The 55,998-nt window shown below is 71.2% G+C and carries 52 protein-coding genes and 1 other RNA gene (2 of these 53 cut by a window edge); 31 read left to right on the forward strand and 22 right to left on the reverse strand.

Annotated features, from left to right (window positions below; all coding sequences use genetic code 11):
- The 5 genes in view from pstA to phoR are tightly spaced (at most 27 nt apart) and all read left to right on the forward strand, a layout consistent with a single transcriptional unit that may run on beyond the window.
- Positions 1-745: the 3' portion of a phosphate ABC transporter permease PstA gene (gene pstA, locus FFT10_RS12275; protein WP_137733109.1), read on the forward strand. Its footprint begins 140 nt before the window's first position; the window shows 745 of its 885 coding nt (coding positions 141-885); the start codon falls outside the window, past its left edge; the stop codon is at positions 743-745.
- Between the two features lie 27 nt (positions 746-772).
- Positions 773-1,558 carry a phosphate ABC transporter ATP-binding protein PstB gene (gene pstB, locus FFT10_RS12280; protein ID WP_137733110.1) on the forward strand — a complete coding sequence of 262 codons (786 nt, stop codon included), beginning with the start codon at positions 773-775 and terminating at the stop codon, positions 1,556-1,558.
- A gap of 17 nt (positions 1,559-1,575) precedes the next feature.
- Positions 1,576-2,283, forward strand: a complete 708-nt coding sequence (gene phoU, locus FFT10_RS12285) for a phosphate signaling complex protein PhoU (protein ID WP_137733111.1) — start codon at positions 1,576-1,578, stop codon at positions 2,281-2,283.
- 15 nt (positions 2,284-2,298) lie between these two features.
- On the forward strand, positions 2,299-3,012 hold the full coding sequence (gene phoB / locus FFT10_RS12290; RefSeq protein WP_137733112.1) for a phosphate regulon transcriptional regulator PhoB: 714 nt from the start codon (positions 2,299-2,301) through the stop codon (positions 3,010-3,012).
- Positions 3,013-3,036: 24 nt separating this feature from the next.
- Complete coding sequence (gene phoR / locus FFT10_RS12295; protein ID WP_137733113.1) at positions 3,037-4,386, forward strand: phosphate regulon sensor histidine kinase PhoR; 1,350 nt, start codon at positions 3,037-3,039, stop codon at positions 4,384-4,386.
- A gap of 10 nt (positions 4,387-4,396) precedes the next feature.
- Here the strand turns inward: phoR and FFT10_RS12300 are convergent, their stop codons facing one another.
- The 4 genes from FFT10_RS12300 to trxA all read right to left on the reverse strand — a co-directional run bounded on the left by FFT10_RS12300 (position 4,397) and on the right by trxA (position 8,519).
- Positions 4,397-6,082, reverse strand: coding sequence for a glycosyltransferase family protein (locus tag FFT10_RS12300; RefSeq protein ID WP_137733114.1), 1,686 nt, complete (start codon positions 6,080-6,082; stop codon positions 4,397-4,399).
- Positions 6,083-6,188: 106 nt separating this feature from the next.
- On the reverse strand, positions 6,189-6,461 hold the full coding sequence (locus tag FFT10_RS12305) for a type B 50S ribosomal protein L31 (RefSeq protein WP_137733115.1): 273 nt from the start codon (positions 6,459-6,461) through the stop codon (positions 6,189-6,191).
- A 173-nt stretch (positions 6,462-6,634) separates the two neighbouring features.
- Positions 6,635-7,900: a transcription termination factor Rho gene (rho, locus tag FFT10_RS12310; protein WP_137733116.1), complete on the reverse strand. Its 1,266-nt coding sequence runs from the start codon at positions 7,898-7,900 to the stop codon at positions 6,635-6,637.
- A 289-nt stretch (positions 7,901-8,189) separates the two neighbouring features.
- Positions 8,190-8,519, reverse strand: a complete 330-nt coding sequence (gene trxA / locus FFT10_RS12315; protein WP_137733117.1) for a thioredoxin TrxA — start codon at positions 8,517-8,519, stop codon at positions 8,190-8,192.
- A gap of 219 nt (positions 8,520-8,738) precedes the next feature.
- Between trxA and FFT10_RS12320 the strand changes: the two genes are divergently transcribed.
- Both FFT10_RS12320 and FFT10_RS12325 read left to right on the forward strand, forming a co-directional pair.
- On the forward strand, positions 8,739-10,526 hold the full coding sequence (locus FFT10_RS12320) for a serine/threonine protein kinase (RefSeq protein ID WP_228027084.1): 1,788 nt from the start codon (positions 8,739-8,741) through the stop codon (positions 10,524-10,526).
- Positions 10,523-13,006 (forward strand): serine/threonine protein kinase, encoded by a 2,484-nt coding sequence (locus tag FFT10_RS12325; RefSeq protein WP_137733118.1) that lies wholly within the window; start codon positions 10,523-10,525, stop codon positions 13,004-13,006. The genes FFT10_RS12320 and FFT10_RS12325 overlap by 4 nt, the downstream gene beginning before the upstream one ends.
- A gap of 21 nt (positions 13,007-13,027) precedes the next feature.
- Here the strand turns inward: FFT10_RS12325 and ffs are convergent.
- An RNA gene (gene ffs / locus FFT10_RS12330) (signal recognition particle sRNA small type) lies at positions 13,028-13,124 on the reverse strand.
- 89 nt (positions 13,125-13,213) lie between these two features.
- Here ffs and FFT10_RS12335 point away from each other — a divergent pair.
- A complete protein-coding gene (locus FFT10_RS12335; RefSeq protein ID WP_137733119.1) occupies positions 13,214-13,897 on the forward strand; it encodes a response regulator transcription factor in 684 nt (227 codons plus the stop codon).
- Here the strand turns inward: FFT10_RS12335 and FFT10_RS12340 are convergent.
- The 4 genes from FFT10_RS12340 to FFT10_RS12355 form a co-directional block, all read right to left on the reverse strand.
- A complete protein-coding gene (locus FFT10_RS12340) occupies positions 13,864-15,387 on the reverse strand; it encodes a sensor histidine kinase (protein WP_137733120.1) in 1,524 nt (507 codons plus the stop codon). The genes FFT10_RS12335 and FFT10_RS12340 overlap by 34 nt on opposite strands.
- 10 nt (positions 15,388-15,397) lie before the next feature.
- Complete coding sequence (locus FFT10_RS12345) at positions 15,398-16,858, reverse strand: sensor histidine kinase (protein ID WP_137733121.1); 1,461 nt, start codon at positions 16,856-16,858, stop codon at positions 15,398-15,400.
- Between the two features lie 123 nt (positions 16,859-16,981).
- Entirely contained in the window at positions 16,982-17,794 is an 813-nt protein-coding gene (locus FFT10_RS12350; protein WP_137733122.1) for a Crp/Fnr family transcriptional regulator, read from the reverse strand.
- A gap of 127 nt (positions 17,795-17,921) precedes the next feature.
- Positions 17,922-19,049, reverse strand: coding sequence for an AIR synthase related protein (locus tag FFT10_RS12355; protein WP_137733123.1), 1,128 nt, complete (start codon positions 19,047-19,049; stop codon positions 17,922-17,924).
- Between the two features lie 82 nt (positions 19,050-19,131).
- On the opposite strand from FFT10_RS12355, the gene dnaX reads away from it, so the two are divergent.
- Genes dnaX through recR form a run of 3 tightly spaced genes read left to right on the forward strand, consistent with a single transcriptional unit; the run spans position 19,132 to position 22,050 of the window.
- Positions 19,132-21,114 (forward strand): DNA polymerase III subunit gamma/tau, encoded by a 1,983-nt coding sequence (gene dnaX / locus FFT10_RS12360; protein ID WP_137733124.1) that lies wholly within the window; start codon positions 19,132-19,134, stop codon positions 21,112-21,114.
- Complete coding sequence (locus FFT10_RS12365) at positions 21,111-21,437, forward strand: YbaB/EbfC family nucleoid-associated protein (protein WP_137733125.1); 327 nt, start codon at positions 21,111-21,113, stop codon at positions 21,435-21,437. The genes dnaX and FFT10_RS12365 overlap by 4 nt, the downstream gene beginning before the upstream one ends.
- A 7-nt stretch (positions 21,438-21,444) precedes the next feature.
- Positions 21,445-22,050, forward strand: coding sequence for a recombination mediator RecR (gene recR / locus FFT10_RS12370; protein WP_137733126.1), 606 nt, complete (start codon positions 21,445-21,447; stop codon positions 22,048-22,050).
- A 21-nt stretch (positions 22,051-22,071) separates the two neighbouring features.
- On the opposite strand, the gene FFT10_RS12375 is transcribed toward recR, so the two are convergent.
- On the reverse strand, positions 22,072-23,667 hold the full coding sequence (locus FFT10_RS12375) for a transglycosylase SLT domain-containing protein (protein WP_137733127.1): 1,596 nt from the start codon (positions 23,665-23,667) through the stop codon (positions 22,072-22,074).
- Positions 23,664-24,437 carry a hydroxyacylglutathione hydrolase gene (gene gloB / locus FFT10_RS12380; protein WP_137733128.1) on the reverse strand — a complete coding sequence of 258 codons (774 nt, stop codon included), beginning with the start codon at positions 24,435-24,437 and terminating at the stop codon, positions 23,664-23,666. Before gloB ends, FFT10_RS12375 begins: the two co-directional genes overlap by 4 nt.
- On the opposite strand from gloB, the gene FFT10_RS12385 reads away from it, so the two are divergent.
- The 4 genes from FFT10_RS12385 to FFT10_RS12400 all read left to right on the forward strand — a co-directional run bounded on the left by FFT10_RS12385 (position 24,436) and on the right by FFT10_RS12400 (position 30,289).
- Positions 24,436-25,314 carry a class I SAM-dependent methyltransferase gene (locus FFT10_RS12385; RefSeq protein WP_137733129.1) on the forward strand — a complete coding sequence of 293 codons (879 nt, stop codon included), beginning with the start codon at positions 24,436-24,438 and terminating at the stop codon, positions 25,312-25,314. The two genes, gloB and FFT10_RS12385, sit on opposite strands and share 2 nt — an antisense overlap.
- On the forward strand, positions 25,315-25,779 hold the full coding sequence (gene rnhA, locus FFT10_RS12390; protein WP_137733130.1) for a ribonuclease HI: 465 nt from the start codon (positions 25,315-25,317) through the stop codon (positions 25,777-25,779).
- Between the two features lie 111 nt (positions 25,780-25,890).
- Positions 25,891-27,150 (forward strand): efflux RND transporter periplasmic adaptor subunit, encoded by a 1,260-nt coding sequence (locus tag FFT10_RS12395; protein ID WP_137733131.1) that lies wholly within the window; start codon positions 25,891-25,893, stop codon positions 27,148-27,150.
- A 34-nt stretch (positions 27,151-27,184) separates the two neighbouring features.
- A complete protein-coding gene (locus FFT10_RS12400) occupies positions 27,185-30,289 on the forward strand; it encodes an efflux RND transporter permease subunit (RefSeq protein WP_137733132.1) in 3,105 nt (1,034 codons plus the stop codon).
- Positions 30,290-30,298: 9 nt separating this feature from the next.
- Here FFT10_RS12400 and moeA read toward each other — a convergent pair whose 3' ends face one another.
- Genes moeA through FFT10_RS12415 form a run of 3 tightly spaced genes read right to left on the reverse strand, consistent with a single transcriptional unit; the run spans position 30,299 to position 33,418 of the window.
- Positions 30,299-31,585 (reverse strand): molybdopterin molybdotransferase MoeA, encoded by a 1,287-nt coding sequence (moeA, locus tag FFT10_RS12405; protein ID WP_137733133.1) that lies wholly within the window; start codon positions 31,583-31,585, stop codon positions 30,299-30,301.
- Positions 31,586-31,590: 5 nt separating this feature from the next.
- Positions 31,591-32,715, reverse strand: a complete 1,125-nt coding sequence (gene moaA / locus FFT10_RS12410) for a GTP 3',8-cyclase MoaA (protein WP_137733134.1) — start codon at positions 32,713-32,715, stop codon at positions 31,591-31,593.
- A 55-nt stretch (positions 32,716-32,770) separates the two neighbouring features.
- Positions 32,771-33,418: a C40 family peptidase gene (locus FFT10_RS12415; protein WP_137733135.1), complete on the reverse strand. Its 648-nt coding sequence runs from the start codon at positions 33,416-33,418 to the stop codon at positions 32,771-32,773.
- On the opposite strand from FFT10_RS12415, the gene FFT10_RS12420 reads away from it, so the two are divergent.
- The 3 genes from FFT10_RS12420 (at position 33,412) to FFT10_RS12430 (ending at position 38,567) form a co-directional block, all read left to right on the forward strand.
- Positions 33,412-35,451 carry a propionate--CoA ligase gene (locus FFT10_RS12420; RefSeq protein ID WP_265575338.1) on the forward strand — a complete coding sequence of 680 codons (2,040 nt, stop codon included), beginning with the start codon at positions 33,412-33,414 and terminating at the stop codon, positions 35,449-35,451. The genes FFT10_RS12415 and FFT10_RS12420 overlap by 7 nt on opposite strands.
- Before the next feature lie 122 nt (positions 35,452-35,573).
- A complete protein-coding gene (locus FFT10_RS12425) occupies positions 35,574-37,568 on the forward strand; it encodes a M3 family metallopeptidase (protein WP_137733137.1) in 1,995 nt (664 codons plus the stop codon).
- Positions 37,569-37,685: 117 nt separating this feature from the next.
- Complete coding sequence (locus tag FFT10_RS12430; RefSeq protein ID WP_137733138.1) at positions 37,686-38,567, forward strand: DNA ligase; 882 nt, start codon at positions 37,686-37,688, stop codon at positions 38,565-38,567.
- On the opposite strand, the gene FFT10_RS12435 is transcribed toward FFT10_RS12430, so the two are convergent.
- The 6 genes from FFT10_RS12435 to FFT10_RS12460 form a co-directional block, all read right to left on the reverse strand.
- A complete protein-coding gene (locus FFT10_RS12435; protein WP_137733139.1) occupies positions 38,506-38,892 on the reverse strand; it encodes a YqjK-like family protein in 387 nt (128 codons plus the stop codon). The genes FFT10_RS12430 and FFT10_RS12435 overlap by 62 nt on opposite strands.
- Positions 38,892-39,302, reverse strand: coding sequence for a phage holin family protein (locus FFT10_RS12440; RefSeq protein WP_228027091.1), 411 nt, complete (start codon positions 39,300-39,302; stop codon positions 38,892-38,894). Before FFT10_RS12440 ends, FFT10_RS12435 begins: the two co-directional genes overlap by 1 nt.
- Positions 39,303-39,307: 5 nt before the next feature.
- Positions 39,308-39,619 carry an ElaB/YgaM/YqjD family protein gene (locus FFT10_RS12445; RefSeq protein ID WP_137733141.1) on the reverse strand — a complete coding sequence of 104 codons (312 nt, stop codon included), beginning with the start codon at positions 39,617-39,619 and terminating at the stop codon, positions 39,308-39,310.
- Between the two features lie 68 nt (positions 39,620-39,687).
- A complete protein-coding gene (locus tag FFT10_RS12450) occupies positions 39,688-41,415 on the reverse strand; it encodes a PhoH family protein (RefSeq protein WP_137733142.1) in 1,728 nt (575 codons plus the stop codon).
- A 204-nt stretch (positions 41,416-41,619) separates the two neighbouring features.
- Positions 41,620-42,096 (reverse strand): peroxiredoxin, encoded by a 477-nt coding sequence (locus tag FFT10_RS12455; RefSeq protein WP_137733143.1) that lies wholly within the window; start codon positions 42,094-42,096, stop codon positions 41,620-41,622.
- Between the two features lie 175 nt (positions 42,097-42,271).
- Positions 42,272-42,652 (reverse strand): Mth938-like domain-containing protein, encoded by a 381-nt coding sequence (locus tag FFT10_RS12460; protein WP_137733144.1) that lies wholly within the window; start codon positions 42,650-42,652, stop codon positions 42,272-42,274.
- Between the two features lie 201 nt (positions 42,653-42,853).
- On the opposite strand from FFT10_RS12460, the gene FFT10_RS12465 reads away from it, so the two are divergent.
- From FFT10_RS12465 to FFT10_RS12490, 6 genes are read left to right on the forward strand one after another with little or no spacing between them, the layout of a single operon-like run.
- The gene (locus FFT10_RS12465) at positions 42,854-44,080 is read left to right on the forward strand and encodes a pyridoxal phosphate-dependent aminotransferase (RefSeq protein ID WP_137733210.1); all 1,227 of its coding nucleotides are present in this window, start codon (positions 42,854-42,856) and stop codon (positions 44,078-44,080) included.
- Between the two features lie 20 nt (positions 44,081-44,100).
- Positions 44,101-45,417: a homoserine dehydrogenase gene (locus FFT10_RS12470; RefSeq protein WP_137733211.1), complete on the forward strand. Its 1,317-nt coding sequence runs from the start codon at positions 44,101-44,103 to the stop codon at positions 45,415-45,417.
- A complete protein-coding gene (gene thrC, locus FFT10_RS12475; protein WP_137733145.1) occupies positions 45,414-46,847 on the forward strand; it encodes a threonine synthase in 1,434 nt (477 codons plus the stop codon). The genes FFT10_RS12470 and thrC overlap by 4 nt, the downstream gene beginning before the upstream one ends.
- Before the next feature lie 5 nt (positions 46,848-46,852).
- The gene (mobB, locus tag FFT10_RS12480; RefSeq protein ID WP_137733146.1) at positions 46,853-47,380 is read left to right on the forward strand and encodes a molybdopterin-guanine dinucleotide biosynthesis protein B; all 528 of its coding nucleotides are present in this window, start codon (positions 46,853-46,855) and stop codon (positions 47,378-47,380) included.
- 9 nt (positions 47,381-47,389) lie between these two features.
- Positions 47,390-48,646, forward strand: a complete 1,257-nt coding sequence (locus FFT10_RS12485) for a molybdopterin molybdotransferase MoeA (protein WP_137733147.1) — start codon at positions 47,390-47,392, stop codon at positions 48,644-48,646.
- A gap of 5 nt (positions 48,647-48,651) precedes the next feature.
- Positions 48,652-48,912 carry a MoaD/ThiS family protein gene (locus FFT10_RS12490; RefSeq protein ID WP_137733148.1) on the forward strand — a complete coding sequence of 87 codons (261 nt, stop codon included), beginning with the start codon at positions 48,652-48,654 and terminating at the stop codon, positions 48,910-48,912.
- A gap of 144 nt (positions 48,913-49,056) precedes the next feature.
- Here the strand turns inward: FFT10_RS12490 and FFT10_RS12495 are convergent, their stop codons facing one another.
- Complete coding sequence (locus FFT10_RS12495) at positions 49,057-49,920, reverse strand: 4-hydroxy-tetrahydrodipicolinate synthase family protein (protein ID WP_137733149.1); 864 nt, start codon at positions 49,918-49,920, stop codon at positions 49,057-49,059.
- Between the two features lie 279 nt (positions 49,921-50,199).
- On the opposite strand from FFT10_RS12495, the gene FFT10_RS12500 reads away from it, so the two are divergent.
- Together FFT10_RS12500 and crcB are read left to right on the forward strand one after the other, a co-directional pair.
- Positions 50,200-50,688: a molybdenum cofactor biosynthesis protein MoaE gene (locus FFT10_RS12500; protein ID WP_137733150.1), complete on the forward strand. Its 489-nt coding sequence runs from the start codon at positions 50,200-50,202 to the stop codon at positions 50,686-50,688.
- An 8-nt stretch (positions 50,689-50,696) separates the two neighbouring features.
- Positions 50,697-51,095: a fluoride efflux transporter CrcB gene (crcB, locus tag FFT10_RS12505; protein WP_137733151.1), complete on the forward strand. Its 399-nt coding sequence runs from the start codon at positions 50,697-50,699 to the stop codon at positions 51,093-51,095.
- A gap of 258 nt (positions 51,096-51,353) precedes the next feature.
- Here crcB and FFT10_RS12510 read toward each other — a convergent pair whose 3' ends face one another.
- Entirely contained in the window at positions 51,354-51,821 is a 468-nt protein-coding gene (locus FFT10_RS12510) for a MarR family winged helix-turn-helix transcriptional regulator (protein ID WP_137733152.1), read from the reverse strand.
- Positions 51,822-51,895: 74 nt separating this feature from the next.
- On the opposite strand from FFT10_RS12510, the gene FFT10_RS12515 reads away from it, so the two are divergent.
- The 5 genes in view from FFT10_RS12515 to FFT10_RS12535 are tightly spaced (at most 19 nt apart) and all read left to right on the forward strand, a layout consistent with a single transcriptional unit that may run on beyond the window.
- Complete coding sequence (locus FFT10_RS12515; protein WP_137733153.1) at positions 51,896-52,435, forward strand: flavin reductase family protein; 540 nt, start codon at positions 51,896-51,898, stop codon at positions 52,433-52,435.
- Positions 52,432-53,469: a 2,5-dihydroxypyridine 5,6-dioxygenase NicX family protein gene (locus tag FFT10_RS12520; protein ID WP_228027085.1), complete on the forward strand. Its 1,038-nt coding sequence runs from the start codon at positions 52,432-52,434 to the stop codon at positions 53,467-53,469. Before FFT10_RS12515 ends, FFT10_RS12520 begins: the two co-directional genes overlap by 4 nt.
- Positions 53,466-54,287, forward strand: coding sequence for an alpha/beta fold hydrolase (locus tag FFT10_RS12525; protein WP_228027086.1), 822 nt, complete (start codon positions 53,466-53,468; stop codon positions 54,285-54,287). The genes FFT10_RS12520 and FFT10_RS12525 overlap by 4 nt, the downstream gene beginning before the upstream one ends.
- 18 nt (positions 54,288-54,305) lie before the next feature.
- Positions 54,306-55,619: an acyl-CoA dehydrogenase family protein gene (locus tag FFT10_RS12530; protein WP_137733154.1), complete on the forward strand. Its 1,314-nt coding sequence runs from the start codon at positions 54,306-54,308 to the stop codon at positions 55,617-55,619.
- Positions 55,620-55,638: 19 nt separating this feature from the next.
- Positions 55,639-55,998 carry the start of a class I adenylate-forming enzyme family protein gene (locus tag FFT10_RS12535; protein ID WP_228027087.1) on the forward strand. The gene runs 1,104 nt beyond the window's last position, so the window shows 360 of its 1,464 coding nt (coding positions 1-360); the start codon lies at positions 55,639-55,641; its stop codon lies off the right edge, out of view.

The following is a 55,998-nucleotide window of genomic DNA, read 5'->3' on the forward strand; positions in this document are numbered from 1 at the left end:
CTGGATCCTGATCGAGACCTTCCGTCTCGGTGTGGGCGGCCTGAACCTGGCGGTGTTCACCGAGATGACGCCGCCGCCGCAGGCCGAGGGCGGCCTGGCCAATGCGATCTTCGGCTCCATCACCATGGCCGGCCTGGCCACGCTGCTGGGCACGCCCATCGGCGTGATGGCCGGCATCTACCTGGCCGAATACGGCCAGAAGACCTGGCTGGGCGCCATCACCCGCTTCATCAACGACATCCTGTTGTCGGCGCCGTCGATCGTGATCGGCCTGTTCATCTATGCCGCGGTGGTGGCGCAGGTCAAGAGCTTCTCCGGCTTTGCCGGCGTGCTGGCCCTGGCGCTGATCGTGATCCCGGTGGTCATCCGCCAGACCGAGAACATGCTCAGCCTGATCCCCAACGCCCTGCGCGAGGCCGCCTATGCGCTGGGCACGCCGAAGTGGAAGGTGATCTCGGCGGTGACGCTGAAGGCATCGCGGGCCGGCATCATCACCGGCATCATGCTGGCGGTGGCCCGCATCGCGGGCGAGACGGCACCGCTGCTGTTCACCGCGCTGTCCAACCAGTTCTGGACCAGCGACCTGCGCGAGCCCATGGCCAGCCTGCCGGTGACGATCTTCAAGTTCGCGATGAGCCCGTATGAGAACTGGCAGAAGCTGGCCTGGGCCGGCGTCTTCCTGATCACGCTGGGCGTGCTGGCACTGAACATCCTGGCCCGCGTGCTGTTCCGCAACAAGCACTGACCGGCTCCCGCACAAGGTTCGAAGACCATGGATTCCTCCGTCTCCACCCCGATCACCGAGCGCGCCAAGATCTCGGTGCGCGATCTCAACTTCTACTACGGCGGCTTCCAGGCGCTGAAGAAGATCAACCTCGACCTGCCCGAGAAGAAGGTCACCGCCTTCATCGGCCCGTCGGGTTGCGGCAAGAGCACGCTGCTGCGCATCTTCAACCGCATGTTCGAGCTCTACCCCGAGCAGCGCGCCGAAGGCCAGATCCTGCTCGACGGCACCGACCTGCTGGACAAGAAGGTGGACGTGAGCCTGATCGGCGCCAAGGTGGGCATGGTGTTCCAGAAGCCGACGCCGTTCCCGATGTCGATCTACGACAACATCGCCTTCGGCGTGAAGCTGTTCGAGACCCTGCCGCGCATCGAGATGGACGAGCGGGTGGAATGGGCGCTGCGCAAGGCCGCGCTGTGGAACGAGGTCAAGGACAAGCTCGACCAGAGCGGCTCCGGCCTGTCCGGCGGCCAGCAGCAACGGCTGTGCATCGCCCGCGGCATCGCCATCAAGCCCGAGGTGCTGCTGCTCGATGAACCCTGCTCGGCACTCGACCCGATCTCCACCGGCAAGATCGAGGAATTGATCCACGAGCTGAAGAACGACTACACCGTGCTCATCGTCACCCACAACATGCAGCAGGCGGCGCGGTGCAGCGACTACACCGCCTACATGTACCTGGGCGACCTGATCGAGTTCGGCCCCACCAACGACGTGTTCACCAAGCCCAAGCGCAAGGACACCGAGGACTACATCACCGGCCGGTTCGGTTGATTCGAGAGGCATCCAGCATGACCGACAAGCATCTGTCCACCCAGTTCGACAACGAGTTGTCCGGCATCTCCACGCGGGTGCTGGAGATGGGCGGCCTGGTGGAAAGCCAGGTGGCGCAGGCGGTCTACGCGCTGTCCACCTTCAGCGGCGACGTCGCCACCCAGGTGCTCAAGGCCGAGGAGCGCGTCAACCAGATGGAGATGGAGATCGACCGCGATCTGTCGACCATCATCGCCCGGCGCCAGCCCACGGCGCGTGACCTGCGCCTGCTGATCGCCGTCTCCAAGACCATCGCCAACCTCGAGCGCATCGGCGACGAGGCGGCGCGCATCGCCCGCACGGTGCAGCGGCTGCTGAACTCGGGCGTGTCCAGCCGCATGCGCCTGCCGGTGGGCGACCTGACCTTCGAGTGCGAGCTGGCCACCAAGCAGCTGCGCAAGGTGCTGGATGCCTTCGCCCGCCTGGACACCGATGCCGCGGTGGAAGTGCTGCGCCACGATGACCAGATCGACCAGGAGTTCGACGGCCTGATGCGCAAGCTGATCACCTACATGATGGAAGACCCGCGCACCATCTCGTCGTCCATCGACCTGGTGTTCGTGGCCAAGGCCATCGAGCGGGTGGGCGACCATGCCAAGAACCTGGCCGAGCAGATCATCTACATCGTCAAGGGGACCGACGTGCGCCACAACCCGGTGGACACCGTCGAGAACCTGGTGCGCTGAGCGCAGGAGCGATCCATGAGTCGAATCGTGGTGGTCGAGGATGAATCGGCGATTGCCGAGCTGATCGCGATCAACTTGCGCCATGCCGGGCATGAGGTGACGCTGGCCGCCAGCGCCGAGCAGGCGCAGCGCGCCATCGATGCCGTGCTGCCGGACCTGGTGGTGCTGGACTGGATGCTGCCCGGCCAGAGCGGCCTGGCCCTGGCCCGGCAATGGCGGGCCAGCGAGCGCACCCGCGAGCTGCCCATCATCATGCTGACCGCCCGCAGCGAAGAGGCCGACAAGGTGGCCGGGCTGGATGCCGGCGCCGATGACTACCTGAGCAAGCCGTTCTCGACCAACGAGCTGATGGCCCGCATCCGCGCGGTGCTGCGCCGCAAGGCGCCCGAGGCACTGGAGGACATGGTCGAGGTTGCCGGCCTGCGGCTCGACCCGGCCACCCGCCGCATCAGCCGCCGCACCGGCGCCGGCGAGGTCGACCTGAAGATGGGGCCGACCGAGTTCCGTCTGCTGCATTTCCTGATGACCCACCCCGAGCGGGTGCACAGCCGGGCCCAGCTGCTCGACCGCGTCTGGGGCGACCATGTGTTCATCGAAGAGCGCACGGAGGATGTGCATGTCAAGCGCCTGCGCGAGGCGCTGGCCCCGGCCCAGGCTGCGGGCATGATCGAGACGGTGCGCGGGGCCGGGTACCGCCTCACCCAGCACGTCCCTGCGCTGCAGGCCTGAGGCCCGGCGCCTGCAGACCGCTTGATGGCCTGGTTCCTGCCGCGCCTGCTGGCGTCGTTCCTGGCGCTCACCCTGGGCGGCGCGCTGGGCGTGCTGGCCGGGGCGCTGCTGCGCTCGCCGGCCATCGGCGCCGTGGTGGGTGCCGGCTCGGCCGTGGGCATGGTGGTGCTGCGCGATGCACTGCATGCCGGCCGGCTGATGCGCTGGCTGCGCGACGGCCAGAACGGCGATGCGCCGCGCGATGCCGGCCTGTGGGGCGAGCTGGGTTACCGCATCGAACGCGCGCTGCGCCAGCGCGAGCAGGCGCTGGCAGTCGAGCACCAGCGGCTGGCCGAGTTCCTGTCGGCCATCGAGGCCTCACCCAACGGCGTGCTGCTGCTGGATGCCGACGATCACATCGCCTGGTGCAGCGCCGTGGCGGCCGACCACCTGGACCTGGACGCCCAGCGCGACCTGCGCCAGCCGGTGACCAACCTGGTGCGCATGCCGGCCTTCGTCGCCTACCTGCAGGACGGCGCCTGGCGCGAGCCCATCACCCTGGCCGCACCCGGCGGCCGCGGTACGCTGCAGGTGGTGGTGCGCGGCTACGGCGACCGACAGAAGCTGGTGATCACCCAGGACGTCACCGAACGCCTGCGCGCCGAGTCGATGCGGCGTGATTTCGTCGCCAACGTCTCGCACGAGATCCGCACGCCACTGACCGTGCTGGCCGGTTTCGTCGAGACCATGGCCAGCCTGCCGCTGAGCGGTGCCGAGCGCGGCCGCGTCATCACCCTGATGCAGCAGCAGACCGACCGCATGCAGGTGCTGGTGGCCGACCTGCTGCAGCTGGCCCAGCTGGAAGGCAGCCCGCGGCCGCCGGCCGACCGCTGGACGCCGCTGGGCCCGCTGCTGCAGCGCGCCGCCGACGACGCCCGTCGCCTGTCGGCCGGCCGGCACCTGGTGGCGGTGGACGCGCCCGAGGGCATCGATCTGGCCGGTCTGGACACCGAGCTGCTCAGCGCGGTGGCCAACCTGGCCACCAATGCCGTGCGCTACACGCCAGCCGAGGGCCAGATCCACATCGGCTGGCGCCAGCGCCCCGACGGCCAGGGCGAGATCGAGGTGCGCGACACCGGCATCGGCATCGCCCGCGAGCACCTGCCGCGGCTGACCGAGCGCTTCTACCGCGTCGACGGCAGCCGCTCGCGCGACACTGGTGGCACCGGGCTCGGCCTGTCGATCGTCAAGCATGTGGTGCAGCGCCATGGCGGCTCGCTGGAGATCGACAGCGAGCCCGGCAAGGGCTCGCGCTTCCGGCTGCTGCTGCCCGCCGGCCGGGTGCGCCAGGCGGCTGCCGTGCCGCAGACCGGCGAGACGGCCGGCACGGCGTGAGCCGGGCGCCTCAGCCCGGGCTGCGGCGGAAGACCACCACCGCCTCGCTGCGGTCAGTCGGCCGACGCTCGCGGGCCACTTCCTGCCAGCCCAGGGCGCGCTGCGTGGCCGCCAGTGCGTTGCCGCGCGCCAGGTCGGGCCCGCGCAATGGCAGCACCAGCATCAGCACCGGGCAGCGCCCGCGGGCGGCACGCGGCGTGGCATCCACCCGGCGCTGGCCGTGGAACTCCAGCGCCGCCACCAGCGATGGCGGCCCCTGCGGCACGGCGATGCACTGTCCGTCAGGCACATGGCGCACCAGCCGTTCGGCCAGCGGGCGGTTGCTGCGGCCGTAGTCCAGCAGCGGCAGCCACAGCGTCATCAGCAGCAGCCAGACCAGGGCCACACCACCGGCCGGCAGCACCACGCTCTTCCAGATCACCGCGCGGTGGCGGCCGGTGCGCCAGCGCACCAGGCCCAGCCAGGCCAGTGTGGCGGCGGCGGCCAGCACCAGGCCGGGCCACGACATCTGCGGCGCAAAGCCCGGCGCCAGGCGCAGCACCGTGCCCAGCGCCTTGGCCGGCGTGCCGGTCTGCATCGCGGCATAGAACACCCAGACGATGGCGGCGCAGACACTGAAGAAGAACACCGACAGCCAGTCGATCGCCGCCGCACCGCTGCGCTGCAGCGTGGGCAGGGCGAAGGCGGCCAGCACCGCAATGCCGGGCAGGCCCAGCATCAGCGCGCGGTCGGACCCGTCCATCGCCACGCTGGTGACGCCCGCCACCAGCAGCACCAGCAGCGGAATCGCCAGGTGGCGCTGCGCCAGGTGGCGGCGCCATTGCCACACCGTCCACAGCGCCAGCGGCCAGGCCGGCCACAGGAACCACAGCAGCAGCCGCGCCAGCGAGCCGACGTCCAGCGCTGGTGCCACCCGCCAGGCCCAGGCGCCGGACGGCCAGGCCAGCAGCGCGGCCAGCACGGTGGCGGCAGCCAGCCAGGGCCGCAGTGCCCGCAGCCCGGCGTCGGCGCTGCGCCAGAACAGCAGCAAGGCGCCGACTCCCAAGGCCACGGCCATGGCGGGCGCGCCGCAGGCGGCCAGCAGTGGCAGCGCAGCCAGCACGCCCAGGCGGGCCGGCCACACCCGGTGTGGCGCCGCTGCCCAGGCCCACTGCAGGCCGGCCACCGCCGCCAGCTGGGCCAGCTCGGGCGTGGTCTGGTGGCCCAGCTGCAGCAGGCCCAGGGTGGCGATCAGCACCAGCAGGGCGCCGTCGGCCATCGCGCGGGCGTAGTCGACCGGCGAGGCCTCGCCGCCGAAGGCGAAGGGCAACGGCTGCGCCGCGTCGCTGCGCGCCAGGTGGAAGGTCGCGTACCACACCGCCACCAGCGTCAGTACCAGCAGGGCGGCGAAGGGCAGGCGGGCCGCCAGCGCCGGGTCCAGCCAGCCGCTGCCGGCGCGGATGGCCAGCGCGCCGATCCAGTGCGGCAGCAGCGCGGCATCGGTGGGCACGCCGCCCAGCGCGGGCGCCAGCCAGGGTGCGCGGCCTTCGGCGATCGACAGCATCTGGCCGAAGGCCACCAGTTCGGCGCCGCGCCAGGGATCGCGCCCGAACAGCCCCGGCAGCACATAGGCGGCGCAGAACAGCAGCAGCGCCAGCCGCGGCAGGCGGCGCACGGCGTCCTGCGTCACCAGGGCGGGGTTGGGCTTGGGCGTCACCGGGGCGATGATAGGAGACGGGCGGGCATGAAAAAGGGCAGCCTGGGCTGCCCTGATCTGGGGCGCCGGCGCCTGATGGCCAGGCTGCCGGTGCCGCGGTGGCCGTTCAGGCCGCCGACTTCTTGTTGATGCCGAGGCTGGCGAACTTGTTGCGGAACTTCTCGACGCGGCCGCCCAGGCTGTCCACGCTCTTCTGCGTGCCGGTGTAGAACGGGTGGGTTTCGCTGGTGGTTTCCAGCTTGACCAGCGGCAGCTCACGGCCGTCGTCCATCTTCACGGTTTCCTTGGTGGCCACCGTCGAGCGGGTGACGAACTTGAAGCCGTTGGACAGGTCCACGAAGCACACTTCGCGGTAGTTGGGGTGGATGCCGTCTTTCATGGGAAACCTTTGAGCGCTGATTGCCGGAAGCCACGCTGCACCATGCAGCGCACTTTCCCGAAGCGGAAAACCGCGGATTATATGCTGACTTGGGGAGGGCTCTCACGGCCTCGCAGAGCTCGGCCCGTCCGGCAGGCGAGAAACAGTCCGCAGGGACTGTTTCCCGTCCGGCCTCACCCACCGCGCCGCATCATGTCGAAGAAGTCCAGGTTGTTCTTGGTCTGCTTCATCTTGTCGAGCACGAACTCCATCGCCTCGATTTCGTCCATGTTGTAGAGCAGCTTGCGCAGGATCCAGGTCTTCTGCAGGATTTCCGGCTTCAGCAGCAGCTCTTCGCGGCGGGTGCCGGTCTTGTTGATCAGGATCGACGGGTACACCCGCTTCTCGGCCATGCGGCGGTCGAGGTGGATCTCGCAGTTGCCGGTGCCCTTGAACTCTTCGTAGATCACCTCGTCCATGCGGCTGCCGGTGTCGATCAGCGCGGTGCCGATGATGGTCAGCGAACCGCCTTCCTCCACGTTGCGCGCGGCGCCGAAGAACCGCTTGGGCCGCTGCAGCGCGTTGGCGTCCACGCCGCCGGTCAGCACCTTGCCGCTGCTGGGCAGCACGTTGTTGTAGGCGCGTGCCAGGCGGGTGATCGAGTCGAGCAGGATCACCACGTCCTTGCGCATCTCGACCAGGCGCTTGGCCCGCTCGATCACCATCTCGGCCACCTGCACGTGGCGGGCGGCGGGCTCGTCGAAGGTGGAGGAGATGACCTCGCCGCGCACGGTGCGGATCATCTCGGTCACTTCTTCCGGCCGCTCGTCGACCAGCAGCACGATCAGGTGGATCTCGGGATGGTTGGCCACCAGGGCATGCGCCATGTGCTGCATCATCACCGTCTTGCCGGTCTTGGGCTGGGCCACCAGCAGCGCGCGCTGGCCTTTGCCGATCGGCGCGATCAGGTCGATGATGCGGCTGGTGACGTTGTCTTCGCCCTTGTAGTTGTCACGTTCCAGCTTGAACGGCTCTTTCGGGAAGAGCGGCGTCAAGTTCTCGAACATGATCTTGTGCTTGCTCTCCTCCGGCGTGACGCCGTTCACCCGGTCGACCTTGACCAGGGCGAAGTAGCGCTCGCCGTCCTTGGGCACCCGCACCTCGCCCTCGATCAGGTCGCCGGTGTGCAGGTTGAAGCGGCGGATTTGGCTGGGCGACAGGTAGATGTCGTCGGTGCTGGCCATGTAGCTGGCCTCGATCGAGCGCAGGAAGCCGAAGCCGTCGGGCAGCACTTCCAGCACGCCATCGCCGAACACCTGCTCGCCAGCCTTGGCGCGCTTCTTCATGATGGCGAACATCAGCTCCTGCTTGCGCAGGCGGGCGACGTTGTCGATCTCCAGCGCCTCGCCCATCGTGATGAGTGCGGAGACGTGGAGCGCCTTCAGTTCGGAAAGATGCATGGGTGGATCACCGGGAGGTGGTGGCAGCGCGCCGGGCCAGGGCTGTTTTGCCGGGTGATGCCAGGCCGCCACAGTGGCGACGCCGGCATCCGGGGGCCAACGGCCGGGCACGGCTGGCGCATGAACTGCCGCCATCGACCGGCCCTTGCGGAGCCGGCGGGGTTGTGTGCACGGGGGAGTGGCCGGACCCTCGCGCCGGGACCGGGTCAGGGACCCGCAGGCGAGGTGGCTTCAATCGTCCTGCCGCCGGCGCCTTGGAAGGCACGACGACCAACGACTCAACGACAGATTATAGATGCGGCTCGATGAAAGCCGTCAGTTGGGCCTTGGACAGGGCGCCGACCTTGGTGGCGGCGAGCTGGCCGTCCTTGAACAGCATCAGGGTCGGGATGCCGCGGATGCCGAACTTGGCCGGCACTTCGCGGTTCTCGTCGACGTTCATCTTGGCGATCTGCAGACGGCTGCCAAATTCCTTGGCCGTCTCGTCGAGGATGGGCGCGATCATCTTGCAGGGGCCGCACCACTCGGCCCAGTAGTCCACCAGCACCGGGGTGCCCGACTTCAGCACATCGGCTTCGAAGGTGGCATCGGTGGTGTGCTTGATCAGGTCGCTGCTCATTGTTGTTCCTAGGGGAGGCCGGGTCGAATGCCGGGGGGCGCCTGGCCCGCCCGCGCGCCGCTGCAGAAGCAGGGGCAGATTTTGGCACAAAGGGGTCTGGCGCGCGTTGCGCCGCCCCAGTGGCAGCCAGGGGGGAACTGTGCGGTCAAGGCCTGGCTGTTCCGGCCTTCCTGTCTGGCCGGTTTCGATCCAATCCAGCGAAACAACACGAGCAGTCGCATGGCCGCACCACCGCCGCCCCGTTCCGCCGCCCAAGCCGTGCGCCACCTCGGCCGCTTTCAGCTGCTGCGGCTTCTGGGCAAGAGCGCCCGCAGCATGCTCTGGCTGGTGTCCGACCCGCGGGTTGGTCAGGAGATGGTGCTGATGCTGCCCCGCACCCAGCCGGCCGATGCCGATGCGCTGCAACGCTGGCTGGAGGCCGCCCGCCGCGCTGCCCGCGTCGATCACCCTGGCCTGCAACCGGCCGTGGAGGTGGGCGAGCACGAGCGCTGGCCCTACATCGCCTACGACCGCGGCAACACGGTGACGCTGGCTGAGCGCCTGAGCAGCAAGGGCCTGCCCGGTGCCGAGCTGGTGCCCTGGATGCTGCAGGTGCTGCAAGGCCTGGCCTTCGCCCATGAGGCCGGCCTGGCCCACCATGATGTGCAGGCGGGCATGCTGGCCCTGTCGGAGAACGGCACCTGCACGCTGATGGGCCTGGGCGTGGTGTCGCCGGCCGACGCCGATGCCGCCAGCCTGCAGGCGCAGCGCCGCGCCGCCGAGCGTGATGTGTTGGGCCTGGGCCTGGTGCTGCACCATGCGCTGGCCGGCACCGCGCCGCTGGAGCAGGCCGACACCGGCGTGGTGATCGACCGCATGCCGCCGCTGGGCCGCGAGATCGTGCGCCTGCCCTGGACCGGCGCGCACCCGATCCCCGAACCGCTGCGCGCCATTGTCAACCGCGCCACCGACCGCCAGGAGCGCCAGCGCTACCGCAATGCCCGCACGCTGGAGCGTGCGCTCAGCGGCTGGCTGCGCACCGATGGCGAATCCAGCGGCGGCCCGATCATGCTGCTGCTCGACCGCATGCGCGCTGCCGGCCTGTTGCCGGCGATGCCCGGCGGCGCCAGCCGCGCGGCGCGCCTGGCCTCGCTGGAGCGCCAGCGCAGCACCGACCTGGCCGAGATCGTGATCCAGGATGTCGGCCTGACCTTCGAACTGCTGCGCAGCGTCAACGGCGGCAGCATGCGCACCACCATGGGCGGCGGCAACGGGCCGATCCTGACGGCGCGCCGGGCCATCGAGATGATCGGCATCGACGGCGTGCGCCGCGTCGCCACCGCGATGCGGCCCTGGCCCGGGCCGCTGAACGAGGCCCATGCCACCGAGCTGTCGGCCCTGCTGGACCGGGTGCGCCTGGCTGGCCGGGTGGCGCAGTGGCTGCGGCCGGCCGGCTACGACGCCGAGGTGGTCTTCCTGCTGGCCATGCTGCAGAGCCTGGGCCGGCTGGTGGTGCAGTACCACTTTCCGGAAGAGGCGGTGCAGATCCGCCGGCTGATGCAGCCGGCGCCGCCGGCCAAGGCCGGCGAGCCCGAGGACCCGGGCATGGGCGAGGAGGGCGCGTCCTTCGCGGTGCTGGGCGTGGACATCGACGCGCTGGGCGTGGCCGTGGCCCGCCACTGGGGCATGGACGACAGCGTGGTGCACATGGTCCGCCGCGTGCCGTGGACGGCACCGGTGCACAGCCCCGACGGCGACGACGACCTGCTGCGCCTGACCGCCAGCTGCGCCAACGAGGTGGTCGATGCGCGCAGCGTGCCGGCCCACCACCGCCTGGCCTGGCTGCAGCGGGTGGTGCAGCGCTACGGCCGCATCCTGGGCGTGACGCTGCGCGACGTGCAGATGGCCGCCCAGGGCGTCTCGCCCTACGACGAACCTGCCGACCATGCCGCCGGCAGCGCGCCGCAGCCCGGCGCCGGCGCCGGAACGGCGTCTGCCGCCGGTCTGGCCACCGGGGCAGCGCCTTGACCCCGGCGGCCGGGGCGCAGTTCGGGCGCTACCGGCTGCTGTCGCCGCTGGGGCGTGGCGCCCAGGCCACGGTGTGGCGGGCGCATGACGAGCGCCTGGACCGCGCGGTCGCGCTGAAGCTGCTCAACCCCGAGGCCAGCCGGCCGCTGCCCGGCCAGCCGGCGCAGCACTGGCTGCAGGAGGCGCGGGCGGTCGGCCGCCTGGCACATCCGCACATCGTGCCGGTGTTCGATGCCGAGCAGATCGACGGCCAGGCCTGCCTGGTGTTCGAGCTGGTGACCGGCAGCACCCTGGCCGAACTGCTGCGCCAGCGCGGCCGGCTGCCCGCCCGCGACGCGGTGGAGCTGATGCTGGGCGTGGTGGACGCGCTGCGCGCGGCCCATGCGCAGAACATCGTGCACCGCGACCTGAAGCCGTCGAACATCCTGGTCGACGCCGACGGCCGGGCGCGTGTGATGGACTTCGGCATCGCCGCGCGGCTGGATGCCGGCCCCGGCGACGCGGCCGATGCGCTGGCCGGCTGCATCGTCGGCACGCCGGGCTACCTGTCGCCCGAGGCCGCGGCCGCGGCGGCGCCATCGGGCCAGATGGATGTGTTCGCCGCCGGCCTGGTGCTGGCCGAGCTGCTGACCGGCGAACGGCTGCTGCCCGAGCGCGAGCCACGCGCCGCCCTGCGCCGCGTGCTGAGCGAGGACCTGCTGCTGCCCGAGGGCGCCGATGCCGACGACCGGCTGCGCGCCATCGTGCAGCGGGCCATCGCCCGCGATCCGGCCGACCGCTACGACAGCGCCGCCAGCCTGCGCGATGCGCTGATGCAGTGGCTGGCGCCACCCGACGAGCCGCAGGCGGGCAGCGGCCACGGCACGCTGGACTTCCTGCTGCGGCGCATGCGCCACAAGAGCGACTTTCCGGCGCTGACCGGCCATGTGCTGCGCATCCAGCGCATGGCCAATTCCGACAGCGACTCGCTCAGCTCGCTCGCCGACGAGATCCTGAAGGACGTGGCGCTGACGCAGAAGCTGCTGCGCCTGGTCAACACCGCGCAGTACCGGCGCAACGGCCACGGCGTGTCCACGGTGTCGCGGGCGGTGGCGCTGGTGGGCCTGGCGGGCATCCGCAACCTGGCGCTGTCGCTGGTGCTGGTCGAGCACATGAAGGACAAGGCCCATGCCCAGCGGCTGAAGGAGGAGTTCCTGCGCTCGATGCTGGCCGCGCAGCTGGCGCATGCCCTGTCGGCCGGCGCGCGCGATGCCGAGGAGGCCTTCCTCGGCGGCATGTTCTACAACCTCGGCAAGCTGCTGACCGAGTACTACTTTCCCGACGAGGCCGAGGCCATCCGCGCGCAGCTGCGGCTGACGCCGGCACCGGCCGACAGCCGCAGCCACCCCGACCAGCTGGCCGACCGCGCTGCCCACATGGTGCTGGGCCTGGGCTTCGAGGCGCTGGGCATGGGCGTGGCCCGCCACTGGAGCCTGCCCGACAGCCTGCAGCGCTGCATGCGCCGTCCCGACGGCGTGCTGCCCGCGCAGTCGCTGGCCAGCGGTCCGGAGCGCCTGCGCTGGCTGGCCGTGGCCGCCAACGAGGTCTCCGATGCGCTCTGGTCGGCCGACGACGACAGCCTGCCACTGCGGCTGGAGGCGGTGGTGCAGCGCCATGGCCGCGTGCTGGGCCTGGCCTTGCCCGAGCTGCGCCGGGCCGTGGATGCCGCCCGCACGGTGATGGCCGAGATGGCGCCGGCCATGGGCCTGGTGCTGCCGCGCGGCAGCCGCGGGCAGCAGGTGCTGGACCAGGCGGCGCCGGCCGACCCGCCCGACACGCTGACGCCGCACCGGCTGGTGGCCACGCTGGGCGCGGCGGCAGCGGTGTCGCCGGCCGCGGCCGACCAGCCGACGGTGCGCCTGGTCGACACTCCCCCGCCCGGCCGGACGGCGGGCCCGACGGTGGTCGTCAGCGAGGTGCTGGCCGCCGGCATCCAGGACATCACCGACACCCTGGCCGGTGACAGCTTCCGCCTGAACGAGGTGCTGCGCATGGTGCTGGAGACCATGTACCGGGCACTGGGCTTCCAGCGCATGGTGTTCTGCCTGCGTGATCCGGCCAGCGGCCGGCTGCATGGCCGCTTCGGCCTGGGCGACCGGGCCGCTGCGCTGAGCCCGCTGTTCCAGGTGCCGCTGCGCTGGCCGGCCAACCAGCCGCCTGACCTGTTCGGCGCGGTGTGCCTCAAGGGCAGCGACACGCTGATCGCCGACGCCCGCGCGCCGGCCATCGCGCAGCGGCTGCCGGCCTGGTACCGCCAGCAGGTGGATGCGCCGTCGTTCCTGCTGCTGCCGATGCAGATGAAGCAGGCGCCATTCGCGCTGATCTATGCCGACCAGGCGCAGGCCGGGGCCTTGCAGGTGGGGGACCGGGAACTGGCGCTGCTGCGCACGCTGCGCAACCAGGCGGTGATGGCGTTCCGGCAGGCCGCGCCGCAATCCTGAGCGGCGGGTGAAGATGAGGGGGGTGACGAGCCTGACCCCGGCACTGGTCACAACGGTTGGGGCTGCTTCGTTCCCGACCTGACCCGGTTGGCCGCGCTTCCATGCGGGGAGGCCCGTCACCGCGGATTGTAGGTGAAGGCCTCCAGCGGCCCCGGTGGACGGGCGTGCACAATCCCGATTCACGTCAGTGCAGTCCCCGCAGCACGCATGCTTCCCGCCACCTTGGCCCTCGTCGACGACGACGCCACCTTCAGCGAATACCTCGCGTCCTACCTCGCTGGCCGGGGCGTGGCGGTGCAGTGGTTCGCCGACAGCGACGACCTGCTGTGCAGCGCGCAGCCCTTCGGCTTCGACTTCTACGTGGTCGACCTGATGCTGCCCGGCATCGACGGCCTGAGCCTGATCCGCCTGCTGCGCCGGCGCTCGGACGCCGGCATGCTGGTGGTCTCGGGCAAGCTCGCCGACGATGTCTTCGACCAGGTGATGCTGGCCGGTGCCGACATGCACCTGGCCAAGCCGGTCACCTTCGAGCAGGTGGCGCTGGCGGTGGCGGCGGTGTTCCGCCGCTCCGGCGGCAAGCGGGTGACGCAGGCCGCCTGGCGCCTGGATGAGGCCGCCCGCCGCCTGCTGGCGCCCGATGGCGCGGTGATCGAGCTGAGCCCCACCGATGCCAGCGTGCTGGCCTGCCTGCTGGAGGCCGATGGCGCCACCGTGGCCCGCGACACCCTGGCCCAGCGCCTGGGCCTGTCGCTCAACGAGGACCCGAACCTGCTGCACGCCACCATCTACCGCCTGCGCCGCCGCATCGAGCGGGCCACGCCCGGGCTGGTGCCGCTGCAGTCGAAGTCCCGCGTGGGCTACGTGTTCCGCGCGCCGCTCGAGCCGGCCTGAGCCAGTTCGGGCTCGCCGCCGTCGCCCACCAGGGCGTCGGCCAGCGCGTCGTCCATGCCCCAGTCGTCGGCCGGCAGCGGAAACACCAGCTGCGCGACGAAGCCGCGCGGCAACTCGTTGCCCAGCACCAGCTGGCCGCCGTGCAGATCCATCACCTGGCGCACCACGCTCAGCCCCAGGCGCCGGCGCGCCGGCTGACCGGGCGGCGGCGTCAGCAACTGGTCCGGCGCGATGCCGGGGCCGTCGTCGGCCACCAGCAGCCGCAGGCCGCCGCCGGCGGGCAACTCGTCGATGCACAGCTGCACCTGCACGGCCGGCCCGCCATGGGCGAAGGCGTTGTTCAGCAGGTTGCGCAGCGCCAGCCGCACCAGGCCGGGTTCCACCTCCAGGCTGTCGACATCGGTGCGCCAGTCCACCGTCAGCCGGTCGAGCTGGCGTGCGCCCAGGTCGCCCAGCGTCAGCTCGACCAGGAAGTCCAGCGCCACCTCCTGCCGCACCAGCGGCGTGCCGCGCGACAGCAGCGTGGCCGCGGCCAGGGTGTTGTCCAGCACCGAGCGCACATCGCCCAGCACCGTCTGCGCCTGCAGCAGCTGGGCGCGCACCTGGCCGGCGCTGGCGCCGCGCGGCTGGCGCAGCACCTGCACCGCATCCTGCATGGCCTGGCCGGCGCTCTGCAGCGGCTGGCGGATCTCGTGCGCCAGCATCTGCAGCAGGCTTTCGCGCTCCTCGGCCAGTTCGTCGCGCTGGGACAGCAGGGCCTGCAGCTCCTGCGCGGTCTGCTCGGCGGCCTCGCGGCTGGCGGTCTCGTCCATCTGCGCCTGGCGGGCCTGGAGCTCGGCACGGTGCAGGTCGTCCAGCACCATGCCCAGGCAGCCCAGGTTGCCGAACAGCGCGGCCAGCGCCGCGGCGCCGACCACCAGCCACCAGTCCCAGCGGCCGGCTGACGGCGGCGCGGCGGCGATGGCGAAGGCACGCAGCACCAGGGCGGCGGTCAGCAGCCACTCCGTCCAGGCCAGCCAGCGCCCGGTGCGGGCGCCGCTGCGGGTGCTGGCTTCCCAGGCATGTTGCCCGGTGATGGCGGTGCCCAGGATCAGCACCGCATTGGCATAGCTGGCGGCCACGCGCGGGTCGTCCGACTGCAGGCAGGCGGCCCAGCCCAGGCCCAGCGCCGCGGCCGCCACCGACCAGCTGCCCAGGTGCAGCGGCCGGCCCATGTGGCGGCGCAGTGCCAGCAGCCGCAGCACCAGCCCGGCCAGCAGCAGCGCTGGCAGCCCGGCCTGCTGCAGCACCGCCGGCAGGTGCGGCGGCAGCGGATCGGCCAGGCCACCCAGGGCCAGGCAGGCGCCCAGCAGCAGCGTGCCTGCAGCCCACAGCTGCACCGCCTGCGCATGGCGCGGGCCGCGCAGCATCAGCCAGGCGGCGCAGGCCATCAGCAGGTGCAGCAGGCCCACGGTGGCGGTGGCCAGCTGCAGCACGAAATGCGCGGGCATCGGTGCTGCCTCAGGCGGCGCGGGCCTGCGCCTGCTGCGGGAACACCAGCCGCGCCACCAGGCCGTGCGGCTGGCGCGGCTGCAGTTGCAGCGCGCCGCCGTGGCGGGCCATCACCTCGCGCACGATGTACAGGCCCAGGCCACGCGGCGCCGGTCGCTGGGCGCCGGGGCGCAGCGGCGTGCGTGCCGGCGCCGGCTGCCAGCCGGGCGGCGGGCCGACGCCGTCGTCGACGACGCTGAGCACCAGCGCCGGCGGCATGGCCTGGCGCTCGGCCTGGATCAGCACCGACACCGCCGGCCCGCCATGGCTGAAGGCATTGCGCAGCAGGTTGCGCAGCGCCAGCCGCACCAGGCCGGCTTCCAGCTCGGCGGTGTCGGGCAGGTCCTGCCAGTGCACCCGCACCAGGCGGCGCTGGGCGTCGGGCAGATCGGCCAGGGCCTGCTGGATCAGCGGCATCAGCGGCGTGTCCGGCATGTACAGCGCATCGCCACCGCCCAGCAGGTTGGCGGCGGCCAGGGTGTTGTCCAGCACCGAGCGCACGTCGGTCAGCACGCCCTGGGCGCGCTGCAGGCGCTCGGCAGCCAGCGGCAGCACGTCGCGGCGCGGCTCGTCGAGCACGGCGCGTGCGGCCTGCAACGCGCCGCTGGCGTTGTGCAGCGGCTGGCGGATCTCGTGGGCCAGCAGCTTCAGCAGGTGGTCGCGCTCGGCGGCCAGCTCGTCGCGCTGGTGCAGCAGGTCACGCAGGCTGGCGGCGCGGTCCTCGGCGGCGTCGCGGCGCAGCCGCTCGGCCCACTGCACCTCGATGGCGGCGCGCTCGGCGGCGCGGCTGCGGCCCAGCACCAGGCCCAGGTAGCCCAGGTTGCCGAACAGGGCCGTCACCACCGCCAGCGAGGCGGCCAGCGCCAGGTCCCAGCCGCTGCCGTTGCCGCCGGGCGGCACCCAGCCGGCCAGGCTGGCGGCGGTGCGTGCCACCACGGCCAGCGCCAGCAGGCATTCGGCGGCCGCCAGGCCGTGGCCGAAGCGCGACCCCAGCACCTGGCCCACCGCCACCGCATGGCGGGCCAGCACCAGGGCGGCGCCGGCCAGCAGCAGTGCACTGACCGCCAGCACCACGGCCGGCGTCGCCACCAGCCCGGCCAGCTGGTGCACCGCACCGGCCCCCAGCCAGGCTGCCAGCGCCCGGCCCACCCGCAGCGGCCGGCCCAGCTCCCGCCGCAGCGCCAGGATGCGCAGCGCGAAGGCGCCCAGCAGGCTGTGGAAGGCCAGGTGGGCGCCCAGCCAGGGCGGCATCAGCGCGGCCAGGCCCAGCAGCACCATCGCCAGGCCGGCCAGCAGCGCGCCGCCCACCCACAGCGCCAGCGGCTGCGCCGGGTGGCGGCGCCGCAGCAGGGTCCACAGGGTCAGCGCGAGCAGGCCGTACAGCACCCCCGCCACCAGGGCGATCAGCGGAAGCGGCGACAGCGGCGGCATGGTGGCATCGAGTCCCGGAACCGGCCGCTGGCAGCGTGGAGACAGCGGGCGCCGGCGCTGCGATTGTGATGGCTGCTGGCAGCTGGCCGGCAGGACCGCGCAGTGCCTGGCCGATGCAGCGGCTCAGCCGGCGGCGCGGCGGCGCGCCGCCGTGCCGCGCGGCGGCCGGGCGGCCGGGTTGGGCGCCTGGCAGTGCACCACCGTCGAACCGTCGTCCAGCACCTGCAGTTCGCCGGCACGGGTCAGCGCCATCATCACCCGGCTGACCATGGCCCGCGAGGCGCCGATCATGTCGGCGATGGCCTGGCGGCAGACGCGGCCGCGCACCACCGGCCGGCCGTCCCGCAGCTCGGCCAGATCCAGCAGCTGCTGCACCACGCAGCCGCGCACGTCGTGCAGCGCCAGCAGGGCGATGCGGCGGTTCTTGCGCCGCAGGCGCTGCACCGTCAGGCGCAGCAGTGCCTGCATCAGGGCCTGGGACTCCTGCAGGCAGTCGAGGAAGTCGTCCCGGCCGATCACCAGCACCTCGCTGGGCAGGGTGCAGCGCACGGCGGCGTACTGCGGCTGGGCGTCGATGGCGCTCAGCTCGCCGAAGTGGTCGCCCGAGCGCAGCTGGTCCACCAGCAGCGAGCGGCCGCGCAGGTTGTGCCGCAGCACCTGGGCCTGGCCCTGCAAGAGCACGAACAGCCCCGCCTCTTGGCTTGCCTGGTCCACCACCATGGCATGGCGGCCCAGACGGCGCAGCACCGCGCGCCGCGCCAGCAGGGCAAGCAGCTCGGGCTCCAGGTCATGGAACAGCGGCACGCCGCGCAGCATCTCCACGGTCACCGACGGCCGCGTGGTCGCCGGCGCTGCCGGCCTGGGCGCGGCCACCTGCACCGGCAGCACAGGGAGGAGGACGTCGCTGCGGTGGTCAGGAGCGCTGAGAAGGGTCATGGCGTGGGCGGGCTGATCTCAGCAAGATCATATCTGATCATGCTGATCAGCGCGACGCGCAGGCAACCGTCCGGCGGGGCAGCCGAGGCTCAAAACGACCGGTGGAGCGCGCCTGCCGGCGCGCGGATCAGCGCAGCTGCAGCGCGTCGTCGCCGAAGCGCAGGCCCAGCGGCTCGATCAGCAGTTGCTTGGGGCCGGCCTCGACCGTGCCGGCCACGCGGGCGCCAATGCCCAGGCCCTGGGCGATGGCCACGGTGCGCTCGGCATCGCCGGGGGCGACGAACAGGGCAAAGCCGGCGCCCATGTTCAGCGTGCTGTAGGCCTCCTGGTCGTCCTGCTGGGCCTGCTGCTGGATGAAGCGCAGCACCGGCGGCACCGGCGGCACGGTGTGGATGCGGTAGGTGAAGGTTCCCGGGTGGCGCAGCAGCTTGCGCCAGCCATGGCCGGTGATGTTGGCGTTGTAGTGCGGCACGATGCCGGCCGCCCACAGGGCCTCGGTCACCGGCGAGTACAGCACGGTGGGCGCCAGCAGGGCCTCGCCGTAGCTGAGGCCGGGCGCGATCTCGGTCAGGTAGCCCTGCGGCAGCCGCTCCACCAGCTTGCGGGCCAGGCTCAGGCCGTTGGCATGGATGCCGCTGGAATCGAGCAGCACGATGGCATCGCCGGCGGCCAGCCTGTCGCCCACGCTCAGCCGCTGCTTGGGGTTGACCAGGCCGGTGCAGCTGGCCGCCAGGTCGATGCGGCCGCCCTCGACGATGCCGGCCAGGGCCGGCGTCTCGCCGCCGCCCCAGGCCACGCCGCAGGTGTCGCAGGCGGCCTTCCAGCCGGCCACCAGCGCCTGCGCGCGGGTGGCGTCGCCAAACCAGTCCGATCCCCCGGCGGCCCAGTAGGCCTGCACCACCAGCGGTGTGGCGCCGACGGTGATCAGGTCGTTGACCGCCATCGCGATGGTGTCCTGGGCGATGCCGGCATACCAGCTGCGGCCGGTCAGCGCCGCCATCTCGTCGGCCACCAGGGCCTTGGAGCCCAGGCATTCGACGATGCTGGCGATGTAGAACGGCCCGACATCGACCACATAGGCCGATTCACCGCGCGAGGCCGCCACTTCGGTGAAGCCATGCCCTGCCAGATGCCCGGCCGTGGCCGCGGCGGCGCGCTGGGCGCTGACCTTCAGCGGGTCGATCAGGTCGTAGTTGACGCCCGCTTGTTCGTAACTGAGGGTGCCGGGGCTGGAGGGGGCATGGTGGGAACTCATGCCCGGGATTATCGGCGAGGCCCCGCGCCCGCCCGCCCCGCCGGCCCCCGGCCGGCCGGGGGGCGCCGCCTAGAATGCCGTGATGTCTCATGTCGTCCTGGCCCGCAAGTACCGGCCCCGCAGCTTTGCGCAGATGGTGGGCCAGGCGCATGTGGTGCAGGCGCTCGGCAATGCGCTGAGCAGCGGGCGGCTGCACCATGCCTATCTGTTCACCGGCACGCGGGGCATCGGCAAGACCACGGTCAGCCGCATCCTGGCCAAGAGCCTGAACTGCACCGGCCCCGACGGCACCGGCGGTGTCACTGCCGCGCCCTGCGGCGTCTGCCAGGCCTGCACCGAGATCGATGCCGACCGCTACATCGACTACATCGAGCTCGACGCCGCCAGCAACCGCAGCATCGACGAGATCCGCGAGCTGATCGAGCGCGCCGCCTACAAGCCCAGCGTCGGCCGCTACAAGGTCTTCATGATCGACGAGGCGCACCAGCTCACCAAGGACGCCTTCAACGCCTTGCTGAAGACGCTGGAGGAGCCGCCCGAGTACCTGAAGTTCGTGCTGGCCACCACCGACCCCGAGAAGATGCTGCCCACGGTGCTCAGCCGCTGCCTGCAGTTCAACCTGCGGCCGATGGCACCCGAGACCGTGGCCGCCCACCTGCAGCAGGTGCTGGCCGCCGAGGGCGTGGCCGCCGATGCCGGCGCCATCCGCCTGTTGTCGCGGGCGGCGCGCGGCTCGATGCGTGATGCGCTGTCGCTCACCGACCAGGCCATCGCCTTCGGCGCCGGCAGCCTGGCCGAGGACGGCGTGCGGGCGATGCTGGGCACGGTCGACCGCTCGCATGCCGCGGCGCTGGTGCAGGCCCTGGCCGGCCGCGACGGCCCCGCCGTGCTGGCGACGGTGGATGCCCTGCGCGGCATGGGCCTGTCGGCCGCCGGCACGCTGGAGGAGATGGCCGGCCTGCTGCAGCAGATGGCGGTGGAGCAGGCCGTGCCCGGCGCGCTGGACGATGCCGACCCGGACGCTGCCGGCGCCCGTGCCCTGGCCGCCCAGCTGCCGCCGGACGAGACCCAGCTGCTCTACAGCATCGTGGTGCATGGCCGGGTCGAACTGAGCCTGCTGTCCGATGAATACGCCGCGCTGACCATGGTGCTGCTGCGCCTGCTGGCCTTTCCGCCGGCCGGGCCGGCACCGGTGCCGGCCGGTGCGCCGCGTGCCGCGCCGCTGGTCGCTGCCCCGCGCGAGGCGCGCAGCACGGCGCCCGCACGGCCTTCAGCAGCGGCCTTGCCGGCGGTGCCGGCCGCGCCGCCGCCGCGGCCGGCACCGGCCACGCCACCCGTGCTGCAGGCGCCAGCCGGGCCGGCTGTGGCTCCGCGCCCGGCCGCCCCACCGCCCGCACCCGCTGCTGCCCGCGCGCCTGCCCCGGCGCCCCGGCGCCTCACCGCCGAGGAGCCGCCGCCCTGGGCCGAAGAGGCGGTGCCGGACGACGACGGCGCGCAGGGCGCGTCCGATGCCGTCCTGCCACCGGACGAGCCGGTCGCCGACGCGCCGGTCATGGCCCGCCCGGTACCTGCCGCAGCCGCTGCGGTGGAGCCGGTGGCACCGCTGGTCACCACCCCGCTGGGTGACCGCTGGGCCGCGCTGGTGCGCCCGCTGGCCGCCGCCGGCAACCTGGTGGCCATGGTGCGTGAACTGGCCTGGCAGGCCGAGCTGCTGGCCGTGACCCCGGTCGACAGCGGCGGCCATCGCTGGCAGCTGCGGGTCGAGCGTGAGAGCCTGCGCAACCCCAGCCTGGCGGCCAAGCTGGCGGCCGCGCTGACCGAGGCCCTGGGCGAACCCGCCCAGGTGGAGGTGGTGGCCGGCGTGGCGCAGGACGCCATCACCCGCCGCGACAACCACGCCCGCGAGACGGCCCAGCGCGCGGCCGAACAACTGATCCAGGCCGACCCCGAGGTGCGCGCGCTGATGGCACAGTTCCGCACCGCCCGCCTCGTGCCGGGCTCGGTCAAACCCCTGGCCGCCGACGGCGGCGGTCCGCAATCCAACCCGAAGGCATCCCCACCATGATGAAGAACCAACTGGCCGGCCTGATGAAGCAGGCCCAGGCCATGCAGGACAACCTGAAGAAGGCCCAGGACGAGCTCGCCACCATCGAGGTGACCGGCGAATCCGGCGCCGGTCTGGTCAAGGTGCAGATGACCTGCAAGCACGACGTGCGCCGCGTCACCATCGACCCCAGCCTGCTGGCCGACGACAAGGACATGCTGGAAGACCTGGTGGCCGCCGCCATCAACGACGCGGTGCGCCGCGTCGAGGCAACCACGCAGGAGAAGATGGGCAAGCTCACCGCCGGGATGCCCAACATCCCCGGCATGAAGTTCCCGTTCTGATCCCGCGGTGGCCGAGCGCAGCCTGGAAGGCCTGATCGACGCGCTGCGGCGGCTGCCCGGCGTGGGCCAGAAATCGGCGCAGCGCATGGCCTACCACCTGCTGCAGCATGACCGCGACGGCGCCCAGCGCCTGGCGCAGGCGCTGCAGACGGCCACGCTGGCGGTGCAGCACTGCCAGCGCTGCCACACCTTCACCGAAGAGGCGCTGTGTGCCACCTGCAGCGATGCGCAGCGCGATGCGCGCCAGCTGTTGGTGGTGGAAAGCCCGGCCGACCAGGCGGCGGTGGAGCGCAGCGGCAGCTACCGCGGCCTGTACTTCGTGCTGATGGGCCGGCTCAGCCCGCTCGATGGCATCGGCCTGGCCGACATCGGCGTGCACCCGCTGCTGGAGCGCGCGGCCGACGGCGTGGTGCAGGAGGTGATCCTGGCCACCGGCTTCTCGGCCGAGGGCGAGGCCACCGCCCATGTGCTGGCGCAGGCGCTGCGCAGCCTGCCGGGGCCCGGCGGCGCGCCGCTGACGGTCACCCGCCTGGCGCGTGGCGTGCCGGTGGGCAGCGAGCTGGAATACGTCGACCTGTCGACCCTGGCCCATGCGCTGAGCGACCGGCGCTGAGCGCCGGCGTCAGCCGCGTGCTCAGTTGGCCCGGGTGCGGGCGGTGGCGGCGGGCTTGCTCAGCCGCTTGGCGGCGCCGGCCTTGGCGGCCACCCGCGTGGGCTTGCTGGCCACCATCACCGTCACCGCCTGGCCCGGCTTGAAGCGCGCGCCCACGGCCACGTTGTTGAGCTGGGCCACCTGCTCGGGCCGCATGCGGAAGCGCTTGGCCACTGCGGCCACGCTGTCGCCCTTCTTGCCGGCCTTGAAGGTCTGGCGGCGCAGCGGCGGCACGTCGGGCGCCAGCGCCAGCATGGCGTTGTCGGCGATGTGCTCGGCCACGTCCTCGGTGCGGTGGGCACTGCGCGGCACCAGCAGGGTGGAGCCGGCCTTCACCAGCATGCCCTTGGGGATGTTGTTGACGCTGCGCAGCTGGGCCTCGTCCATGCCCACCAGGCGGGCGGCCTCGGCCGGCTTCACCGTCTTCGGTGCCACCCAGGCCGTCCAGCTGGCCAGGTTGCCGCGGTGCTGGCGCAGCCCGCGCACGAACTGGCTGGCGTTGTCGTAGGGCAGCAGCACCTGCGGCGTGCCGGCAGCCAGGATCACCGGCTTGTTCATCTGCGGGTTGAGCTGCTTGAACTCGTCCAGCGGCACACCGGCCAGGCGCGCCGCCAGGTCCAGGTCGATGTCGCGGTCCAGCGCCACCGACACGAAGTACGGGTGGTTCTGCAGCACCGGCAGGCGCAGGCCGAAGGCCTGCGGATTGGCGACGATGTTCTCCACCGCCTGCAGCTTGGGCAGGTAGTTGCGCGTCTCGTCGGGCATGCGCAGGCTGTCGTAGTCGGTGGGCAGGCCGGCGCGCTGGTTGCGGTCGATCGCGCGCTGCACGCTGCCCTGGCCCCAGTTGTACGCGGCCAGCGCCAACTGCCAGTCGCCGAACATGCCGTGCAGCATCTGCAGGTAGTCGAGTGCGGCGCGGGTGGAGGCCAGCACGTCGCGGCGGTCGTCGCGGAAGACGTTCTGCCGCAGGTCGAAATCACGCCCGGTGCCGGGGATGAACTGCCACATGCCGGACGCCTTGGCGCTGCTCATGGCCTGCGGGTTGAAGGCGCTCTCGATGAAGGGCAGCAGGGCCAGCTCGGTGGGCAGGCCGCGGCGGTTCACTTCCTCGACGATGTGGAACAGGTAGCGGCCGCCGCGCTCGGTCATGCGCTGGACGTAGTCGGGTCGGCTGGCGTAGTACTGCTGCCATTTCTCGACCCGCTCGTTCTGGAGGTCAGGAATGGCCGTGCCCTGGCGAACCCGCGCCCAGAGATCGGTCTGGCTGCCGGGGGCGCCCAGGTCGAGCAGTTCGGTGGGGCGCAGCGGGTCGACGGCGATCGGGTCGGGCGTGGCCGGCTGTGGCACCACGTCGACCAGGGCTGGCGCTGCCGCGGGTGCCGGTGCGGCCACCGGCAACGGTGCCGGCTGGGCGGCCGCCACCTGGGCGGCGGCGATGGGGGCGGTGGCCGGCGTCTGCAGGCCGGGGCCAGTGGCGCAGGCACTGACCAGGGCGGCCAGCGCCAGCGGCAGCAGGCGCAGGCTCAGCCTTGCGGTCGGGTGGTGGGGCAGGGCCAGGCCGGCATGGGGCGGTGTCATCGGAAATTGTTCTTCCATTCGCGCAGGGCGCCCAGCACCGCGGGCCCGCTGGGGTCGGCCGCCCCGCGGGACTGCGCGGCGGTGATCACGTCGGGCGCATCGCAGCGCATGAAGGGGTTGATCGCACGCTCTTGCGCGATGGTGGAGGGCAGGGTGGGCAGGCCGTCGGCGCGCAGGGCGCGGCAGGCCAGGGTGTAGCGCGCCAGCGCGGCATTGGCCGGCTCGACCGCCTGGGCGAACTTCAGGTTGCTCTCGGTGTACTCGTGGGCGCAGCACACCCGGGTGTCGCCGGGCAGGTCGGCCAGGCGGCCGAGCGACTGGTGCATCTGCGCCGGCGTGCCTTCGAACAGCCGGCCGCAACCGCCCGAGAACAGCGTGTCACCGCAGAACAGCACCGGCGCCTGGCCATCCTGCGCCGGCAGGAAATAGGCGATGTGGCCGGCGGTGTGGCCGGGCACGTCGATCACCTGGAACCGCAGACCCAACACCTCGACGCGGTCACCATCGGTCAGCGGCTGGAAGGGCTGGGGGATGGATTCGCGCGCCGGGCCGTAGACCGGGCCCTGCAGCCGCGGCCGCAACGCTGCCACGCCACCGACATGATCGGGGTGGTGGTGCGTCACTAGAATGGCGGCCAGCGCGAGGCCCTGGGCATCCAGCGCAGCTGCCACGGGTGCCGCATCACCCGGATCGACCACGATGGCCTGGCGGTCATCGTGCAGCATCCAGATGTAGTTGTCGGTGAAGGCGGGCAGGGCTATCAGTTTCATGACGCGCAATCCATCGATTATAGAGTTGGCCCAGTGGCTGCAGAGCCCGCCCGGCCGCTACCTGCTGGACTGGGAACAGGCCCAGCTGGACCGCACCGTGACCGACCTGTTCGGCTTCCATGCGCTGCAGCTGGGGCTGCCCGATCTGGCCGGCCTGCGGGCCAACCGCATGCCGCACCGCTGGGTGGCCAGCGACAGCCTGCGCGCGCCCGAAGCCCTGCCGCTGCCGGTGGCCGATGATGCCCTGTCCACGCTGATGCCGATGGATGCCGGCAGCGCTTTGCATTGTGATTTCGATGCGCTGCCTTTTCCCAACCAGAGCTTGGACCTGGTGGTGCTGCCGCACACGCTGGAGCTGGCGCGCGATCCGCACGACACCCTGCGCGAGGTGGAACGGGTGCTGGTGCCCGAGGGCCGCGTGGTCATCGTCGGCTTCAACCCGGCCAGCCTGTGGGGCCTGCGCCAGCATGCCGGCCACTGGCGCCAGCGCCTGGGCGGCCAGCGCCCGCTGTACCTGCCCAGCGCGGGCGAGTTCATCGGCTACCGCCGCGTGCGGGACTGGCTGCGCCTGCTGGGCTTCGAGGTCGAGCGTGGCCGCTTCGGCTGCTGGGCGCCGCCGCTGCGCTCGGAAGCCGGCCTGGCCCGCTTCGCCTGGATGGAGCAAGCCGGCCGCCGTGGCTGGCCGGTGCTGGGCGCGGTCTACATGGTCGAAGCCGTCAAGCGGGTGCGCGGCATGCGCCTGGTGGGCCTGGCCCGTCGGCAGAAGGTGGCCAAGCGGGCCGCTGCACCGGCGGTGGTGGCCAACCGCGGCACGCCACCGGCCTGGCGCCAGGGCTGGACCAATGCCGACGAGACACACACACAGGAGAACGACTGAATGCAAGACGACAGCCCGGCAGCGCCGGAACGCGTGGTGGTCTACACCGATGGCGCCTGCAAGGGCAACCCCGGCCCGGGCGGCTGGGGTGCGTGGCTGCGCTGGGGCGCGCACGAGAAGGAGCTGTTCGGCGGCGAGGCTTCGACCACCAACAACCGCATGGAGCTGACCGCGGTGATCGAGTCGCTGGCGCTGCTCAAGCGCCGCACGCCGGTGGCCATCTACACCGACAGCAGCTATGTGAAGGACGGCATCACCAGCTGGATCCACGGCTGGAAGAAGCGCGGCTGGCGCACCGCCGACAACAAGCCGGTGAAGAACATCGAGCTGTGGCAGCGGCTGGACGCACTGGTGTCCAGCCACGATGTGCAGTGGCACTGGGTCAAGGGCCACTCGGGCGACCCGGGCAACGAGCGCGCCGACGCGCTGGCCAACCGCGGCGTCGACACCGTGCGGCTGCGCTGAGCTGCCGCCCCGCGGCCTGCACGGTCATCACCCCGCAGGCGGGTAGCCACGGGTGACAGCGGGGTCGGGGCGGCGCCGTTACATTCGAAGATTGACTTGACGCCAGGCCTGATGAAAAAAGTGCACACCACCCTTGTCGTTGTGGCCCTGGCGGGCGCCGTGGCCGCGGCCTGGTGGCTGCAGAACCGCCCCGGTGGTGGCCTGCCCGGCATGGCGGCCACCGCGGCAGCGCCGGCCGCACGTGGTGCGTCCGGTGCCGGCGGCCCGCCGGGCGCAGGGGGCCCTGGCCAGGGCGGCCCGGTGCCTGTGGAGGCCGGCAAGGTCACCGTCGCCCGGCTGGAAGACGATGCCCAGGCGGTCGGCACGCTGCGCTCGAACCAGAGCGTGGTGGTGCGGCCCGAGGTCAGCGGCCGGGTGATCAAGCTGGGCTTTGCCGACGGCCAGCGGGTGCGCCGTGGCCAGTTGCTGGTGCAGCTGGACGACACCCTGCAGCAGGCCCAGCTGCAGCAGGCCGAGGCCCAGGCCAGCATCGCCCGCACCAACCTGCAGCGCAGCCGCGAACTGGTGGCGCAGAACTTCGTCAGCCAGAGCGCGGTCGACCAGAACGCCGCCGCGCTGGAGGTGGCCATGGCCCAGGTGGCGCTGGCCAAGGCCCAGGCGGCCCGGCTGCAGATCTACGCGCCCTTCGACGGCGTGACCGGCATCAAGCTGGTGAACGTGGGCGACTACCTGAAGGACGGTGCCGACATCGTCAACCTGGAAGACGTGTCGTCGGTGTGGGTGGACTTCCGCCTGCCCGAGCGCTTTCTCAGCCGCACCCGGCCCGGCCAGCCGGTCGAGATCACGCTGGATGCACTGCCCGGCCGCAAGCTGCAGGCGGTGGTCGGCGCACTCGATTCCCAGCTGGATGCCAATGGCCGCTCGGTGCTGGTGCGGGCCAAGCTGGCCAATGGGGATGGCGTGCTGCGCAGCGGCATGTTCGCCCGCGCGCGGGTGGTGTTCTCGGTGCGTGAAGCCGCGCTGGTGGTGCCCGAGGAAGCGCTGGTGCCGCAGGGTGACAAGCAGTTCCTGGTCCAGCTGGTGCCAGGCGAGAAGGGCCTGGTGTCGAAGAGGCTGGAAGCCCGCATCGGCCAGCGCGCCGCCGGCAAGGTGGAGGTGCTGTCCGGCCTGGCCGAGGGCGACACCGTGGTGCTGGCCGGCCAGGCCCGGCTGATGCGCGCCGACGGCACGCCGGTGCGGGTGGTCGACCTCAACCGCCCGGGTGGCCGCGCTGGCCGGCCCGGCGGCGGCGCCTCGGCGCCGGCAGGGGCCGGATCGGCGCCTGGTGGTGCCGGCGGCCCGCCGGCGGCGCGCGCAGCCTCGGCTGCCTGACGGCCTCGCCAGCCCCACCCCGCCGGAGCCCGCCATGAAGCTGTCCGAAATCTCGATCCGCCGGCCGGTGTTCGCCACCGTGCTGTCGCTGCTGCTGGTGCTGCTGGGCGCGGTGTCGTTCACCAAGCTGTCCACCCGCGAGTACCCGCGCATCGACGAGCCGGTGGTCAACGTCACCACCCGGCTGGCCGGTGCCTCGTCGGAGGTGATCGAGTCCCAGGTCACCAAGGTGGTCGAGGACTCCATCGCCGGGATCGACGGCATCGAGATCCTGACCTCGATCTCGCGCGCCGAGCAGAGCCAGATCACCGCCCGCTTCAAGCTCAGCAAGGACCCGGACTCCGCCGCCGCCGATGTGCGCGACCGCGTCTCGCGGGTGCGCGCCCGCCTGCCCGACGCCATCGACGAGCCGGTGATCGCCAAGGTCGAGGCCGATGCCACGCCGGTGCTGTGGCTGACCTTCTCCACCGAGACCATGTCGCCGCTGCAGGTGACCGACCTGGTCAACCGCATCGTCAAGCCGCGGCTGCAGACCGTGCCCGGCGTGGCCGATGTGCAGCTCAACGGCGACCGCAAGTACGCGATGCGGATCTGGCTCGATCCGGACAAGCTGAGCGCCTACCGCCTGACGGTGCAGGACGTGGAAGACGCGCTGCGCCGCCAGAACCTGGAGGTGCCGGCCGGCCGCATCGAGAGCCGGCAGCGTGAATTCAGCGTCACCGCCCGCACCGACCTCAACACCGAGGCGCAGTTCGCCGAGGTGTCATTGAAGGCCGTCAACGGCTTCACCGTGCGGCTGAAGGACGTGGCCCGCATCGAGCAGGCCGCCGCCAGCGAGCGGTCGATCGTGCGCTTCAACGGCCGCCAGGCGATGAGCGTGGGCGTGATCCGCAATGCCACCGCCAACCCGCTGGACGTGGCCGGCGGCGTGCGCGACCTGCTGCCGCGCATCCAGCAGGAGCTGCCCGCCAGCGTGAAGGTGGAGGTGGCCAACGACAACTCGGTGTTCATCGCCCGGTCGATCGAATCGGTGTACCGCACGGTGGCCGAGTCGGTGGTGCTGGTGGCGCTGGTGGTGTTCGTCTTCCTGCGCACGCTGCGCGCCAGCATCATTCCGCTGGTCACCATCCCGGTCAGCCTGATCGGCACCTTCTCGCTGATGGCGCTGGCCGGGTTCTCGATCAACACGCTGACGCTGCTGTCGCTGGTGCTGGCCATCGGCCTGGTGGTGGACGACGCCATCGTGGTGCTGGAGAACATCTACCGCCACATCGAGGAAGGACTGGAGCCGTTCCAGGCCGCGCTGAAGGGCGCCAAGGAGATTGGCTTCGCCGTGGTGGCGATGACGCTGACCCTGGCCGCGGTGTTCGCGCCGCTGGCCTTCACGCCCGGGCGCACCGGGCGGCTGTTCGTCGAATTTGCGCTGGCGCTGGCCGGTGCGGTGCTGGTGTCGGGCTTCGTCGCGCTGACGCTCACGCCGATGATGTGCAGCAAGCTGCTGAAGCACAACCCCACGCCCAACCGCTTCGACCGCGGCATGGAGCGGGTGCTGCTGGGCGTGAGCGCCGGCTACGGCAGCGCGCTGCGCTGGGTGCTGGGCCAGCGCTGGCTGGTGGTGCTGGTGATGCTGGCCTCGGGCGCGGGCAGCTGGTGGCTGTTCATCAACACCAAGAGCGAGCTGGCGCCGATGGAGGACCGCGGCGTCATCTTCACCAACATCAGCGCGCCCGATGGGTCCACGCTGGAGTACACCGACCGCTACCTGCGCGTGGTCGAGAAGGCGGCGATGGACACGCCCGAGCTCGACCGCATCTTCATGTTCGCCGGCAACCCGTCGGTGGCCCAGGGCGCCGTGATCATGCGCTCGGTCGACTGGTCCGAGCGCAGCAAGAGCACGCAGCAGATCGCCCGCGAGCTGCAACCCAAGCTGGCCGGGCTGCCGGGCGTCACCGCCTTCCCGATCACCCCGCCCAGCCTGGGCCAGGGCTTCCGCGAGCGGCCGATCAACTATGTGATCGTCACCAGCGACAGCTACGAGAACCTGTCGCGGGTGGCGCAGCAGTTCCTGGCCGAGATGGCCAAGAACCCCGGCTTCGTGCAGCCCGACACCGACCTGCGGCTGAACAAGCCCGAGCTGTTCCTCGAGGTCGACCGCGACCGCGCGGCCGATGCCGGCGTGGCCGTCGACCAGGTGGCGCGCACGGTGGAGACCATGCTGGGTGGCCGCTCGGTCACCCGCTACAAGCGCGATGCCGAGCAGTACGACGTGATCGTGCAGACCGAGACCCGCGGCCGCACCCGGCCCGAGGACATCGACAAGCTGTTCGTGCGCGGCCGCAACGACGTGATGGTGCCGCTGTCCAGCCTGGTGAAGGTGCGTGAATCGGTGAGCCCGCGGGAGCTGAACCACTTCAACCAGCGCCGCTCGGTGTCGATCACGTCCAACCTGGCGCCGGGCTATGCCCTGGGCGATGCGCTGAAGTTCATGGACGAGACGGCGGCCAAGGTGCTCAAGCCGGGCTACGCCACCGAGCTCAACGGTGTCTCGCGCGAGTACCGCGCGTCCAGCGGCGCGCTGGGCCTGGTCTTCGTGCTGGCGCTGCTGTTCATCTTCCTGGTGCTGGCGGCGCAGTTCGAGAGCTTCGTCGACCCGCTCATCATCCTGCTGTCGGTGCCGCTGTCGATGGTGGGTGCGCTGGGGGCGATGCAGCTGACCGGCGGCACGCTCAACGTCTACAGCCAGATCGGCCTGATCACGCTGGTGGGCCTGATCACCAAGCACGGCATCCTGATCGTCGAGTTCGCCAACCAGCTGCGCCAGCAGGGCCGCAGCACCTTCGAGGCGGTGGTCGAGGGTGCCAGCCTGCGGCTGCGGCCGATCCTGATGACCACCGGCGCGATGGTGCTGGGCGCGCTGCCGCTGGCCCTGGCCACCGGCGCGGGTGCCGAAAGCCGCCAGCAGATCGGCTGGGTGATCGTGGGCGGCATGTCGGTGGGCACGCTGCTGACGATCTTCGTGGTCCCCACGGTCTACACCCTGTTCGCCCGCCGCCGTGTGCCCGGCGAGATCACCACGGTCGAGCGCGACGACACGCCGCCCGTCCTGCACGCCGTGCCGACCCAGGCCGGCGCCGACTGAATCAACGGCCTAAATGAGGCCGTTGAAGGGGATCACGTCGACCAGGTCACCGGCGGCCACGCTGCCCTGGCCGTGGTGCAGCACCACCATGCCGTTGGCCTGGCTCATGCTGCGCAGGATGCCCGAGCCCTGGGCGCCGGTGATCTGCACCTGCCAGCGGCCGTCGGCCATCGGCGTCAGGATGCCGCGCTGGTACTCGGTGCGGCCCGGCTTCTTGCGCAGCGCCTCGGTGCTGACGGCGCGCAGCAGCGGCAGCGGCTGCGGCGTGGCGCCGCTCATCGCCAGCAGCGCATCGCGCACGAAGGCGTAGAACGTCACCATCACCGCCACCGGGTTGCCGGGCAGGCCGAACAGCATGGCCGGCCTGGCCTGGCCGGGTGGCTGCAACCGGCCAATCGCCATCGGCCGGCCCGGCCGCATCGCGATCTTCCAGAACAGCACCTCGCCCAGCGCCTTCATCACCTGCTTGGTGTGGTCGGCCTCGCCGACGCTGACGCCGCCCGAGGTGATCACCGCATCGGCGCTGGCCGCCGCCTGGGTGAAGGCCTCGCGCAGCGCATCCGGGTTGTCGGGCACCACACCCATGTCGACCAGATCGACGCCCAGGCGCTGCAGCATGCCCCACAGGGTGTAGCGATTGCTGTCGTAGACGCAGCCTTCGTCCAGCGGCTCGCCGATCGAGCGCAGTTCGTCGCCGGTGGAGAAGAAGGCCACCCGCAACCGGCGGAACACCGGCACCTCGGCCTGGCCCAGCGAGGCCAGCAGCCCCAGGTCGGCCGGCGTGAGGATGCGGCCGGCGGCCAGCGCCACCTCACCGCGGGCCAGGTCTTCGCCGGCCAGGCGGCGGTTGTCGCCGGCCGAAACCGTGCCGGCGGGGATGCAGACGCGGCCGTCGGCGGCCGGGCGGGTGAACTCCTGCGGCACCACCGTGTCCAGGCCGGCGGGCATCACCGCGCCGGTCATGATGCGCACGCCCTCGCCGGGCCCCACGGCGCCGCGGAACTGCTCGCCGGCCAGCGCGGTGCCGGCCACGGCCAGCAGGGTGTCGCCGTCGGCCGCCAGATCGGCGGCGCGCAGCGCATAGCCGTCCATCGCCGCGTTGTCGTGCGACGGCACATGGATGGGCGAGACGATGTCGCGCGCCAGCACCCGGCCCAGCGCGGCGCGGATGGCCAGGCTTTCCACCGCCTGCACCCGCGGCACCAGGCGGGCGATGAAGTCCTGCGCCTGCGCCACCGGCAGGGCATTGGAGTCGTAGCCGGCCACGCAGGCGGCGATGTCGTCGAGCGATTGCATGGTGCTCACCCGCCGATGTAGTGCATCTCGACCCGGCGCTCGCCGCCGGCCGGTGCGGCGGGCTGGGCGGCGCGCAGCTCGGAATAGCGGTCGTCGCGCCCGGCCCACACCGCCGCCAGCGCGCTGGTGATGTCGGCATCGCTGGCGCCGCTGCGCAGCAGGGCGCGCAGGTCATGGCCGCGGGTGGCGAACAGGCAGAGGAACAGCTTGCCCTCGGTGGACAGGCGGGCGCGGTTGCAGTCGTGGCAGAAGGCCTGGGTCACGCTGCTGATCAGGCCGATCTCGCCGCGGCCATCGGCCCAGGCCCAGCGCTCGGCCGTCTCGCCGGGCACGGTGGGGTCCAGCGGGCGCAGCTCGCCCAGGGCCTGCAGGCGCTGCAGCACCGCCGCCGAGGGCAGCACCTCGTCCATGCGCCAGCCGTTGCTGGCGCCCACGTCCATGTACTCGATGAAGCGCAGCACGATGCGGCCGCCGAACTGGTCGCGGAAGTAGCGCGCCATCGGCAGGATTTCCTGGTCGTTGGTGCCGCGCTTGACCACCATGTTGACCTTGATCGGCCCCAGGCCGGCGGCATCGGCCGCGCGGATGCCGTCCAGCACATCGGCCACCGGGAAGTCGACATCGTTCATGCGCCGGAAAGTGGCGTCGTCCAGCCCGTCCAGGCTGACCGTCACCCGCTGCAGGCCGGCTGCGTGCAGGGCGGCGGCCTTGCGTGCCAGCACCGAGCCGTTGGTGGTCAGCGTGATGTCCAGCCGGTCGCCGTCGGGCGTGCGCAGGTCGGCCAGCATCGCGATCAGCGCTTCCAGCCCCTTGCGCAGCAGCGGCTCGCCACCGGTCAGGCGGATCTTCTGCACGCCGTGGGCGACGAAGATCCGCGCCAGGCGGGTGATCTCCTCGAAGCTCAGCAGGCTGGTCTGCGGCAGGAAGACATAGTCCCGGTCGAAGATCTCCTTGGGCATGCAGTAGCTGCAGCGGAAGTTGCAGCGGTCGGTCACGGAGATGCGCAGGTCGCGCAATGGCCTGCCCAGTGCGTCGGCCAGCAGGCCGGTGGCCGGGATGGCCCGTGCGGGAATGGCCGGCACCGGTGCGGCATAGCGCAGGTCGGCCAGCGGGATGACGGTTTCGCCCATGACCGCGGATTGTGCCGTGCAGCAGCGCGCCGGCGCGCCGTGCGGGTTCAGCGCCTCAGCGGGTGGTGGGCAGGGGCTGGGTGGCCACGCTCAGATCGGCGCGGCGCGCGCCGGTGAAGCGGCGGGCCCAGTAGGAATCGCGCATGTCCTCGATGCGCACCGCACCGCCGGCCCGGGGCGAGTGGATGAACTTGTCGTCACCCACGTAGATGCCCACATGCGAGAAGGTGCGCCGCATGGTGTTGAAGAACACCAGGTCGCCGGGCTTGAGCTCGGCGCGGTGGATGCTCAGCAGGCCGGCGCTGGTGGCCTGTTCGTCGGCGCGGCGCGGCAGCACCAGGCCGATGCTGTTCTCGAAGATGTGGCGGGTGAAGCCGCTGCAGTCGAAGCCCGACTGCTCGCTGTTGCCGCCCATGCGGTAGGGCACGCCGAGGAAGTTCATCGCCGTCATGACCAGGTCGGACGCGGTGTCGCGCACCGAGTTGCGCATGGTCTCCACCAACGCGGCCGAGCCCAGCGGGCGCAGCAGGCCACGTTCGCCCAGCAGGTTCATGATCGGGTCGGTCAGCCCGTTGGCGGCCGGTGCCGCCGCCGTGGCGGGCGCGGTCTCCGGCGCCGCCTGCACCCCGACGCCGCCCAGGGCCACGCCGATCGCAGCCAGAATGGCGCGCAGGCGGGCAGGGGCACGTGCAACGGGTGTCATCACCGCGGAGGATACCACCCGATCCGAGGGGGGCGGCCGCGTCGGTTGGCAGTCAGTGTGTCGTCAGTGCCAGGCCTTGCAATCATCGTCAAACCCGGCCGCCTAGCCGGACGGCAATCTGCAGGAGACAACCCATGGCCCACTATCCCGACTTCCACCGCCGCTCCATCGACGACCGCGACGGCTTCTGGCGCGAGCAGGCCGCGCTGATCGACTGGGAAACCCCGTTCAGCCAGGTGTGCGCGTACAGCCGCCCGCCGTTTGCGCACTGGTTCGTCGGCGGCCGCACCAACCTGTGCCACAACGCGGTGGACCGCCATGCCGCCCAGCGGCCGGATGCGCCTGCGCTGATCTGGGTGTCGACCGAGGTTGACCAGGAAGTGGTCTACAGCTTCCGCCAGCTGCAGCGCGAGGTCGAGCGCATGGCCGCCATCCTGCAGGATCTGGGCGTGAAGCAAGGTGACCGGGTGCTGGTCTACATGCCGATGACGGCCGAGGCGGCGTTCACCATGCTGGCCTGCGCCCGCATCGGTGCCGTCCACTCGGTGGTGTTCGGCGGCTTCGCCAGCCACAGCCTGGCCACCCGCATCGACGATGCCGAGCCCACGGTCATCGTCAGCAGCGACGCGGGCAGCCGCGGCGGCAAGGTGGTGCCCTACAAGCCGCTGCTCGACGAGGCGATCACGCTGGCCAAGCACAAGCCCGCTGCGGTGCTGATGGTCGACCGCGGCCTGGCGCCGTTCAGCCGCGTGGCCGGGCGCGATGCCGACTATGCCGAACTGCGCGCCAGGCACATCGACGCCCAGGTGCCCTGCGTCTGGCTGGAGTCCAGCGAACCCAGCTACACCCTCTACACCAGCGGCACCACCGGCAAGCCCAAGGGGGTGCAGCGCGACACCGGCGGCTACTGCGTGGCCCTGGCCGCGTCGATGAAGCACATCTACATGGGCCAGCCGGGCGAGACCTACTTCAGCACCAGCGACATCGGCTGGGTGGTGGGCCACAGCTACATCATCTACGGCCCGCTGATCGCCGGCATGGCCACGATCATGTACGAGGGCCTGCCCACCCGGCCCGATGCCGGCGTGTGGTGGAGCCTGGTGGAGAAGTACAAGGTCAGCGTGATGTTCAGCGCGCCCACCGCCGCCCGGGTGCTGAAGAAGCAGGACCCGGCTTTCCTGACCAGGTACAACCTGTCGAGCCTGAAGGCGTTGTTCCTGGCCGGCGAGCCGCTGGACGAGCCCACCGCCACCTGGATCTCGCAGGCCATCGGCAAGCCGATCATCGACAACTACTGGCAGACCGAGACCGGCTGGCCGATCCTGGCCATCTGCAACGGCGTGGAGCCCGCACCCACCAAGTTCGGCTCGCCCGGCAAGGCGGTGTACGGCTTCGATGTGCGGCTGATCGACGAGACCACCGCCGAGGAGATCACCGAGCCCGGCAAGAAGGGCGTGATCGCGGTGGAAGGCCCGCTGCCCCCGGGCTGCCTGCAGACCATCTGGCGCGACGACGAGCGCTATGTGAAGACCTACTGGCAGAGCATCCACAAGCGCACCATGTACAGCACCTTCGACTGGGGCGTGAAGGATGCCGATGGCTACTTCTACATCCTGGGACGCACCGACGACGTCATCAACGTGGCCGGCCACCGCCTGGGCACGCGCGAGATCGAGGAAAGCATCTCCAGCCACCCCAACGTGGCCGAGGTGGCGGTGGTGGGCGTGGCCGACAACCTCAAGGGCCAGGTGGCGATGGCCTTCGCGGTGCTGAAGGACCCGGCGAGTGCCGCGTCGCCGGCCGACGCGCTGGCACTCGAGGGCGAGATCATGAAGCTGGTCGACAGCCAGCTGGGCGCGGTGGCACGGCCGGCGCGGGTGCGCTTCGTCAGCGGCCTGCCCAAGACCCGCTCGGGCAAGCTGCTGCGGCGGGCCATCCAGGCGGTGTGCGAGCTGCGCGACCCGGGCGACCTGACGACCATCGAGGACCCCAGCGCCCTGCAGCAGATCCGGGAGCTGGTGACACCGGCCTGAGTGGCGGCCACGGCCGTCCTTCGGCAGCTGGCGGCGTTTCGTCGCAGACGGCGCCGGACCGGGCAGGGCGCATGCAGAATCGGCCGCGCCGCGCCCCTGCGGTGTCTCTCCCGTTGCCGCCCATGCACCCACTGCCCCGCCTTGCCGGCCTCGCCGCCCTGCTGATCACCTTGAGCGGCGGCACGCAGGCCGCTGTGCCCGATGCACTGTCGGGCCCCGCCCCCGCGTGGCAGCCGGTGAACAGTCCGCAGGCTGTCAGCACCGCCTGCCAGCAGAACCTGGGCCAGGCCCGCGCGGCGCTCAAGCGGCTGCAGCGCCTGCCCGGCGATGCCCAGTGGTTGCGCGCGCAGGACAGCTTTGCCGCCCGGCTGGAAGACTGGGCCTACCGCCTGGCCTTCCTGGCCCATGTGCACCCCGACAAGGCGGTGCGCAGTGCCGCCGAGGCCTGCGAGCTGCGCTGGAATGGCTTCTTTTCCAGCCTGGCCCAGGATGCCGCGCTGTACCGTGCCGCCCGCCAGGTGCAGCCCGCCGACGAGACCGATCGCCTGCTGCTGAAGAACCTGCTGCAGGACTTCGTCGATGCCGGCGTCAACCTGCCGAAGGCCCAACGCGCCCGCGCCAAGCAACTCAATGACCGCATCGCCGAACTGGGCCAGCAGTTCGACCGCCACATCCGCGACGCGAATGTGCGCGTGCCCTTCACCGTGGCCGAGCTGCAGGGTGTGCCCGAGGCGGTGTGGAAGGACGCGAAGCGCGACGCCCAGGGCCGCGTGCAGCTGGGCGTGGACTACCCCACCTACGGCCCGCTGATGCAGCTGGCGGAATCAGCCACCGCCCGCGAGCGCATGTGGCGCGCCAAGACCGACGAGGGCGGCGCGGCCAACCTCAAGCTGCTGGCCGAGATCACCCGGCTGCGCAAGGACTACGCCCAGTTGCTGGGCGCAGGCAGTTGGGCCGAGTTCGTCACCCGGCGGCGCATGGCCGAATCGCCCGCCAAGGCCGAGGCCTTCCTGGGTGAGGTGAAGGCCGCGGTGCAGGCGCGCGAGCTCAAGGAAATCGAAGAGCTGCGCCAGGCCAAGGCCGACCACCTGGGCCAGCCGCTGGCCCAGGTCAGGCTGGACCGCTGGGACGTGAGCTTCTACACCGAGCGGGTGCGCCAAGCCCGCTACAGCGTCGACCAGGAGGCCTTCCGACAGTACTTCCCGCCGCAGGAGAGCCTGCAGTTCACGCTGCGCCTGGTCGAGAAGCTGATGGGTGTGCGCTACCAGCGCGTGGAGGCCGCCGCCTGGCACCCGGAGGTGCAGACCTATGCGGTGACCGACGCGGCCACCGGCGCACCGCTGGGCTCGCTGTGGGTGGACCTGTACCCGCGCGAGGGCAAGTACAACCATGCCGCGGTGTGGGGTCTGCGCGGCGTGTCCACCGATCTGCAGCGCCAGCCGCAGGCGGCGCTGGTGGTCAACTTCGACCGCAAGGGCCTGACGCTGGACGAGCTGGAGACCCTGCTGCATGAGCTGGGCCATGCGGTGCACAACAACCTCAGCCGCACCCGCCATGTGCAGCAGGCCGGCACCAATGTGCTGCGCGATTTTGTCGAAGCACCGTCGCAGATGCTGGAGGACTGGGTCTACGACAAGCGTGTGCTGGCGCTGATGGCCGAGGTCTGCCCCAGCTGCAAGCCGGTGCCCGATGCGCTGCTGGACAAGGCGGTGGCGGCGCGCCGCTTCGGCCAGGGCGTGGCCGATTCGCGCCAGCACCTGTATGCCAGCTATGACCTGGCGTTGTACGGCCCCAGGCCGCAGGATCCCCTGGCCCTGTGGGCGCAGATGGAGGGCGCCACCCCGCTGGGCCATGTGGCCGGCACCATGTTCCCGGCCGGCTTCTCGCACATCGCCGGTGGCTACAGCGCCGGCTACTACGGCTACCTGTGGAGCAAGGTCGTGGCCAGCGACATGCGCACCGCCTTCGGCGCCGACAAGCTCGACGCCGCCGTGGGCCGCCGCTACCGCGACACCGTGCTGGCCCAGGGCAGCCAGCGGACGCCGCAGCAGCTGGTGAAGGACTTCCTGGGCCGCGACTTCAACGCCAAGGCCTTCTTCGACGACCTGGCGCGCTGACCCGGCCTGGCGGGTGCTTCCCCCTTCCGGGTGGCGCCTGCCCCGCCGCCGGTGGGATGGTTGCGGATAGCGTCTCTGCGCAGACTGGTGGCACTGCACCAACCGCCGGAGACCGCCATGTTCCTCGTCCCCCACACCGGTCCGCTCGCCCGCCGCCAGCTGCTGACGGCCGCCCTGGGCAGCGCCTTCGGGTCCTGGCTGCCGGTCGAGTCGGCGCACGCGGCCATGGCCGGCATCCCGCTGGCGCAGGACGCCCCCGACGGCCTGCAGCCGGCCGGCTACCTGGTCAGCGAGAAGTACGACGGCGTGCGCGCGGTCTGGGATGGCCGGCAGCTGCGCTTCCGCAGCGGCCTGCCGGTGCCGGCGCCGGCCGGCTTCCTGCAGCGCCTGCCGCCGGTGCCGCTGGATGGCGAGTTGTGGCTGGGTCGTGGCCAGTTCGAGGCCACCGCCGGCCTGGTGCGCCGCCTCGAGGCCAGCGACGCCGACTGGCGGGCCCTGCGCTACATGGTCTTCGACATGCCCTGGGCCGAGGGCGGCTTCGCCAGCCGCCATGCGCTGTTGCAGGCCCTGTTGCGCCAGCATGGCCAGCCCGCGCTGGAGGCGGCGCCGCAGGCCACCGTGGCCGACCGCCCGGCCTTGCTGCAGAAACTGGATGCGGTGGTGCAGGCCGGCGGCGAAGGCCTGGTGCTGCGCCGTGCAGATGCGCTGTATGCCGGTGGCCGCAGCGCCGGCATGCTCAAGCTCAAGCCCTTGCAGGATGCCGAGGCGGTGGTGCTGGCCCATCTGCCGGGCCAGGGCCGCCATGCCGGCCGGCTGGGCGCGCTGCGGGTGCGCAGCGACAGCGGCCATGTCTTCCAGATCGGCACCGGCTTCAGCGATGCCGAGCGTGATGCGCCGCCCGCACCGGGCACGCGCATCAGCTTCGCCCACCGCGGGCTCACGGAGGCGGGGGTACCGCGCTTCGCCAGCTTCTTGCGCGTGCGGCCAGCGGGCCTGTGACAGCGCCCAGCAGCTGCACGGCCACCGGGCCCAGCCGGTCGCGCCAGCGGTGCATGCGCTGCCACAGCCGCCAGCCGGCCCAGAGGCGACCGGCCAGCCAGGCCACGCGGCGGGGCCGCCACAGCACCAGCAGGGCCACGCCCACGCCCACCCATTGCGGATGGGCCTTCAGCCATTGCCAGCCCCGGCGCACCTGGTCGACCAGGGCCAGCGGCGTGCGCAGCACCTGGGCATCCACCGCCAGCTGGCCGCGCAGCGCCGCGCTGCGCGTCTGCAGGGCACGGCCACGTTCGGCCAGGGCGTGCTGCTGGGTGTCGAAGAACATCAGGCTGGCGGCGTCGGGTCGAGCCCGGCGCGGTCCTGGGCCAGTTCGGCCCGGCTGTCGGGCAGGGCGCCCGCCGGGTTGGCGAGGCGGCGCCGCGCCTCATTGAACATGTAGGCGCCGGTGCCCAGGCAGCCCAGCGTCAGCAGGGCCAGCACCAGCGGGCGCCAGGTCTCGGGCGTCAGCGCCACCAGCATGGCCACGCCCAGCAGCAGGCCCAGGGCGATGAACAGCAGGGCCACGCCGGCCCAGACCAGCGCGTCGAAGATGCGCAGCTTTTCCTGCTCGAACTCGTTGGCGATGAGGTCCAGGCGCACCTGGACGATCTCCAGCAGCGTGGCCAGCAGACGCTGCAGCGACTGGAACAGGCCGCGGCCAGGCTCGGGCGGCGGCATGCCGTTCGGCCCGGCCACCGGGGTCAACGCCGGCCGATCAGCAGGCCCACGATCAGGCCGATGCCGGCGGCGGCGCCGATCGCCTTCCAGGGGTGCTCATGCACATAGTCGTCGGCCGCATGGCCGGCCGCCTTGGCCTTGGCCACGGCGCTGTCCTGCAGGTCTTCCAGCTTCAGCTTGGCGCGGCTGATGCGCTCTTCGACCTTGGCGCGCCATTCGGTGGCGCTGGCGCCGGTCTGCTCGGCGCCCAGGCGCAGCAGTTCCTCGGCGTCGCTGATCACCACGCGCAGGTCGGCCATCAGCTTGTCCTTCTGGGCAACGGTCATGTCGTTCATGTTCAGGTCCTCGGAGTGGGGAGATGCCGTGTGGGAGCGTCGGCCGGGGCCATCGGTTCCGTTGATGCTCACAGCACCTCGGATGCGAAGTCGGCCAGCCGCGAGCGCTCGCCGCGCGCCAGCATCACATGGCCCGAATGCGGCCAGCCCTTGAAGCGGTCGACCGCGTAGGTGAGGCCCGACGAGCCCTCGGTGAGGTAGGGCGTGTCGATCTGCGCCAGGTTGCCCAGGCAGACGATCTTGGTGCCTGGCCCAGCGCGGGTGATCAGCGTCTTCATCTGCTTGGGCGTCAGGTTCTGTGCCTCGTCGATGATGACGAACTTGTTCAGGAAGGTGCGCCCGCGCATGAAGTTCAGGCTCTTGATCTTGATCTTGCTGCGCACCAGATCCTGGGTGGCGGCGCGGCCCCACTCGCCAGCGCTGCCATCGCCCTTGGCCAGCACTTCCAGGTTGTCGTCCAGGGCGCCCATCCAGGGGCCCATCTTCTCTTCCTCGGTGCCGGGCAGGAAGCCGATGTCCTCACCCACGGGCACGGTCACGCGGGTGACGATGATCTCGGTGTAGCGGCGGTCGTCCAGCACCTGGGAAAGGCCCGCGGCCAGCGTCATGAGCGTCTTGCCGGTGCCTGCCGTGCCGGTGAGGCTGACGAAGTCGCACTCCGGGTCCATCAGCAGGTTCAGGGCGAAGTTCTGCTCGCGGTTGCGGGCGGTGACGCCCCACACCGCATTCTTGGCATGGGTGAAGTCCTTCAGCGTCTTCAGCACCGCGGTCTTGCCGGTGATCTCGGTGACGCGGGCGTACAGCGCCGCGGCGCCGGGCTGTTCCAGATAAACGAACTGGTTGACCATCAGCACCGGCACCATCGGCCCGGCGATGCGGTAGAAGGTGTGGCCACCCTGCTGCCAGCTCTCCATGGTCTTGCCGTGGCGCTCCCAGAAGTCGCCGGGCAGCGCCAGCACGCCGGTGTAGAGCAGGTCGCCGTCTTCCAGCACCTTGTCGTTGAAGTAGTCCTCGGCCGCCAGGCCCAGGGCGCGGGCCTTGACCCGCATGTTGATGTCCTTGGACACCAGCACCACCTCGCGGCCGCCGGGCTTCAGGCTCTCGGTCTCGCGCAGGCTCTTGACGACGCCCAGGATCTGGTTGTCGGCCTTGCCCTGCGGCAGGCCCGCGGGCAGCTGCACGTCCATCAGCAGGGTCTGGAAGTACAGCTTGCCGCCGGCGTCCTTGTGGCCGGTCTTGTTCAGCGGGATGCCGGCGGCGGGATCGAGGCTGCCGTCGGTGGCCAGCGCGTCCATCTCGCGGCTGACCTGGCGGGCGTTGCGCGCCACCTCGCTCATGCCCTTCTTGTGGCCGTCCAGCTCTTCCAGCGTGATCATCGGCAGGAAGACGTCGTGTTCCTCGAAGCGGAACAGGCTCATCGGATCGTGCATCAGCACATTGGTGTCCAGCACGAACAGCTTGGCCGGCCCGCTGCCGCGCGGCGAGCGCACCCGCGGCTTCGCACCGGGCGCCGGCGGCGTGGCCAGCGACAGCTGCTTGGTCGGCATGCCGGGCGATGCCGGTTTCGGTGCGGCCACCGGGGCCGCCACCGCCGCAGTAGCCTTGGCGCCGCCGCGTGCCGGCAGCTTGGGCGCGGCCACCGCCGCGGCACCGTCGAACAGGTCCAGCGACGCCGGCGCAGCCGGTTCGGCGCGGGTCTTGCCGCTCTTGCGTTCGGCGCGCGGTGCGGCCTGCGACTCGAAATCGGCGGGCGACAGGATGGCGGCTTTGGTGGCGGGCGGCTTGGGCAGAGGCATGGGCGGCGGGGAGGTGGGCGTGTCTAGGCGGGGCAGGGGCGGGTCGGGCACATGGACCGCCAACAAAAAAGCCGCACAGGCAACTGTGCGGCTTCGTTGTGGAAGGGAGTGTGCGTCGGGCGACTCACCAGCATGGGGCGATGATACACAGCCACCCCGAGGCGGCCGGTGACGGCCGCGTGACCAGGTGCGTCACCCGGGGCATCAGGCCGCCTTCTTCAGGTCCTTCACGGCCTTCAGCACTTCATCCACATGGCCGGCCACCTTGATGCCGCGCCACTCGGCACGCAGCACGCCGGCCGCGTCGATCAGGAAGGTGCTGCGCTCGATGCCCTTGACCTTCTTGCCGTACATGATCTTGTTCTTGACCACGCCGAACATGTGGCACAGCTTCTCTTCGGTGTCGGCGATCAGCTGGTAGGGCAGCTCGAGGTTCTGGCGGAACTTCTCATGCGAGGCCATGTTGTCGCGCGAGACGCCAAACACCACGGCGCCGGCCTTCAGAAAGTCCTTGTGCTTGTCGCGGAATTGCATGGCCTCGGTGGTGCAACCGGGGGTATGGTCCTTGGGGTAGAAATACAGCACCACGGCTTGACCGTTGAAGGCGGCCGGCGTGAACTTCACACCGCCGGTGGCTTGGGCTTCGAAATCAGGCAGGTTCTTGTTGAGGACAGGCGTCATGAGCGGTTGTGAAGGTCAGACGTTGAGCCCTCTCAGGGCGAATGTCGGGCGAGTGGCTGGGCGCATGCAAGAACCCCAGCAAGGGCATAACCTGCGATTATAAAGTTTCGGCGTTGCTCTGCCCCACGGGGCGGGTCCTCGCATTCCCGTGTTGCGTTTCCCTTCGCACCGCGCATCAGGCAGCCGGCGCCAGCAGCAGGGCGGCCACGGCCGAGCGGCCTTCACTGACCAGCACGTTGTAGGTGCGGCAGGCGGCGGCGGTGTCCATCGTTTCCACGCCGATGCGCCGGTCGATCAGCGCGCGCATCAGCCCGGCCGGAACGAACTTCAGCCGCGGCCCGCTGCCGAAGATCACCAGCTCGGGCTGCATGGCCAGGATGGCGCTGAAGTGCTCGGCCACCAGGTCGTCCGGCGTGGCCGGCGGCCAGGGCTGCACCACGCCCTGCCAGGGCACCAGCAGGCTGTGGCCGAAGCGCTGGTTGCCGACCCACAGCGCGTCGGCATCGTGGCGGGTGATGACATTGGTGCCGGCCAGCACATCGGGTTGGAACTTCACGGCGGCGGTGCTCGATGGTGGGCCGGCGGTGCGGCGACCGGTGCGCCGGAAGCGGCACACCCAAGGGCTAAAATTATAGGTTTTGCGCTGCAGCATGCCCGCCGGAGGCCCATCCCGCCGGGATCCGCCGCCAGCCAAGCCACCCCTGGGGAACCGCCCGTGTCCACTGTGAAACCGCACGCCAGCCCATCGCCTGCAGGCCTGACGCCGATCGTCAAGTCGGCCAAGCTGGCCAACGTCTGCTACGACATCCGCGGCCCGGTGCTGGACAAGGCCCGCCAGATGGAGGACGAGGGCCAGAAGATCATCAAGCTGAACATCGGCAACATCGCCGCGTTCGGCATCGAGCCGCCCGACGAGATCGTGCAGGACATGATCCGCAATCTGCCGCACACGGCCGGCTACACCGACAGCAAGGGCCTGTTCGCGCCGCGCAAGGCGGTGGTGCACTACTGCCAGGAAAAGAAGATCGCCGGCGTGACGGTGGACGATGTCTACCTGGGCAACGGCGCCTCCGAGCTCATCACCATGAGCATGAACGCGCTGCTCAACACCGGCGACGAGATCCTCGTGCCCGCGCCCGACTACCCGCTGTGGACGGCCAGCGTGGCGCTGTCCGGCGGCACGCCGGTGCACTACCTGTGCGACGAGGGCGCCGACTGGACGCCCGATCTCGACGACATCCGCCGCAAGATCACGCCCAACACCCGGGGCATCGTGGTCATCAACCCGAACAACCCGACCGGCACGCTCTACCCCGAGAGCGTGCTGCGCGAGATTGTGGAGATCGCCCGCCAGCACCAGTTGATCGTCTTCGCCGACGAGATCTACGACAAGACGCTGTACGACGGCGTCACCCACACCAGCATCGCCAGCCTGGCCGACGACGTGCTGTTCGTCACCTTCAACGGCCTGAGCAAGAACTACCGCAGCTGCGGCTACCGCGCCGGCTGGATGATCGTCTCGGGCGACAAGCGCCATGCCCGCGACTACATCGAGGGCCTGAACATGCTGTCGTCGATGCGGCTGTGCGCCAACACGCCGGGCCAGCTGGCCATCCAGACGGCGCTGGGCGGCTACCAGAGCATCAAGGACCTGGTGGCACCCACCGGCCGGCTGTGCCGCCAGCGCGACCTGGCCTACAACCTGCTGACCCAGATCCCGGGCGTCAGCGTGGTCAAGCCCAAGGCGGCGCTGTACATGTTCCCGCGCCTGGACCCGAAGATGTACCCGATCGCCGACGACCAGCAGTTCGCCTACGAGCTGCTGGCCGAGCAGAAGGTGCTGATCGTGCAGGGCACCGGCTTCAACTGGATCGCGCCCGACCACTTCCGCCTGGTGTTCCTGCCCAACTCCGACGATCTGGCGGAGGCCATCGGCCGCATCGACCAGTTCCTGTCGCATTACCGCCGCCGGCACTCGCTTTGAACTTGAAGAAAGACATGTCCATGAAGCCCATCCAGGTCGGCCTGCTCGGCATCGGCACCGTCGGCAGCGGCACCTTCCAGGTGCTGGCCCGCAACCAGGCAGAGATCCGCCGCCGCGCCGGCCGCGGCATCGAGATCACCATGGTGGCCGATCTGGACACCGAGCGCGCCCGCGCCATCGTCGGCCCCGAGGTGCAGGTGGTGGCCGATGGCCGCGCCATCGTCGCCAACCCCGACATCGACATCGTCATCGAGCTGATCGGCGGCTACGGCATTGCCAAGACGCTGGTGATGGAAGCCATCGCCGCCGGCAAGCATGTGGTGACGGCCAACAAGGCGCTGCTGGCGGTGCACGGCACCGAGATCTTTGCCGCGGCGCGCGCCAAGGGCGTGATGGTCGGCTTCGAGGCGGCGGTGGCCGGTGGCATCCCGATCATCAAGGCGCTGCGCGAGGGCCTGACGGCCAACCGCATCGAGTGGATCGCCGGCATCATCAACGGCACCACCAACTTCATCCTGAGCGAGATGCGCGACAAGGGTCTGGACTTCGGCGTCGTGCTGAAGGAGGCCCAGCGCCTGGGCTATGCCGAGGCCGACCCGACCTTCGACATCGAAGGCGTGGACGCCGCGCACAAGGCCAGCATCATGAGCGCCATCGCCTTCGGCACGCCGGTTCAGTTCGGCCAGGCGCATGTGGAGGGCATCACCAAGCTGCAGGCGGCCGACATCCGCTACGCCGAGCAGCTTGGCTACCGCATCAAGCTGCTGGGCATCACCAAGCGCCGGGATGATGTTGGCGGCATCGAGCTGCGCGTGCACCCCACGCTGGTGCCGGCCAAGCGGTTGATCGCTAACGTGGAAGGCGCGATGAACGCGGTGGTGGTGCAGGGCGATGCCGTGGGCACCACGCTGTACTACGGCAAGGGCGCGGGCAGCGAGCCCACCGCCAGCGCCGTGGTGGCCGACCTGGTCGACATCACCCGCCTGCACACCGCCGATGCCGACCACCGCGTGCCGCACCTGGCCTTCCAGCCCGATGCCACCGCGGCCACGCCCATCCTGCCGATCAGCGATGTGGTGACGGCGTTCTACCTGCGCCTGCAGGTGGCCGACCAGACCGGCGTGCTCAGCCGCATCACCACCATCCTGGCCGAGCATGACATCTCGATCGACGCGGTGCTGCAGCGTGAAAGCGCCGAAGGCGAGAAGCAGACCGACCTGATCATCCTGACCCACGACACGGTGGAAGGCCGCATGCGCGCCGCGCTGGCCCAGATGCAGGCCCTGCCGACGGTGCTGGCGCCGATCGTCAACATCCGCAAGGAAGAGTTGTCGTGAAGTACATCAGCACCCGCGGCGACCAGACCGAACGCCGCTTCTGCGAGATCCTGTTGGAAGGCCTGGCGCCCGATGGCGGCCTGTACCTGCCCACGCAGTACCCGAAGATCGACGACGCCACGCTGACCCGTTGGCGTGGCCTCTACGGCAATGGCCAGCCCGGTGGCTATGCCGACCTGGCCTTCGAGATCCTGTCGCTCTACATCGACGACATCCCCGCCGATGACCTGCGCACCCTGGTGCGCAAGACCTACACCAAGGCCGTCTACGGCACCGATGCCATCGTGCCGGTGCGCAAGCTGGTCGGCGACCTGCACATCGAAGCCCTGTCCAACGGCCCCACGCTGGCCTTCAAGGACATGGCGATGCAGCTGCTGGGCAACCTGTTCGAGTACGAACTGGCCCGCCGCGGCGAGGCGCTGAACATCCTGGGTGCCACCAGCGGCGACACCGGCAGCGCAGCCGAGTACGCGATGCGCGGCAAGCGCGGCGTGCGTGTCTTCATGCTGAGCCCGCACGGCCGCATGAGCCCGTTCCAGCAGGCGCAGATGTTCAGCCTGCAGGACGCCAACATCCACAACATCACCATCGCAGGCGTGTTCGACGACTGCCAGGACATCGTCAAGGCCGTCAGCAACGACCTGGCCTTCAAGCGCGCGCACAAGATCGGCACCGTCAACTCGATCAACTGGGCGCGGCTGCTGGCCCAGGTGGTGTACTACTTCGCCGGCTACTTCCAGGTGACCACGGCCAACAGCCAGAAGGTCAGCTTTGCGGTGCCCTCGGGCAACTTCGGCAATGTCTGCGCCGGCCATGTGGCGCGCATGATGGGCCTGCCCATCCACCAGCTGGTGGTGGCCACCAACGAGAACGACGTGCTCGACGAGTTCTTCCGCACCGGCCGCTACCGGGTGCGCGCCAGCGCCGAGACGCACGAGACCAGCAGCCCCAGCATGGACATCAGCAAGGCCAGCAACTTCGAGCGCTTCGCGTTCGACCTGCTGGGCCGCGATGGCACCCGGGTGGCGCGGCTGTTCGGCCCGGCGATTGCGCAGGATGGCGGCTTCCAGCTGAATGCCGACGACACCGCCCGCATCGCGACATTCGGTTTCGTCTCCGGCCGCAGCACCCATGCCGACCGCCTGGCCACCATCCGCCAGTGCTGGGCCGAGCACCAGGACATGGTCGACACCCACACTGCCGACGGCCTGAAGGTGGCGCGCGAGCACCTGCAGCCCGGCGTGCCGATGCTGGTGCTGGAAACCGCGCTGCCGGCCAAGTTCGCCGCCACCATCGAAGAGGCGCTGGGCCGTCCGCCGCTGCGCCCGGCCGGGCTGGAGGGCATCGAGGCCCTGCCCAAGCGCTTCACCACGCTGCCGGTGGATGCGACGCGGGTGAAGGCCTACATCGAGCAGCACGTCGCCGGCTGACTGCCATGCATGTCGTCGGCTTCTGCGGCCCGTCGGGTGTGGGCAAGACCACGCTGATCGAGGGCGTCATCGGCGGCCTGAAGGCGCGCGGGCTGCGGGTGTCGGTGGTCAAGCATGCCCACCAGCATTTCGACATCGACCGCCCGGGCAAGGACAGCCACCGCCACCGCAGCGCCGGCGCCACCGAGGTGCTGGTGGCCTCGTCGCAGCGGCTGGCGCTGCTGCGGGAGTTCGACACCGAAGGCCTGCCCACGGTGCACCAGCTGATCGCCGAGCTGTCGCCGGCCGACTGGGTGCTGATCGAAGGCTGGAAGCATGCCGACCTGCCGAAGATCGAGGTCTGGCGCGCCGCGCTGGGGCAGCCACCGCTGTATCCGGACGACCCGTTCGTGACCGCCGTGGCCACCGACGACCCTGCCGCACTGCCGGTGTCCACCGCCCGTCCGGTGCTGGACATGGCCACGCCGGCGGCGCTGGTGTCGCTGCTGCTCGACACTGCCCCCCGTTACCACTACGCGCCGCCCGGCGCCTGACCGATCGCCATGGCCGACCCGCAACGCCCCACCCTGCTGAGCCTGGACGAGGTGCTGCAGCGCCTGCTGGCCGTTGCCCACGACCGGGTGCTGCCCGAGGTGGAGAAGGTCGACACCTTCGACACCCTGGGCCGCGTGCTGGCCCGCGGTGTGGTGTCGGCGCTGGACGTGCCGCCGGCCGACAACACCTCGATGGACGGCTATGCGATGCGTGCGGCCGATGTGCCGGCCGCCGGCACGGTGCTGCCGGTCAGCCAGCGCATCCCCGCGGGCGTGGTGGGCCAGGCGCTGCAGCCGGGCACAGCGGTGCGCATTTTCACTGGCGCCCAGGTGCCGGCCGGCGCCGATGCGGTGGTGATGCAGGAGCAGTGCAGCGCCGTGCCGGGCGATGGCCTGGGCAGCGTGCGCATCGATGCCGTGCCCCAGCCCGGCCAGTGGGTGCGCCGCCGCGGCGAGGATGTGCTGCTGGGCGCCGAGGTGCTGGCGCCCGGCACCCGCATCACGCCGCAGGCCATGGGCCTGGCCGCCAGCGTGGGTGCGTCGCGCCTCACCGTGCGGCGCAAGCCCCGGGTGGCGCTGTTCTCCACCGGCGACGAACTGGTGATGCCGGGTGAATCGCTGAAGCCTGGCGCCATCTACAACAGCAACCGCTTCACCCTGCGTGGCCTGCTGCTGGCTGCCGGCTGCGAGGTGACCGATCTCGGCATCGTGCCCGACCGGCTGGATGCCACGCGCGACGCGCTGCGCACGGCAGCCGCCGGCAACGACCTGATCCTGACCAGCGGCGGCGTGTCGGTGGGCGAGGAAGACCACATCAAGCCGGCGGTGAAGGCCGAGGGCTGGCTGGAAGCCTGGCAGGTGGCGATGAAGCCCGGCAAGCCGCTGGCCTTCGGCGCCGTGCGGCGCGATGGTGGCGACAGCGAGGCGCTGTTCATGGGCCTGCCGGGCAACCCGGTCAGCAGCTTCGTCACCTTCCTGCTGGCGGTGGCACCGGTGCTGCGCGCGCTGCAAGGCATGCCCACCGCCATGCCGGCCAGCCTGCCGGTGCGGGCCGATTTCGACTGGCCCAAGCCCGACAAGCGGCGCGAGTTCCTGCGCGCACGCTTCAACGCCCAAGGCGGTGTGGACCTCTTCCCCAACCAGAGCTCGGGCGTGCTGACCTCGGCGGTGTGGGCCGATGGCCTGATCGACCTGCCGTCGGGCCAGGTGGTGCAGCGTGGCGACACGGTCCGCCTGCTGCCGCTGTCGGCGTTGATCGGGGCCTGACGACCATGGTCGAACACACTGTCACCGTGCGCTACTTCGCCTCGCTGCGCGAGGCCTTGGGCGGGTCGGAAACCGTCAGCATCGCCGCCGGCAGCACGCTCGGCCAGTTGCGCGATGCGCTGATCGCCCGCGGTGGCGCCCATGCCGAGGCCCTGGCCCGCGGCCGCGCCCTGCGCTGCGCGCTGAACCAGGTGATGGCCGACGAGGCCACCCCGGTGCCGGCGGGCGCCGAGGTGGCGTTCTTCCCGCCGGTCACCGGTGGCTGAGCCCGGACACAGCCAGCCCTGAGGACTGGCTGTGCCTGGCGAAGCGGCCGAGCTCTGCGAGGCCGTGGGAGAGCCCGGACACAGCCAGCCCTGAGGACTGGCTGTGCCTGGCGAAGCGGCCGAGCTCAGCGAGGCCGTGGACGATCACAGCTTGGCGGACCCCAGCAGCGCATCCACGCTGGCGGCAGCCGCCGGCAGCATGGGCGGGCGCAGCCCGTCGGCCATCCAGCCCTGGCGCGCCAGCGCGCCCTTGATCACTGCCGGGTTGGGCTCGGCAAAGGCCGCCTGGGTGATCGGCGCCAGCCGGCGCCACAGTGCGCGCGCCTCGGCCAGGCTGCCGTCGCCGCGCAGCAGGGCGGCCAGGCGCACGAAGGCGCCGGTGGCCAGATGGGCGCTGGCGGTGATGCCGCCGGCCGCACCGCGGGCCAGTTGGTCGAACAGTTCGTCATCGTTGCCACCCAGCAGGGCCAGTCGGCCATCGGCCAGCACCGCCTCGGCGGCGGCGCGGTCGCCGCTGCAATCCTTCACCGCGCGGATCAGCGGGTGCTCGGCCAGCGCCAGCAGCGTGCCCATCTGGATGCGCACGCCCGTGCGCGCCGGGATGTCGTAGGCCACCAGCGGCAGCGGCGTGGCGCTGGCCACGGTGTGGAAGTGCTGCACGATGCCAGCCTGCGACGGCTTCACGTAGGGCGGTGGCGCCAGCAGCCAGCCGGCCGGGCGGTGCCGTTCGGCCAGCGCCTGGGCCCGGCGGGCGATGGCCTGGGCATCGACGCCGGCCAGGCCCATCAGCACCGGCTTGCCGCCGGCGGCGTCCAGCGTGGTGGCCAGCACGCTGGCCTGCTCGGCCTCGGTCAGCGTCGCGGCCTCGCCGGTGCTGCCGCAGGCCACGAAGCCGGCCACGCCCTGCGCCGCCAGGTGCTGCACCAGCCGCCGCAGCGCCGGCCCGTCGACCGCGCCATCCCGAAAGGGCGTCACCAGCGGCACCCAGATTCCGTTGAACTCCACCATCACCCACTCTCCAGCACACGACCGTGTCGAGGAACCGGCGTGGCGTGCGGGGCTGCAGGGGGTTGGGGGTGCCCGGTGGCGCGGAGAGCGCCTGGGGCGGGCCGGTGGCCGCCTGTTCCGTCGCTCGCCTGGCGCCGGAACAGCTGCCCCGGTCAGACGAGCAACTGCTTTTTCGATTTGCGCGCACACACCGCCGCGGCCCGCACGGCGTGCGTGGGCGGCAGGGAGGTGGTGTGCAACGGCATGGCGCGCGATTCTAGCGATGCGAGAATTCCAGCCATGGCCTCCACCCCGCGCGTGCGCATCCAGACCGACGATTTCGACCTGTCCGCCGAGGTGGCGGCGCTGCGTGCCGGTGATGGCGGCGTGGGCGCGGTCACGGCCTTTGTCGGCACGGTGCGCGACCGCACCGCCGGCCAGCCCGGCGCCATCAGCGCGATGGAGCTGGAGCACTACCCCGGCATGACCGAGCGCGCCATCGAGGCCATGATCGACGAGGCGCACCGCCGCTTCGACCTGCGTGCAGCATGCGTGGTGCACCGCGTGGGCCTGCTGCAGCCGCTGGACCAGATCGTGCTGGTGGCCGTCAGTTCGGCCCACCGCGGGCAGGCCTTCCAGGGCTGCGAGTTCCTGATGGACTACCTGAAGACCCAGGCGCCGTTCTGGAAGAAGGAGACCACGCCCGACGGCGCGCGCTGGGTCGATGCCCGGGTGGTGGATGACGCAGCAGCCGCCCGCTGGGGCCTGGCATCGGCCAACGCGTCTTAGGCTGCCTGATGAGCGGCCTGGCCAGCAGCATCACTGCCGCCCAGGCCGGCGCCGTGGCGCTGGGTGCGGCGGTCGGGGCCCTCCTTCGCTGGTGGGCTGGGCTGGCCTTCAACCATCTATGGGCTGGCTTTCCGCTGGGCACGTTGCTGGTCAATGCCGTGGGCGGCTTGCTGATCGGTGTGGCCATGGTGTGGTTCGCCCGCTCGCCGCATGAACTGCTGCGGCTGCTGCTGGTGACCGGCCTGCTCGGCGGCTTCACCACCTTCTCCTCGTTCTCCGCTGAATCCCTGGGCCTGCTGCAGCGGGGCGACTTCGGCCTGGCGCTGTTGCACAGCGCGGCGCATCTGCTGGGTGCTTTGGCGTGCTGCGCAGTGGGCGTTGCACTGGCTCGCTGGCTCCTGCATTGAGTTGGCAGCTTCGGACTCATAGCGGAAGTTGCCGACTTGCCACCCTCGGCGCGAAGCCGAGGCCGTCGGGTACCTGGCCGACTCCGTGTCATTCCGGGCCTGCGGCCCTCCCTTCTTTACCTACGTCGGCCAGGCACCCAACGCCCTCGTCCAGCCACCGTCTCCGCGTGCGGCGAAGGTCCCAGTGGTGCCTGAGCGCAGGGCCTCCCGGCCCGGCGCGATCGCTCAAACACAGCGACCGCAACGCCCCAAGCCGCCTTATCGCCCAGCACGCTCCTCTGGCCGCGGCCCGTCTTGTTCGTCGAAATGCTGGACCAGCGCATGCAGCGCCTCGCGCATGCGTTCCAGTTCCGAAGCACCCAGGGCCTGCAGGCGCTGCGCCTCATGGGCGCGGGCGGCGGTCAGCAGGGGGGCGACATGTTGCTGGCCGGCGGTGGTCAGCGCCACGCGCACGCGGCGTGTGTCGGTGGCGTCGGCGCGGCGTTCCACCCAGGCTTGCGCCACCAGCCGGTCCAGCGTCTTGGTGACCGTGGGCTGCTGCGCCAGCACCTCCAGTGCCAGCTGGCCCACCGTCAGCGGCGGGCTGTCGGACAAGGTGGCGAGCACCCGCCACTCCAGCGAGTTCAGCCCCGCGGCCCGCAGCCGCGGCTCGAAGCCGCGCCACAGCGCATGGCTGGCACGCGCCAGCAGATACGGCAGGTGCTGGTGGACAAAACGCTCGGTCATGATCGTGGTCTGTCGGCGCCCGGGTGAAATCCCGCTTGCCTTGGTTCAATGAATTTTCATACATTTGCCGCACGATGCAGCCACCGGACATTCCCGCAACCGCCTTGGCCGACCCGGTGCCTGCCGCGTTGCCCGTGCCCACGCCACCGCTGCTGCGCGCCGCGCTGGGCCGGTTTGCCACCGGCGTCACCATCATCACCTGCGCCGGCCCGGGCGGCGCGCCGGTGGGGCTGACAGCCAATTCCTTCAGTGCGCTGTCGCTGGACCCGCCGCTGGTGCTGTGGAGCCTGCGCCAGGCCAGCGGCAGCCTGGCGGCGTTTGATGCGTCGCCGCACTTCGCCGTCAACGTGCTGGCCGAAAGCCAGGTCGATCTGTCGCGGCGCTTCGCCTCGTCCCAGGCCGACAAGTTCGCCGAAGGCGCCTGGGGCGCCGGCCTGGGTGGCGCGCCGGTGCTGGCCGGCTGTGCCGCCGTCTTCGAGTGTGAGGTCGCCAGCCGCCAGGTGGCGGGCGACCATGTGCTGTTCATCGGCCGCGTGCTGCGGCTGGCCGATCTGTCGGTGGCGCCGCTGCTGTTCCAGGGCGGCCACTACCGGATGCTGGGAGAAGTCCTGTGAGCCTGTCTGAGCGCATTGAAGCCAAGTGGATCGACAGCTTCGTCGAGGCATTCCGCCTGTGCGGCGTGAAGCCCGGCGATGCCTGCGCGGTGCTGTCGGAAACCCAGTCGCGCCAGAGCCTGGTGCAGCTGAGTGAACTGGCGCTGGCCCGCCTGGGCGCGCGCTGGTTCCATGTGGTGCTGCCCACGCCGAAGCAGACCGCGCCGGTGCCGGTGCGCAGCACCGGCGCGTCCGATGCCATCGGCCGGCTGGAGCCGGTGGTGGCCGCGCTGGCCGGCAGCGTGTTCATCGCCGACTGCACCGTCGAAGGTCTGCAGCATGCGGTGGAACTGCCGCAGATCCTGAAGGGGGGCGCCCGGGTGCTGGTGGTCAGCAACGAGCACCCCGAGATCCTGGAGCGCACCGCCCCGCATGCCGAGGACGAAGCCCCGGTGCGCGATGCCATGCGCCTGCTGAAGGGCGCACGGGTGATGCAGGTCACCAGCGCCGCGGGCACCGATCTCACCATCTCGCTCACCGGCGCGCGGGTCGGCGGTGTGTGGGGCTTCTCGGCCAAGCCCGGCTCGCTCACCCACTGGCCGGCCGGCCTGGTGCTGGCCTTTCCCGCGGCCGGTTCGGTCAACGGCACGCTGGTGCTGGCGCCGGGCGATGTGAACCTGACCTTCAAGCGCTACCTGGCCGACCCGGTGACGCTGCGCATCCAGAACGACTTCGTCACCGCCATCGAAGGCAGCAGCGTCGATGCCGAGCTGATGCGCGGCTACCTGGCCGCCTGGGGCGACCGCGAGGCCTATGCCGTCAGCCATGTGGGATGGGGGCTGAACCGCCGCGCCCGCTGGGACGCGATGACCTTCTACGACAAGGCCGATTTCAACGGCACCGAACTGCGCGCCTTCGCCGGCAGCTTCCTGTACTCCACCGGCGCCAACGAGGTGGCCGGCCGACACACGCTGGGCCACTTCGATCTGCCGATGCGCGGTTGCACCATCACCGTCGATGGCGTGGCCGTGGTCAGCAACGGAGCGCTGGCGTGACGCCGCAACTGGTCACCGGCGGGCCACTGGCCCACCTGCGCTGGGACGCCTTCCGCGCCCCGGGTGCGCCGGTGCAGCCCACCGTGCTGCTGCTGCACGGCGTGGGCGGCGGCCGCGCGGCCTGGGATGTCAGCGGTACCGGCGCGGCGCTGGCAGCGGCCGGCTTCACGGCGCTGTCGGCCGATTTCCCCGGCTATGGCGAGTCGCCGCCGGTGCAACCGTACGATCTGGCCGGCATGGCCGGCGCCGTGATCGACACGCTGGCGGCTCTGGGCACCGGCCCCGCGGTGCTGGTGGGCCACAGCATGGGCGGCATGGTGGCGCAGGAGGTGGTCGCCCGCGCGCCGCAGGTGGTGCACAGCCTGGTGCTCGCCGGCACCTCACCCGCCTTCGGCAAGCCGGGCGGCGATTGGCAGCAGGCCTTCCTGCAGAGCCGCTTCGCGCCGCTGGACGCCGGCCTGGGCATGGCCGGGCTGGCCGCCCAGCTGGTGCCGACGATGGTGGCGCCGGGCACCGCACCGGCGGCCATCGCCGCTGCCCAGGCCATGATGGCCGGCGTGCCCGAGGCCACCTACCGTGCTGCGGTGGCGGCCCTGGTGGCCTTTGACCGCCGCGCCAACCTGCCGAACATCGCCGTGCCCACGCTGGTCATCACCGGCGAACACGACCGCACCGCCGCGCCCGAGGTGGCGCGCAAGATGGCCGAGCGCATTCCCGGCGCCTTGTGCCAGGTCCTGCCGGCCGCCGGCCACCTGCTCAACATCGAGCAGCCCGACGCCTTCAACACCGCGCTGCTGTCCTTCCTGCAGCACCGCTGATCCACCGAGGAGCTCCCGATGTCCGCCGTGCTTGCCGCCGAGACCCCGCCGACCGTGGCCACCCCGTCGACCACCCGCTACCAGCCCTCGCACATCTGCGGCAATCCTGACAGGCTGACGCCGCTGCAGCGTGAGCTGATCGCCCGCGTCAGCGCGCTGGGCCCGCGCTGGGCTGCGCGGGCGGAGCGCTATGACCGCGAGGCCAGCTTCCCGTTCGAGAACTACGACGATTTGCGTGAAGCCGGCCTGCTGGGCATCTGCGTGCCGGCGCAGTACGGCGGCATCGGCGCCGACTTCGCGACCTATGTGATGGTGGCCGCCGAGATCGGCCGCTGGTGCGGCGCCACCGCGCTCAGCTTCAACATGCATGTGTGCAGCTGCATGTGGGCCGGCGCCATCGCCGACAGCCTGGACATGACGCCGGCCCAGCGCGCCGACCATGAAGCCAACCGCGCGCTGCACTTCGCCCGCATCGTCCACGAAGGCAAGGTCTACGCCCAGCCGTTCAGCGAAGGCGGCGCCGCTGCGGCCGGCGCCGCGCCCTGGGGCACCATCGCCCGCAAGGTGGATGGCGGCTACATCGTCACCGGCAAGAAGATCTTCGCCAGCCTGGCCGGCGCGGCCGACACCTACGGCGTGCTGTGCACGCTCGACCGGCCCGACCGCGCCGGCGGCGGCAGCCGGCGGGATTCGATGTACCTGGCGGTGCCGGCCGACGCGCCGGGCGTCAGCGTGGTGGGCGACTGGGATCCGCTGGGCATGCGCGGCACCGTCAGCCGCAACCTGCTGTTCAAGGATGTGTTCGTGCCCGAGACGGCGCGGATGATGCCCGAGGGCCTGTACTTCCAGGCTGCCAGCCGCTACCCGCACATGTTCGCCACGCTGTCGCCCACCTACATGGGCGTGGCGCAGGCGGCCTATGACTTCACCGTGCAGTACCTGCGGGCCGAGGTGCCGGGCATGCCGCCAGTCAAGCGCCGCATGTACCCGACCAAGCAGTACGCGGTGGCCGAGATGCGCATCAAGCTGGAGGCCACGCGGGCGCTGTTCCTGCAGAACGCGCGCGATGCCTGCATCGACCCCGACAAGGACACCCGCATGCGGTTGTACGCGGCGCACTACACCATCATGGAGAACGCCAACGACATCTGCCGGCTGGCGGTGCGCACCTGCGGCGGGCAGTCGATGCTGAAGTCGCTGCCGCTGGAGCGCCTGTACCGCGACAGCCGCTGCGGCAGCCTGATGCTGCCCTGGACGGCCGAGCTGTGCATGGACCGCCTGGGCCGCGAGTGCCTGTACGAGGCCGGCGAGCGCGACGAAGCCATCGAGTGACCGCGACACCCCGCTCCGCGTGAACCCGCTGTACCAGCGCTTCGCCGACACCGCGGCGCGCACGCCCGATGCGCTGGCCATCCAGGCCGGCGGACAGGCGTTGACGCACCGCCAGTTCCTGGCGCTGGCCGATGCCCAGGCTGCGCGCTGGCAGGCGCAAGGTCTGGAGCCCGGCCAGAGCATCGGCTGGCTGGGCCACAACAGCCCGGCGATGCTGGCCGGCCTGCTGGCCTGCGCGAAGCTGGGCGCGGTGTTCGTGCCGCTCAACTGGCGGCTGGCCGCGGCCGAGCTGGCGGCGATTGCCGACCATGCCGGCCTGGCGGCGCTGGAGCACACGCCCGAACTGGCCGACCTGGCCGCCCAGGTGCGCGCCGGCGCC

The sequence above is a fragment of the Pseudaquabacterium pictum genome (assembly GCF_005403045.1).
GTDB classification, from domain to species: Bacteria; Pseudomonadota; Gammaproteobacteria; order Burkholderiales; family Burkholderiaceae_C; genus Pseudaquabacterium; species Pseudaquabacterium pictum.

Coding starts and splice junctions, on each gene's coding strand:
- FFT10_RS12495 (WP_137733149.1), bottom strand. CDS start 49,920: ATGGTGGAGTTCAACGGAATCTGGGTGCCGCTGGTGACGCCCTTTCGG.
- FFT10_RS12305 (WP_137733115.1), bottom strand. CDS start 6,461: ATGAAAGACGGCATCCACCCCAACTACCGCGAAGTGTGCTTCGTGGAC.
- FFT10_RS12500 (WP_137733150.1), top strand. CDS start 50,200: ATGGCCTCCACCCCGCGCGTGCGCATCCAGACCGACGATTTCGACCTG.
- gloB (WP_137733128.1), bottom strand. CDS start 24,437: ATGAAACTGATAGCCCTGCCCGCCTTCACCGACAACTACATCTGGATG.
- FFT10_RS12375 (WP_137733127.1), bottom strand. CDS start 23,667: ATGACACCGCCCCATGCCGGCCTGGCCCTGCCCCACCACCCGACCGCA.
- FFT10_RS12510 (WP_137733152.1), bottom strand. CDS start 51,821: ATGACCGAGCGTTTTGTCCACCAGCACCTGCCGTATCTGCTGGCGCGT.
- trxA (WP_137733117.1), bottom strand. CDS start 8,519: ATGAGCAGCGACCTGATCAAGCACACCACCGATGCCACCTTCGAAGCC.
- FFT10_RS12385 (WP_137733129.1), top strand. CDS start 24,436: ATGACGCGCAATCCATCGATTATAGAGTTGGCCCAGTGGCTGCAGAGC.
- FFT10_RS12425 (WP_137733137.1), top strand. CDS start 35,574: ATGCACCCACTGCCCCGCCTTGCCGGCCTCGCCGCCCTGCTGATCACC.
- mobB (WP_137733146.1), top strand. CDS start 46,853: ATGCATGTCGTCGGCTTCTGCGGCCCGTCGGGTGTGGGCAAGACCACG.
- FFT10_RS12470 (WP_137733211.1), top strand. CDS start 44,101: ATGAAGCCCATCCAGGTCGGCCTGCTCGGCATCGGCACCGTCGGCAGC.
- FFT10_RS12340 (WP_137733120.1), bottom strand. CDS start 15,387: ATGCCCGCGCATTTCGTGCTGCAGCTGGCCACCGCCACCGTGGGCCTG.
- phoB (WP_137733112.1), top strand. CDS start 2,299: ATGAGTCGAATCGTGGTGGTCGAGGATGAATCGGCGATTGCCGAGCTG.
- dnaX (WP_137733124.1), top strand. CDS start 19,132: ATGTCTCATGTCGTCCTGGCCCGCAAGTACCGGCCCCGCAGCTTTGCG.
- FFT10_RS12485 (WP_137733147.1), top strand. CDS start 47,390: ATGGCCGACCCGCAACGCCCCACCCTGCTGAGCCTGGACGAGGTGCTG.
- moaA (WP_137733134.1), bottom strand. CDS start 32,715: ATGGGCGAAACCGTCATCCCGCTGGCCGACCTGCGCTATGCCGCACCG.
- FFT10_RS12515 (WP_137733153.1), top strand. CDS start 51,896: ATGCAGCCACCGGACATTCCCGCAACCGCCTTGGCCGACCCGGTGCCT.
- moeA (WP_137733133.1), bottom strand. CDS start 31,585: ATGCAATCGCTCGACGACATCGCCGCCTGCGTGGCCGGCTACGACTCC.
- phoU (WP_137733111.1), top strand. CDS start 1,576: ATGACCGACAAGCATCTGTCCACCCAGTTCGACAACGAGTTGTCCGGC.
- FFT10_RS12490 (WP_137733148.1), top strand. CDS start 48,652: ATGGTCGAACACACTGTCACCGTGCGCTACTTCGCCTCGCTGCGCGAG.
- FFT10_RS12415 (WP_137733135.1), bottom strand. CDS start 33,418: ATGACACCCGTTGCACGTGCCCCTGCCCGCCTGCGCGCCATTCTGGCT.
- FFT10_RS12430 (WP_137733138.1), top strand. CDS start 37,686: ATGTTCCTCGTCCCCCACACCGGTCCGCTCGCCCGCCGCCAGCTGCTG.
- FFT10_RS12335 (WP_137733119.1), top strand. CDS start 13,214: ATGCTTCCCGCCACCTTGGCCCTCGTCGACGACGACGCCACCTTCAGC.
- FFT10_RS12395 (WP_137733131.1), top strand. CDS start 25,891: ATGAAAAAAGTGCACACCACCCTTGTCGTTGTGGCCCTGGCGGGCGCC.
- FFT10_RS12320 (WP_228027084.1), top strand. CDS start 8,739: ATGGCCGCACCACCGCCGCCCCGTTCCGCCGCCCAAGCCGTGCGCCAC.
- FFT10_RS12355 (WP_137733123.1), bottom strand. CDS start 19,049: ATGAGTTCCCACCATGCCCCCTCCAGCCCCGGCACCCTCAGTTACGAA.
- FFT10_RS12455 (WP_137733143.1), bottom strand. CDS start 42,096: ATGACGCCTGTCCTCAACAAGAACCTGCCTGATTTCGAAGCCCAAGCC.
- rnhA (WP_137733130.1), top strand. CDS start 25,315: ATGCAAGACGACAGCCCGGCAGCGCCGGAACGCGTGGTGGTCTACACC.
- FFT10_RS12345 (WP_137733121.1), bottom strand. CDS start 16,858: ATGCCGCCGCTGTCGCCGCTTCCGCTGATCGCCCTGGTGGCGGGGGTG.
- FFT10_RS12350 (WP_137733122.1), bottom strand. CDS start 17,794: ATGACCCTTCTCAGCGCTCCTGACCACCGCAGCGACGTCCTCCTCCCT.
- FFT10_RS12400 (WP_137733132.1), top strand. CDS start 27,185: ATGAAGCTGTCCGAAATCTCGATCCGCCGGCCGGTGTTCGCCACCGTG.
- pstB (WP_137733110.1), top strand. CDS start 773: ATGGATTCCTCCGTCTCCACCCCGATCACCGAGCGCGCCAAGATCTCG.
- FFT10_RS12435 (WP_137733139.1), bottom strand. CDS start 38,892: ATGTTCTTCGACACCCAGCAGCACGCCCTGGCCGAACGTGGCCGTGCC.
- crcB (WP_137733151.1), top strand. CDS start 50,697: ATGAGCGGCCTGGCCAGCAGCATCACTGCCGCCCAGGCCGGCGCCGTG.
- FFT10_RS12365 (WP_137733125.1), top strand. CDS start 21,111: ATGATGAAGAACCAACTGGCCGGCCTGATGAAGCAGGCCCAGGCCATG.
- FFT10_RS12530 (WP_137733154.1), top strand. CDS start 54,306: ATGTCCGCCGTGCTTGCCGCCGAGACCCCGCCGACCGTGGCCACCCCG.
- FFT10_RS12450 (WP_137733142.1), bottom strand. CDS start 41,415: ATGCCTCTGCCCAAGCCGCCCGCCACCAAAGCCGCCATCCTGTCGCCC.
- phoR (WP_137733113.1), top strand. CDS start 3,037: ATGGCCTGGTTCCTGCCGCGCCTGCTGGCGTCGTTCCTGGCGCTCACC.
- rho (WP_137733116.1), bottom strand. CDS start 7,900: ATGCATCTTTCCGAACTGAAGGCGCTCCACGTCTCCGCACTCATCACG.
- FFT10_RS12445 (WP_137733141.1), bottom strand. CDS start 39,619: ATGAACGACATGACCGTTGCCCAGAAGGACAAGCTGATGGCCGACCTG.